Source organism: Martinezella tropici (assembly GCF_008370325.1).
Lineage (GTDB): Bacteria > Pseudomonadota > Alphaproteobacteria > Rhizobiales > Rhizobiaceae > Rhizobium > Rhizobium tropici_B.
The window spans coordinates 1-57,671 of record NZ_VNIP01000005.1; the positions used below are offsets into that span (position 1 = coordinate 1).

The following is a 57,671-nucleotide window of genomic DNA, read 5'->3' on the forward strand; positions in this document are numbered from 1 at the left end:
GAACGTCGCAGTCAAGGCCGATGCAGATCCAGTGCTTGTGGAAGAAGACATCGATGTCGGCCTCGAAGACGTCCTCGCGCGTATAAAGGCCGGCCGGCAGGGAATGACCATCGGCGCGGGCTTCAAGAAGTGCGGAGATATCAGATGGAAGCCTGGTCAGCATGATAACCTCTAATGGTTCGATGGCCGGCAGTTTGCTCTTGCATCTCATAGGCTTCAACGGCATTAATTTTCAACGATCCATAACTTTATGTAATGCGAAGGATGCTTGAATGAACTTTCGGCGTCGTATCCCATCTCTGACGGCATTGATGACGCTTGAAGCCGTTCTGCGGCACCGAAGCTTCACCGCGGCCGCGATTGAGCTGGGTGTCACTCAGGCAGCAGTCAGTCGCCAGATCGCGGCATTGGAAGAGGAAATGGGATTGCCGATGTTCGTGCGCAAACACCGCGCCATCGAACCGACCGCGGAATGCCTCATCCTGGGAACGACGCTCGCTCAGAGCTTCGCGAATATCGCAGACACGCTCGATGCGGTCAGATTCTCCCAGCAGGACGTCGTGACCATCGGCGCGACGGTCGCCTTCTCCTCGTTCTGGCTTCTTCCCCGCCTGGCGGAGTTCCGGCGCGAGAATTCGGGCGTGCAGATCAGGGTCGTCTCGCAGGATGCCAGGATTGATCTCGATGCCGGACAGGTTGACATCGCGATAAGATTTGGCATACCTCCGTTCAATGACGGAACGGTAATCGCGTCTAGGGGTGACGTCATTACGCTTGTCTGTTCGCCCGATTACCTTCAGCGTCGGAAGGCCGGCCCGTTGTCTGCAGACGATGAACTTATTGAAACTGATGTCGAAGACCGCTCATGGCTCTCTTGGAGCCAGTGGATAGCGGGATTGGATCCGCCGTTTCCGGGAAAGCCGTCGCTTCGTTTCAACCACTACACCGAAACGATTTTCGCAGCTCGTGCGGGACAGGGCGTCGCGCTGGGCTGGGGCGTCCTGGTTCAGACCTTCCTTGACGACGGCACCCTCGTTGCGCTCGATCAGAGGCGAATTTCTGCGGAGGGGCGATACAACGTCGTAATACCTCTCAAATCGCGTCGAACAGTCGCGATCGACCGTGCATGTTCATGGCTTATCGCTTCGTTGCATGATGGCTAGAGATGTCTACGGCTCGGCTTCGCAAGACAGGCTGGAGCGAAACCTAACCCAACTGTCCGTGACCGCTTCTTTGCCGGGTTAGTAGAGTGCTCATAGTCTTCGGTTCCGATCCCTTCACATCAGGCTTTTTGTCAATTGTTCACTTGATTTGCATTGAGTTGCTTCTTGATTAACTGATCCACGGTCTGAGCCCATAGCGATTACCAGCCCGTCGTCGGCTCTATACAAGCTGACGTGCGGTCGCCGCTTAAGGCGGCTGCACCATTCTCCCGCATTGGACGGGCACGGGCTTAGGAGAACGAGACCAAACCCAAGATCGGCGTTTAAAGCCAAAGGGATCACCGGTCCGTTCACCTGGACGGAAGGCCAGACCGGTATTCTGCCGAGCGGTGATTGAATCGCAGGAATTGCGAAATTCAAATCAGATTGCCGTAAGCGTTTTTTGGCGTGGCACGGCGCAACTGTGTGGGGGATTGCCCATACATTTTCCGGAAGAGTCTGGCAAAGTGTGAGGCACTGTCAAAACCCACGTCAAGCGCAATTTCGATAAGCGGCGCCTGCGTCTGAAGAACCAGCTGCTTGGCGCGCTCCATGCGAATACGCGTGTAGACAGCCCCTGGAGACGTCTTCATTTCCTCCAGGAACAGACGTTCGAGCTGTCGCCGGGACAGACTAACGGACGCGGCAAGATCTTCAGTCGGCACGACATCTTCGAGGTGACTTTCCATGGTAATGAGCACAGCCTTCAGACGCGGGTCCCGGCATTCGATGGCGAGCGGCTTGCGCGGCTGTATATCCAGCCCGGATCGCGCCCGCTCGATCTGCAGCACTTCCAAAGCGTTCCGTTCCGCGTCCCTGCTGATGTGTCGCCGCACCAAAAAAGCAGCCATGTCGGCCGCGGAGCTTCCGCCGGCGCAAGAGCCACGGTTCCGGTCGAGGTTAAACAAACGATCCGAACGAACTGGGTGACCCGGGAATTGCTCCCGATAGGCTTGGTAGTGTAGCCAGCTGACACAGGTCTGGTGTGACTTCATAAGACCCAATCGGGCTAGAATAAATGTGCCGGTGCAGACCCCGATCAACGGGACCTTTTGAGCTGCAGCTTTCTTCAGATAGTCCGACGTTTGGCCGTCGATGGTGACATCGGAATTCAAAAGGCCACCGACCACGACGATGTAGTCAAATTCACGCGGCTCGATAAAGTCCGATGTCGGCGCGACTTGTACGCCACAGCTCGATGTAATGAGATGCCGAGTGCTACCCACCACCTGCCAGTCGGCCAGAACCCGGCCAGATTTGTCAGCCTCGTCACTTGCCAGTCTCAACGTATCAACGAATAGCGCGAAGGCGGAAAGAGTAAATGACCGCGCAAGGATGAACCCGACTTTCAAGGGACCATGCCTCGCTTCATCTTTCACGGATTTCATTAAACGCCTCGCCCCGGTACGCCCTTCTATTTGATCTGGAAACCATTAGCCAAGGGATCACGATCGTCGACGAAGATCGTATTGTGACCAATGATCCGCGCCCACCCTTCGACGCTTGGCTTGATGCCCCTGAAACGTCCGACAGCAGCTTCGGCTTCGACACGTCCCTCGAATATGGTGCCGATCAGGCTCTCCTGGCGAAAGACGTCGCCAATCCCGAGGCGCCCTTTGCCATATAATTGCGCAAGGCGCGCTGAAGTTCCAGTTCCGCCGGGGGAACGGTCTATCGCCTTGTCGCCATAGAACACCGCACCTCGACCATCGGCATTCGCACTCGTCGCGGCGTCGCACCACAGGACATGGTGAACCCCATGGATGCGTTCGTTTTCCGGATGAACGGGATTGCAGACCAGTTCGAGCGCATCCCGCAGTTTCCTGCTTGCCTCGACAATGGCATCAGCCGACATGCCCTCCAAGCCAGCCCAATTCCGCTGCCGTTCGACGACGGCGTAATAATTGCCGCCATAGGAGACGTCGATCGTCAGGGCGCCGAGACCCGGCACCTCCACCTCGACATCTGCCGCATGCAGATAGCTCGCGACATTGAACATGCGCACGGCTTCGACATATTCGCCGGGCTTGTTATACTCGACATCCACCCGGCCGGCCGGCGTCTCGATTGCCAGCCTGCCGGGAACGCGCGGCCTGACGAGGCCTTCCTCGATCGCAGCCGTCACGAGGCCGATGGTGCCTGCTCCGCACATGGGCAGGCAGCCACTGACTTCGATGAAGATGACGGCAAAGTCGCAGTCGTCGCGATAGGCTGGATAGATGATCGCGCCAGACATAATGTCGTGCCCGCGCGGCTCGAACATCAAGGCTTGCCGGATCCAGTCATAACCGCGGACGAAAATCTCGCGCCGCTCGGCAATCGGAAGATGTGGAAGCAAAGGGCCGCCGCCGGCGACGAGACGGACCGGATTGCCGCAGGTGTGGGAGTCGATGCAAAAGAAGCTGTGGCGCATTCGATAAGTCTTTCCGCTTAGACGCTCTTGGCCGATGAACCAGCGCGACCCTGCAGCGCACTCTTCGAAAGCCTGTCGAGCAGGATGGCGATGGCAACGATGGCGAGTCCGGCGCGCAGGCCAAGGCCCATTTCCATTCGGGTCAGGCCACGGGTGACTTCGGCTCCCAAGCCGCCGGCCCCAACAAGCCCGGCAAGAACAACCATCGCCAGCGAAAGAAGAATGCACTGGTTGAGGCCGACAAGCAGGGTCGGCATTGCCGAAGGGATCTCGATCTTGAAAAGGATTGAACGCGGCGGCGCGCCGGTTGCCTGACCGAGTTCAAGAAGATCCGTCGGCACCTGATTGAATGCCAAGGTCGTCAGACGCAGCATCGGCGGCACGCCATAGATGATAGTGGCGATGATTGCCGGCACGCGGCCGAGGCTGAAAATCATGACTGCCGGAATGAGATAGACCCATGGCGGTACCGTTTGCATGATGTCGAGCAGCGGCCTGATCGCGATCTCGAAGCCCTTACGCCGCGAAGCAAGGATGCCAAAGGGAAAGGCAACCCAGACCGAAATGACGACCGCCACGGTGACCAGGGCGAGGGTTTGCATGGATGCAGCCCAAAGGCCTGCAAGAAGGCAGAAGGTGAGAGCGACGGCCGTCACTACGGCAGCCCTGATGTTGATGCCGAAGGCGGCGAGAAGAACCGCCGCGACAATGAGCACATAGGCAGGCGGGTAGAGCAGGGCGGATTCCAAGCTGCCGAGCACGGCCTCGATCAGCCTGGTGACGGCTTCGAAGACCGGATGGAAGTTGGTGTTCAGCCAGTCGACCGCAGGGGCAAAATAGATGCCTGGCGAGAACCGAAAGAGGTCGAGGTTCATCTTGCACCTACCTTGGCGCGGTGCGCCGCGCTCTGCGTCAATCTGTCGAGTACCATGGTCAGGATGACGATCGCGATCGCGGCGTTGATCGATGTCGCCATGTCGAGCGTGCGCACCGCGCCGTAGATGGTCTGGCCGAGGCCGCCGGAGCCGACGATGCCGGCGATCACTACCATGCCGAATGCCATCATCAGGCTCTGGTTGACGCCTGCCATGATACTTGGAATTGCAAACGGCAGCCGGATTTTCGTAAACATCTGCCATGGCGTCAGACCGCTTGCCTGCCCCAGTTCGATGAAGGCGGACGGCGTCATGCGGATACCGAGCGAGGTTAAGCGAATGGCGGGGGGCGCTGCTACCACGAAGGTCGCAACCAGTGCGGTTGCAGGACCAAAGCCGAGAAGCGCAATGGCGGGAAGAAGGTAGATATAGGGCGGCAGCGTCTGGATGAGATCAAGGATCGGCTCCAGGAACCTGTCGAACCACTGCAGAAATCCTGCGACGATACCCATGGGAATGCCGATCAGCAGGGCGAAGATCGTCGCGGTGGTCACAAGGGCGAGGGTGCTCATGGTTTCGCTCCAAAGACCCATGACCGCACAGAAGACGAGAGCCAAGCCGGCGAGGACGCCGGATACGACATTGATCAGCCGCCAGCCGAGCAGCGCCACGATGATCGCAATGACGTAGAAAGGTGGGAGTTGAAGGAGCCAGAGAACACCATTGTAGGTTCCCTCCAGCATCGTCCTTATTGGGTCGAACAGCCAGTCGCCGTTATCGCTGATCCAGCCTAGCGCGTCGTCGGTCCAGGCATCGAATGTATCCGCAATGACTGAAATGTCCATTTGCGTGCATCCTCTCAGGCTGTGATATCTGGTTGCGCTGCGGATCCGGCGACGCCGCGAAGCAGCCCCCGGGTCGTGACTACGCCGACGATGGAACCATTATCGACCACGGCCAAGGCATCGCGCTCCGATTTCATCGTGAGATCGATGAGCTCGCCAATATCAGCTTCCGGCGTGGTTTTGAGCAACGCATTCACGTCATGCTGTGGCTCCAGGCTCTTATATTCCGCGATCGACTGCATGACCGAATGGGCCTTGACGAGATGAACCCGTGAAATGCCCGCCACGAAGTCGGCGACATACTCGTCGGCGGGCTTGGTAACGATCTCCTCCGCGGTTCCGACCTGGACGATGACGCCGTCCTTCATGATGGCGATCCGGTCACCGATGCGGATGGCTTCTTCGAGGTCATGCGTGATGAAGACAGCGGATTTGCCGAGCGATTTCGTCAACTGCCGGAATTCGTCCTGCAACTGGCGGCGAATGAGGGGATCGAGCGCGCTGAACGGCTCGTCCATCAAAATGATCTCGGGATCGGCGGCCAATGCGCGGGCGAGACCGACGCGCTGTTGCATGCCGCCCGACAATTCGGAGGGATATCGCGCCGTCCAGTCGGACAGGCCGACCTTGTCGAGTGCCGCCTGTGCCGTCTTGTTGCGCTCGTCCTTTCGCACGCCGCGGACTTCCAGGCCGAATGCTGCATTCTCGAGAACCGTGCGGTTGGGGAGGAGGGCCACGCTCTGGAAGACCATGCCGATGTTGCGCGCGCGCATGTCGCGCAGTTCGGCGGCGTTGAGCCTGGCAATCTCCTTGCCCTTGATCGTGATGCTGCCAAGGCTCGGCTCGATGAGGCGATTGAGAAGGCGGACCAAGGTGGATTTGCCACTTCCGGACAGGCCCATGATACAGAATATCTCGCCGCGGCGGACCTGGAGACCGGCGTCGGCGACACCGACCACGCAGTTGAATTCGTCAAGCACCTGCTTCTTGGAAAGGCCGCGTTCTGAAACGGCCTTTACGGCAGCCGCCGCACGGGCGCCGAATATCTTCCAGACGTTCTGGCAGTCGACCAGGATTTCGTTGGGATGATTCACGACAGTGTTCATTGCGTTCCCCGGGAGGCTAGTCCATTGCCAGCCTGTTCGTCTTCGTTGAGGGATGCGGGCCGCCTTATTGGCGACCCGCCGTCGACATCATTCGCTCTTGATATTCTCCCACCGCTTCAGGAGATCGACGTGGCTCGTGGTCCAGTCCTTAATGGCCTCGTCCATCGTCTTGCCGTCATTCACGGCGCTGTTGATCGCGGTGATATCGGCAAGCGGCACATAGACGCTCGCGAGGACTTCACGCGCATGCGGATAATCGGCGGAGAAGCCCTTCTTGCCGATCCAGTAATAGCTCTGCGGCGGTGGGAAGATACCCTTGGGGTCCTTCAGGAATTTCACGTCGTACTTCTGCATCATCCAGGACGGTTCCCAGATGGTGACGGCGATCCATTCCTTGCGGTCAACGGCCGACTTCAGGGCCGCAGTCATGGCCGCGGTGCTGCCTTCGACGAGCTGCAGTTTCAGGTCGTAGCCTTTGACTGCATTGGCAGTATCGCGCATCAAGCCCGAACCGGGTTCGATGCCGACGATCTTGCCGCCAAACTTGTCGGCATTTGCGTTCAACTGGTCCATGGAGTCGATCGGCACGTATTTCGGTACGGCGACGCCCTGGAACAGACCGTGCGAGACGGGCGAGATCTTCTCGAGGCGCTTCTTGTTCTTGTCCCAATAGTCCTGCGCGACATAGTCGGTCTGGGATGCAAGGATCTGAATATCGCCCTTGCTGAGCGCGGCATAGGCAATGCCCCATTCGGAGAACGGCACGACCTTGACCGTGTAGCCGGCATCCTCAAGCACTTTTTTGGTAATCCCGGTGATCGGCGTCAGGTCCTCCCAGGACATCGTTCCGACGGTGATGCTCTTCTCTTCCGCATGCGCGGAGAATACGGTCATTCCGACCATCGCGGCTGCGCAGAGCGCCTTCCACAAAGTCTTCATTTTTCTTAACTCCTAGTTTTCGTTCCCGTTTTTGTTGAAGACCTGCGTTTGGCTCAGTCTCCATATTGCGCGGCGACGGATCATCCTTCGCGGCCTGCGCGCAATTCCTGCAAGCGGATCACTGAATTGATGCCGAGCCAGGCAAAGGGCTCGGGTGGCAGCCGGGACGGCGCCGCGTGATCCATGTATTGTTCGAGATGCCGGGACGTTGTTCCCGTCGCCAGTTCAGCCGCCATCATGCCGGCAAGCGTGCTCTTGACGGTGCCGAGCCCGTTTTCGCAGCACGCCGAATAAAGTCCTTCCTCGATTTCGCCGAACGCCGGCACATGATTACGACTCAGGCAAAGACGCCCGGCCCAGCTGTATTCAAAGGGTACGTCCTTGAGCCTGGGGAAACGTGCATCGAGGGAGTTTCTATGTTCCCTGGCCATCTTGGCCATGCGGTGTTCCGACACCGTGATCGTCGTCTCGTAGGTATATTTCGTGCGAATGACGATGCGTGACTGTCCGCCCGAAGTGATCTTTCGCACGGTTGCGCCCATGGAATCGGCGGGAAGCAATGCCCATCTGTCGCGGCCCGAGGTTTCCCAGCCAACGTCCGCCGCCGGGAACGGAGCCGTCATCGAGGCGTAAGCAAAGATATGCATCAGGCGGCCGCCGAAATGGCCAAAATCACTAATGTGGCCATTGACGCCGAGAATAACGCGGGTGGCGGTGACCTTGCCGTGGCCCGAAACGGCGGTCCATGTCCCGCTCTCGCGCGTCAACGAAGTTACCGGTGAACGCTCGAAGATATCGATCTTACGCGACAGGCCTGCAGCCAATTCGCGGATGTAGTCGGCCGGCTGGATCAGGACTGCGCCGGGCGTAAACAGGCCGCCAAGATAGTAGTCAGATCCGGTGATCTCGCGCATTTGCGTGGCGTCGAGAAACGCGTGCTTTTCGTCCGAACTCCTTAAGGACTGGCCGAAACTGATGTTCAGCTTCATTCCGCGCGCAGTTGCCGCGGCATTGATCTTGCCCGCCGGGTCGAAAGTCTCAGACGACATGGCGTATTCGTCCGCGGCTTCTTTCGCAAAAGCGATCGCCGCGCGATTTTGGGCCATCTCCAGGCGGGTGGCATCCAAGCCGTCGCTCGAATATTCGCTCGACGACAGGTTATGTGGAACGTCGATCATAAAGCCGGAATTGCGGCCCGACGTCCCTTTGCCCACTTCGCTGGCGTCGACCACCACGATCTTGTCGTCTGGGCGAAGCTGCAGCAGACGACGAGCGGCCGAGAGCCCGGCAAATCCCGCACCGATGATCAGCCAGTCCGCGCTCACGTTGCCTTCCAGGCTTCGAACCCGGAACGAACGTTTGCTGATCGCCTCCCAGCCCGAGACGCCGTTTTCTGCTGGCAGACGTTTGACGGACGTCGTGGTCATCGGATCGTCTCGTCCACCGAGCGATCGGAGATATCGATCCAGATGGTCTTCAATTCGCAATAGTTGTCGTGTGCGAAGATTGACTTGTCGCGTCCGCCGAAGCCCGACTCCTTGTAGCCGCCAAAGGGTGTGGTCGCGTCGCCTTCTCCGAAGCAGTTGACCGTGACGAGGCCAGCTCGGATGTCGCGCGACAGCCGGATCGCATTCTTCAGGCTGCCGGTATAGACTGACGCCGTCAGGCCATAATTGGTGTCGTTGGCAAGAGCGGCGGCCTCGGCAAGCGTGTTGAACGTCGTCACCGACAGGATCGGCCCGAAGATCTCTTCCTTGAACAGCCGGCTGGAGGATGTGACGCCGTCGACCACCGTCGGCTCGACGAAGATGCCGCCATGCGTTTCGCCGCCATGGGCGATCGTCAACTTCTCGCTTTTGACGTCATCGAGGAACGACGTGACCTTCTCGTAGTGGTTCTTGCTGACCAGCGCACCGACGCGGTTTTCCGGATCAAGAGGATCGCCCGTCTTCCACTCGCGCATATACGCACCGATGCGCTTTAGCAGCTCGTCCTTGACCTTGGTATGGACGATCAGGCGCGAGCTGGCGCTGCAATTTTCGCCCATATTCCAGAAGGCACCATTCACCACTTGCTCGGCGACGAGATCCAGGTCCTCGGCATCGTCAAGCACCAACGCCGGGTTCTTGCCGCCGCATTCGAGCACGACCTTCTTCAGGTTGGAATCGGCCGAGTAGTGCAGGAAGCGACGACCGGTCGGCGTCGAGCCGGTGAAGGCCACCATGTCGACATCCATATGCAGACCGATCGGTTCTCCGACGTCCTTGCCTCCGCCGGTGACGACATTGAAGATACCGGCGGGAATGCCGGCTTCATGCGCGAGTTCGGCGACCCGCAGTGTCGTCAGCGTCGTCTCCTGCGCAGGCTTGACGATGACCGAGCATCCGGACGCAAGCGCTGGGCCGATTTTCCAGGCGAGCATCAGCAGTGGGAAATTCCACGGCAGCACGCAACCGACAACGCCGATCGGCTCGCGCACCACCATCGCCAGTGCATTCGGGCCGACCGGATTGGTGTTGTCATAAAGCTTGTCGATCGCCTCGGCATGCCAGCGAAGGGTGTGGATGGTATCGGGCACGTCGACGGTCTGGCACTCGCGAACCGGCTTGCCACTGTCGAGGCTTTCCATGACCGCCAGCTCATGACGGTTGTCTTCGAGCAGTTTGGCGAACTTGATGAGCGTTGCCTTGCGCTCGCCGGGTGACAGTTGACGCCAGCGGCCATCGTCGAAGGCCTCCCTTGCCTTGAGCACCGCATAATCGACATCACTTGAGTCACAGGCGGCGATTTCCGCCAGGAGTTCGCCGGTGGCCGGGTTCGTGGTCTTGAACGTCTTGCCGGATTTGGCCGGACGGAAGGTGCCGTCGATGAAGGCATTCGTCGGGAACTGAAGGCCGGCGGCGATCGCCTTATATTCTGCTGCGGTCAAGGGTTCATGCATGATTGGCTCCCGACGTGATCTGGGCGACCGTGCGCTTCAGGGTGGCGACGACGGTCTCAAGGGTTCGCTTTTCCTCGGAGGTCAATCCGCGCAGCGGCGCGCGCACCGAACCGGCCTTCAGGCCGATGATCTCGCAGCCATGCTTGATCGACTGCACGAACTTGCCGCATTCGAGGAAGTCCATCAGCGGCAGCATGGCCGTCATGATCGCCCGGCCCTTGTCGAAGTTCTTATCGAGGACACAGGCTTCATAAAGCGCGACGTGTTCGCGCGGCAGGAAATTGGAACCGGCGCAGACCCAGCTCTTTGCCCCCCAGGCAAAGAATTCGAGCGCCTGATCGTCCCAGCCGCAGGACAGTGAAATATGCGGGAATTTGCGAGCGAGTCGATGCAGGTTGCCCATGTCGCCGGAGCTTTCCTTGATCGCCCTGACATTTCTGGACTTGCCGACGCGGGAGAAATAGTCCTCGCCCATCATGACGCCCATGCGGGCGGGGTAGTTGTAGAGCATGATCGGCAGGTCGGCGGCGCGGTCGACGGTCAGCGCATGAATTGCGTTTTCCTTCTCCGTCGGCAGGGCATAGGGTGGCGATGACACCAGGATCGCATCGGCGCCGATCTCGCTTGCTGCCTTTGCGTATTCGACGGAGTCTTCCGTGCGGGTTGCGCCGGTTCCGACGATGAGCGGCAGCCGATTGCCGACGACCTGCTTGGCATAGGCGGCAAGCTCGAAGCGCTCCTGACTGCTCTGGGCGTAATACTCGCCCGTCGAGCCGCCGATAATGATGCCGTGGACCTTAGCCTCGATGAGGCTCTCGATGACTGCCGCAAACGCGGTCTTGTCCATCTGGCCGTCCGGCCCATACGGCGTGATCGCCGGGGTGTAGATGCCTTCGAAATTCAAGACGATTTCTCCATCGATGCGACGGGCACTTCGACGAGTGCGTCTGCTTTCATTCCCTGTGGAGCGATGAACATTTCCATGTTCTCGCGCGACAGTTCCCAATGCTCGAACACCAGGTCGACGACGGAGTCCTCATCATGTTGCGCGATCGCCTCGATGAAGCCGTCGTGGTGCTCCACGGCAAGCTGAAGCCGTTCGCGCATGTCGTCGTTTCTCGGTCGAAAGAAGGTGTGTCCAATGCGCGCATGGTCGATCAGCAAGCGACCGAGGCTCGGCTGGAGATAGGCATTGAACGACATTTCGCCGATGATTTCGTGGAAGCGATTGTTCTCCAGCACCATCGCGAGAACGTCGCCTGAGCCGCTTGCCGAGCGAAATCGGTCCTGCGTTTCCTTCAGATCCGCGAGCTGTTTCGGCTTGAAATTTTGAACCGCGAGCCGGCCGATCGCCGCATAAATCATTGGCGCCACCAGAAAGAAGTGCCTGAGCGTCTGATGGTTCATCGGGCTGACGCGCGCGCCGCGGTTTGCCCGGATGTCGATATAGCCTTCGCCTTCGAGGCGCCGGAAGATTTCCCGGACCGGCGTACGCGAGAGCCCATATTGTTCGCCGAGCGTTGCTTCGTCCAAATCTTGATCGGGATCGAGCTCCATCGTCAGAATCTGACGCTTTAGATCGTCGTAAAGACTGTTCTTCCCACCCTTCATCACGACCTTCCTCCTAAAATTCCGCAGGGGATTGAACCCATCGAGCCCTGCCGATGAGAAAAGGTCGCATAGGCAGCTGGATGAGTCAATGAAATTGTATACTCTACGTACACAATGGATATCGCAGGAAAATACAATATCCAAGATCGATGAGTTTCATCACAACTTTCGCTCGAGAGACGGCGGTGATCGACGCAAGCCGCAAGCCGGGCGCCAACTCGCACGCGACGTGGGATTAGCCGAACCGGGCGACTTCCAGAGCGGACTGAAAGCCGCGATGGCCGCCGCGGATGCGCTCGGTGCGAGCACGGAAGCGATCGCTCAACCGGACGGCGTACTGGTTCGAAACTATAGTTGCCCGCTGGGCAGCGCTGTCCGCGAAGAAAAATGCGTGTGCCGAGCACTTGCGGCATTTTTCTCCGAAGCCACTGGCCGGCTGGCAACCGAGCAATGTCTGCGAGATGATCGCTTGCTTTGCCAGTATCTTATAAAACACACGTCTTAGGCGCAGTTGCTTTGCCGATTGGCTTCAACCGATGAACCGCGTTCGCGTTTCGCGGCTAGGTATCGTCCTACAGGGCGGCGATACGCAATTTGGGGTCCTCAAGCAAAAATAACGATAGTTCCTCGATGAAAACTCTCTGGCGCCTCGGTATATGTCGGGTGCTGGGCATCAAAACATGTATCGGCAAAGGCTGAACTTCATATTCGCGTAAAACGCGAATGAGCGATCCGCGAGCGAGATCATCAATGGCTTGGTAGGACAGTATGCGAGCAACGCCATGACCCGCGCGTGCCGCTACAAGTACAGACTCGACGTCATTTATGCTCAGCCTTGCGGGTACTCCGAGAGATTGACCATTGGGGAGTCCTCCAAATATCCATTCGTGTTTGCCATCATATCTAGTACCGAAGATAATATTATGTCCCACAAGATCGGTCGGAGTTTGCGGCGTCCCCCGCTCTGCAAGGTATTGAGGAGAAGCCACGTGGACGCGTCGCACTTCGCCAACTTTGCGCGCAACCATATCGGAATCAGGCAACACTCCGATCCGCACTGCCGCATCGATCCTCTGTTCGATGACATCAATATATCGGTCGTCGAGCACGATATCGACTTCTAGTTCCGGATTGCGCTCGAGAAATTGCGTGACGAACGGTGTGACGAACAGCCGGCCGAACTGAACTGGCGCCGTAATCCGCAGCAAGCCTCGCAGAAGACCTTGGTCGAGATTGTTGATCGCCTCGTCATAGTCGCCCAAAATGGATATTGCCCGCACGGACATGTCCCTTCCGGCAGCAGTCAGTGAAACCCTCCTGGTGTTCCGCTCAACCAACCGGACACCACTGCGCTCCTCCAGCGCAGTCAGCGCGCGCGACACCGTCGCCGGCGACACCCCCACCTTCGTCGCCGCCTGAGTAAGACTTCGTGTCTCGGATATAGCTTGGAAGATTCTCAGTTCCTCAAGGCGATCCACTGTTTCAGTTCCTGCAAAGGTTCATTGCGAACTTAGACATTCCCCTCATTCATCGCAATGATAGAAGCAGAGGTATTGGGCCGTAGGTCGGCTGCTGTTGTTGCGAGGCTACATGGACAAAGTCCTTTTAACCGTTTATGGCATGGCGATTTCGGGGCATGTTCACCGGGTGAGGCTATTTCTCGAGATCCTCGGCCTGCCGTACACATACGTAGAGACGACGGCCGAAGACCGTTCATCACCCGAATACTGTGCCATCAGTCCTTTGTGCCAGGTTCCATGTATCCGAGATGGCGAGATTACCTTGAGCGACAGCAACGCTATCCTTGTCTATCTTGCAGAACGGTACGCTCCGGAAGGTAATTGGATCTTACGCGATCCCCTGGGTGCAGCTCATTTGCAGCGATGGTTTTCAATTGCGGCCGGCGAGCTCCGCTATGGTCCGGCTTTGGCGCGGGCAATTAACCTCCTTCAACGGCCTCTTGATCCCGAACCGCCTCGCGCACTTGCAGCTAAACTTTTCGGAATGATAGAGAGGCACCTGAGCGGCCGGCCATATCTTGCGGCGGAGCACCCAACCCTGGCCGACATTGCACTTTATTCCTATGTTTCCCACGCACCTGAAGGCGGGATTTCACTAACGCCTTATCCAGCAGTCACTGTATGGCTAAAAAGGATTGAAGCTATCCCCGGGTTCATCCCCCTCCAATGGACGAATAATTGATTTCACCAGGAGGCGCCTCATGTCCGATTCTGAACCTTTGGAACGGCCTTATCATGCCGGAGAAATCGAAGTTCAAATCCGCGCTGGAGGGCGCGAGGCGGCTCAGTTGGGCGCCCGCCGGTCAATTCGTGGTGAAATGCTCGATAGGCACCGAGCATTTTTTGCCTCGCTCCCGTACGTTTTCATCGGCACTGCAGATGATAAGGGTCGCCCCTGGGCAAGCGTGCTCGCGGGTCCTCCGGGCTTCATGACGTCGCCGTGCCCTAAACGTCTTCGACTGGAGGCGACATTATCCGATTCAGATCCCGCCGCCGCTGGCCTACGACCAGGAGCTTCCGTTGCTCTGGTCGGCGTCGAACTGCAAACCCGCCGTCGCAACCGCATGAATGGCGTCGTTGTGGATACCTCAAAAAATGGCATTGAAGTTGAAGTTCGTCAGGCGTTCGGAAACTGTCCGCAATATATTCAGCAACGAAATTATTCCGGGCGACATCAAAATCTGAGACCCACCGGCCGACGGCTCGCTGGCGTCGATGCTGAAGCGCGACGTATTCTTGAAACGGCCGATGCATGTTTCATGGCGAGCGTTGCACCAGACGAGGGCAATGAAGAGCCGAGCAGAGGTGTGGATGTCAATCATAAGGGTGGCAGGCCAGGCTTTCTGCGGGTTGAGAAGAGAAATGGTTCGACGTTCGTTTTGCTTCCCGATTTTATCGGGAATTTCTTCTTCAACACATTAGGCAATATTGCGGTAAATGGCGTTGCAGGCCTATTCGCCCCTGACTTCACATCCGGATCTGCCGTATCTCTGACAGGACAAGCCAGGATAATTTGGGCTGGTGAACAGCTTGAGATCTTTGCGGGTGCAGAGCGGCTCATCGAGATCGCGATCGACGAAATCTGGATTGTGGAAGACGTTTTGCCCAGGGACTGGGACACGGCAGAGGAAGCTCCAGAGCTCCCGAGCACAGGGACATGGAGGGAGGTCCAACATGCACTGCAAAGGAATAATGACGGCGACCATGATCTAGATCTCGAAGTGGTGTCGCTCATGGACGAATGCGAGGGTGTCCGATCTATTGTTCTCGCCTCTTCCGATCGCAAGCCTCTACCGATGTTCAAGCCGGGGCAATACTTGCCCATCGTCCTTAAGCGCGGCCCAGGCGAAAAGCCGCTGCACGGAACCTATTCGATCTCCAGCGAACCCGCCCGCTCAAGCTATCGAATCAGCGTTTCGCTGGCGTCAGAAGGCAATCATGATAGCGTGAGCGCCTGGCTTCACGCTAACATTTCTGTTGGCGACAAGATCAAGGCGTCGCGGCCCCGTGGTGGCTTTCATGTAGACACCAAGTCACCGAAGGCAATTTTGCTTATTGGCGCCGGCATCGGTGTAACCCCACTCGTCGCCATGGCTCAAACCTTAACGAGCGGCACCGATGACCGCGGCCGGAGTCCGGACCGCCCCGTCATTCTGATACATGCGGTGCGAAACGGGTCCAGGCATCCATTCAGGAATGAAATTCTTGCGCGCGCGCAGCAACGCAGAAACTTCTTTCCGGCTTTCGTCTACTCGGCACCAACCGATGAGGACAAGCTGCAGCGGGCGTTCCACTTCGCGGGCCATCTGGATCGAGGCGTATTAAGAAGCCTTCTTCCTTTAGATGACTACGAGGTATTTGTCTGCGGTCCGAGCAGCTTCATGCAGGACATCTATGATGCTCTCCGCTCACTCGGGGTCGATGATCAAAGCATTCATTCGGAAGCGTTCGGACGGTCAGCTATTAAAAGATCCGTGCCAGAAGTGGACGCGACCCAGCGCAGATCTCCGTCAGCAGCCAGGATCACCTTTGCCCGGTCGTGTAAGTCCGGAATGTGGAAACCCGATACCACCATTCTCGACATAGCCGAGGAGCTTAGCATCGACGCGCCGTACGGCTGTCGCGAGGGTCGGTGCGGTCAATGTGAAATTCGTCTGCTGGCCGGCGCCGTCCGATACGATCGAGAGGCCTTGGCGATTGGTACCAGTTCAGCTCTAATCTGTTGCGCACATCCGATCGACGAAGAGGTCGTCTTGGATCTTTAGAACTGGCCGGCAAGTGGCTTTTGAATGCGCACAACACGTTAGGGGCGGTTTGGAGCTGTTGTCGGCAGGTATCGGCTCTGAATTACTTTCCATCTTTTATTTTTTCCATGAATTGGCGAGTAAGCATGGCCACTTCCTCTGTTTTTTCGTCAAGTGCAAAATGGCCGGCGTCGAGGATATGGATTTCAGCGCTTGGAATGTCGCGCTTGTAACCATCGGCACCTGGGACGATGAACGATGGATCGTAGCGTCCCCACATAACGAGCGTCGGCGGCCTGTGCTCGCGCAGCCATGCTTGCCAGCGCCGATAGGAGGCCACGTTGGTGCGATAATCATAGAGAAGCGCCGACTGGATCTCGCGCTGGCCGGGGCGAGATAGGAAGGCAAATTCATCGATCCAACTGTCGGGATTGTATCGCGCTTGGTTGGGGCTTTCGCCTAGATGGCGTAGTTTTGTGCCCTCGAAGCCGAGAAAGGAATCGACCTGTTCTGGGTGCGAAGCCGGATCCTTCCAGTATTTTGCAATATTGGTCCACTTGGGTCCAAGCCCTTCCTGGTAAGCATTCGCATTTTGGATGACGAGCGCTTCCACCTTTTCCGGCGCTGCCATAGCCATACGGAACCCCACCGGTCCGCCATAGTCTTGCATGAAGAGAGTATAGCGGGAGAGATCGAGCTGCTGTAGAAGGGATGCGGTCGTTTCGGCCAGATGGTCGAAAGTATAGCGATATTGCTCCGGCGATGGCGCATCGCTCTGCCCAAAACCGGGATAATCGGGCGCTATCAGATGATAGCGGTCGGCAAGCAATGGGATGAGGCTATCCCACATTCGCGACGACGAGGGATAACCGTGCAGCAAGACGATCGTGGGCGCATCCTTAGGGCCAGCTTCGCGATAGAAGAGCCTCAGGCCGTCTACATTCACCAGGTGGTAGGTCGTCGTCGCGCTGGTATAGGGAATCGCCGCAACCGGGGCGATCGTAATTGCTGCCGCCATGATTAGTTCTCCGATTATGCTTTATTCCTTGAGCCGGCTCCCCCATTTTGCCAGGCTTTAGCGCTTTCAGACTTAGAGCTCTCCAGTGAGAAACTGAGCTCGACCAAACCCGAAACTCCAGTCGTCGTCATTGTTCTGGATACAGGACACCATAATGTCCTGCGGATGGACGTTGCAGCGCTTCCCAAGATATTCGACGAGAAGCGCATAAAACCGCTCCTTCATCACCTTCGTGCGCGGCCGCGTCGTCACATGGATAAGGACTCGACCTGCGGTTCTCTCAAAACCAAGTCCCGTGTCCTCCATGATCAAGTGCTTCGGCTCATGCTCGTGCAAAATCTGATAGCGATCTCGCACCGGCACTTCGAACGCCTCGACCATAGCGTCGTGGATGGCCTGGAGCAGCGCACTTGTCTGTTCTTCGCTCCGTCCCTTGACGGTATGTATATTGAGTAGCGGCATGTGCTTTCCTCTTAGGCTTGAACGTAAATGGTTGAGGGTGCAGTGCGATTTAAACCGGTCAGCCTGTCGCGCAGGAACGGTTTTCAGCTTCCTGCAGCTTGCAGCTCTTCGGTCAGAAATTGGACCAATTGAGATGCGGGGAGTTCACGAGCGAGCGGCGCACCTTGGCCTGCCCATTGCGCGGCGAACTCGCCGTACCCTTGCTTTGTTGCAGCGGCATTCAACTGCTTGGCCGCGTCATACGCGATCGGATAGGCGGCGGGCAGGGGGCTTCCGGCCGCTTCGCAATATTCGATGAAGCGATTGACGATGCCGCGGGCATAGCGTCCAGATAGAGACGCGGTGAGCCGTGTGAAACTTGCGCGCTCGCTCTTTAGGTTCTGGCGATAGGAGGCGTTGGCAGCGGACTCCGGGCATAAGATGAAGGCAGTACCCAGCTGGGCGGCGACTGCGCCGAGATCAAGTGCTGCCCGGACGCCTTGACCATCCATGATGCCGCCGGCGGCAATCACTGGAAGGCGGGTCCGGGATGCCAGCAACCGCACGAGTACGGACGTGCTCAACCGTTCGTCGATAGCTTCAGGATCGAACATGCCGCGGTGTCCGCCAGCCTCTATCCCTTGCGCCACGATGCCATCGATGCCGGCTTCCTCTATCACACGGGCTTCGCGCAGATTGGTCGCCGTCGCCAACATCTTGATCCCGGATTTGCGAAGAGCAGCTATCTGCTCAGGGGCCGGCACTCCGAAATGGAAGCTGACGACAGCTGGATGTGTTTCGAGCAACATCTGAAAGGCCTCCTCGTCGCCGAGAAAACTCTTGTAGATCTCGGTGAGTTTGATGGGCGGATCAGCGCCGAACTCCTCAAACAACGGCGCGAGATGTTTCAGCCAGCGGGTTTCGGTTTCCACATCGCGGCTAGCCGGTTGGTGGCAGAAGACATTCACATTGAACGGTCGATCCGTCAGCGCACGGGTCTCTTCTATTGCCTGCCGAGCCTGAGCGGCTGTGCTCGCGCCAATACCAAGAGATCCAAGTCCGCCGGCATTGGAGACTGCTGCGGCAAGGGCAGGGGTCGAAACCCCGGCCATCGGCGCCTGGATAATCGGAAGTTTGATCCCGAGCTCTTCAAGCATTTGTTTTCCCTTATGCTGCCAGGACTTCGTCGGCGGGACCGAAGAATTCGTAATGAATGCGGTCCGAAGCGACACCCGCCTGGGTCAGACCGGCAACGAAGAAACGCAGGAACGGGCGAGGTCCACAGAGATAAATGTCCGCGTCCTCAAGCGGCGTATTCGTTCTGAGCCAATCGATGGTTATGAAGCCGCTTTGTACCTCCGGTTCGCCCGCAGCATGATCATAGAAGGTCGCAATCGTGGTTGCGCCGTGGCGTCCTGCGAGATTGCGGACATGAGCGTCAAACGCATGCACGGCGCGATTGGTGGTGCCGTGCACATACCATGTCTTCAGATCCGGATGTTGATCAGCTATCGCCTCGAGCATGCTGACCATCGGCGTAAGGCCGACGCCACCCGACAGCAAGATGACCGGGCGCTCCGGCTTCTCAGCCAGATGGAAGTCGCCGGCAGGTGGAGTACACTCAACGACGGTTCCGACCTCCGCACGATCGTGAAGGAATATCGAAGCTTCGCCGTCGACCTCCCGCTTGACGGTTATGCGGTAATGTTCGTTGTTAGGGCCGCAGGAGATAGAGTAGTTTCGCTTAACACCAGGAAGGCCCGCAGTGTCAAAACGAAAAGTCAGATATTGACCAGGTTTATGCGGCACGACCTTACCGCCATCCTCGGGCCGCAATATGAATGAGGTAATGATTTCGCTCTCGTCGTGTCGCTCGGAGATAGTAAAGCGCCGCCAGTCCACCCAGCCTCCGTCCTTGGCCGTGATGTCACGACGGATTTCCGCTTCGCGTCCCTGAAGAATGTCTGCCAGGAACCGATAGGCCTCTCCCCATGCGTTCAGGATCGCGGGGGTTGCGGCTTCACCGAGCACCTCCTTGATCGCTCCAAGCAGGGCATTGGCGACGTAAGGATAATGCTCGGGATGAATTGCATAGCCAATATGTTTCTGCGCGATGCGCTCGACCGCCCCGGCCAATGCCCCGAGATTGTCGATGTTGCTTGCATAGGCGAGGATTGCGCTCGCAAGGGCCTGTACCTGCGCGCCCGTCTTCTGGTTGGCCTGGTTGAACAGCGCGGCTATTTCAGGGTTCTCAAAAAGACGTCGGTACATCGTCGCGGTGATGGTGGCTCCATGCTCGGCGATAACAGGGGCGGTCGCCTTTACAATGGCGATAGTCTCTTCAGACAAGTGAGCCAAACTGGTCTCCTTTTGAGATTGACTTAAATTCTGAAAAAGAGAATACACATCGGCACAAATTCCGCAATGGAGAAATAATGATGGATCTCGCATCGCTTGCCATATTCCGCGAAGTGGCCAGGGAACGGAGCGTCACCCGCGCCGCCGAACTGCTCGGTCGAGTGCCCTCGAACGTCTCCACACGCATCCAGCAGATCGAGGCCGAAATTGGTGTGCCGTTGTTCCAACGGGACAAACGGCCAATGGAACTCACGAAGGAGGGCGAGATATACCTCGACTATGTCGACCGCATCCTGAACCTTGCCGATGAGGCGCAGCAGACAGTCAATCCCGCGACGCCCGCCGGCGTTCTTCGAGTCGGCTCGATGGAATCCACTGCGGCCGCTCGATTACCGGGGGCGCTGGCCCAGTTCAGTCTCAAATGGCCGCAGGTCACGATTGATCTGTCCACCGCGCCCACCCGACAATTGGTCGACGCTCTCCTGGCCAATCGGATCGATTGCGCATTAATCGCTGTTCCGGAGGGAGAATGGTGGCTCGCTCAGGACGAACTCGACAAGGTTCCGATTTTCCGCGAGGATTTGATGTTGCTCTTGCCACCGGGCCATCCAGAGGTGCAACATCCAGGGGAGATCAAACCCCGTGCCCTTGCTGCGTTCGCCCCCGGCTGCACCTATCGCATGTTATCGGAAGAGTGGATGATGGGCTTGGGCCCGGCGCGATCGGCGCTGAGGATCCATGAAGTGAGGTCTTACCATGCCATGGTTGCCTGTACCGCAGTAGGCTCCTGCTTCTCGATTCTGCCCCGCAGCGTGCTCGATCTCGTACCAGAGGTTTCCCGCTTCACGACCAGATATCTGATGCGCGCCGACACTTGGCTAGCCACTCGGCCGGGATACAAAACGCCGGCATTCCAGGTGTTCCGCGAGATGCTGCTGGATTCTTCAGATATCAAGGGGACAAATAATAATGCGGCCGAATGAACGCTTGTCGGCAGCGGCAGCCGCCCTTGTTCTCGTGGTCGGTATGGGATTCAGCCGCTTTGCCTTTACTGGGCTTTATCCGCTGATGGTGAAGAACCAGCAAATATCCGTAACGGGCGGCTCCTACGCGGCATCCGCAAATTATGCGGGATATCTCATCGGAGCATTGTTAGCCGCGCTTCTATCAGGCATATCGAGCCGGCGGCTCTGCACATACTCGATTTTCTCCTCCGTGGCGTTGCTCGGTCTGCTCGCCCTTTCGCTGCCAGAGTGGTCAATCGTCACCATTCGGGGGTTCGCAGGAATTTTCAGTGCGATGGCGATGGTCGCTGCTTCACATTGGCTTATCCATGATCGGCGACATCATGACGGAGCGCCTACTCTTTTTGCTGGCGTCGGCATCGGAATTCTATTGTCTGCCGAGCTAATTGCAGCGGGGTCCCTGGCGGGCATGTCGAGCTATCTCGTCTGGCTCACGCTTGCCCTGGCGGCAGTCGTTATGGACGCCCTTGCCATGGCTCTGCAACGTCGCGTAGAGCAAGCGAGGCCTATCACCATGCCTGCCACGAAGGACCAAGAAGGAAGGTCGCATTTGGCGCGGGCCGTCTTATTCTTGTCTATGGCCTTGCTGGTTTCGGCTACATCATTACGGCGACGTATCTCCCGTTGCTCGTCCAAACTGCGCTCGGATCACTCGATCCCGTACACATTTGGTCAGTGTTCGGTCTTGGCGCGGTTCCGTCATGTTTCCTATGGCACCGATTGCATGTGCGTTAGGGTACGAGCTACAGCCTTATGATGAATCTGCTCGTACAAGCCGTCGGCGTCGCCATCGCTGTCGTTCACACACCGATTGCCTATATTGCCAGCGCCCCGTTTGGTTGGAGGAACGTTCATGGGCACGGTCACTATCGCTATGCCTGCGGCACGTCGGGTGGCAGCGACGGTCCGGTTCAACGTGCTTGCCATCATGACCGCTTCCTATGGGGTTGGACAGATCGTCGGCCCGCTCATGGCCAACGCGCTCTATATCAAAACGGCTTCGTTCGACGCTTCGCTCATGATTGCGTCGCTTGCCTTGTTGGTAGCCGGTGCGCTCTGCTTCAGCAGAGATCCTGCGCGACAGCGAGAAGTCGGGGGCAGGTAGCCCACGGAGCAATCTTTGTCAGGTGACGCAAGCGGAATTCTAAACCGGGGGCATCAGGTTACGCCCCCAGGTGATGCGGAATTCGGCCAAATAGAAGTGCCGCCGTGATGCGAACAGGAAATCGCCGAGTAGGTCGATTGGTAGGCTCTTGCCCGCAACCTAATTCGTCACCTTTTCGATTTTTCCGCAAGCGATCGGCAAAGTGACATGGGAGGGGATCGGCCCGAGAGATCCGACGCTTGCCGGCAGAGCGTGCTTCTCAGGGACGCCGTGGACCATGACGACACGCTTGTCCAGATCGATTGAGCCGCCCTTGTAGGTTTCGCCAAACTTTTCCTGGAGCGCCTTCAGCGGCACGATCTTGGTGTACTCGTAGCTTCCCGATGCATCGGCCTGCGGGTAGGTGTGCGTCGGAATGTTCATCTCTTCCGGCTTGTCATTGAACGGCACCATTGTGGTGCCCATCACCGGTTCGGTCTCGCCGAGATCGATATAGCCATCCTTGTTCTTGTCTTCAGCGGACGTGGCGCAGGTGGCATTCCGACCGTCTGGAAAACCGTGGAAGTGTTCCCAATGTTCGATGTTGGCAGGCACGCCCTTCATCTTGATGTGGACCTCGAGATTGTCGCCAACGATCTTGAAGGTCGCGTCACCTTCGGCCGAGGTGCCGATCTTGCCGGGGTTGAGGGCGGTCAGGTGCGCTTTATAGCTCTCGGCGCTCGAGGGATCTGCGGTAAACATGACGACGAAAATAGCGGCGGCTGCGGCTATGCACAGCATAGCATTTCGTTGGATAGTCATTCGCTCATCTCCTTTTGATCCATTGCGAGAGTAGGCCGGACAACAGCGACCGGCCTTTCCAGCGTTGATTCAAGTCATCCCCTAGAAATCAGCTGCCAATCGACTTTTTAACGAAGCGGACGGTCTCAGGGATAAGCTCGTCAACCGTCTTGGCGTCTTCCATGAGGTTGAAGCCATGATCGACCGGCCGGGTCCAGAGTTCGTGTGGTCCCTTGTGATAGGAAAGGAGCGCCTTGGCCGTGACCGGTTGCGGGAAGACGATGGTGTCTTTAGTTCCAACGGCCAGGAATACCGGCCCCTTATATTTCTCCAGCTCCGCTGCCGGTACGACGCTGTAAAGGCTTTCGAAGAAGCGCCCTCGCAGTGGGATCGATTTGTTGTCGCCGAGTCTTATGGCTGGGTAAACCTTGTCTCCCGCCGCCGTTCCTTCGGCCATCCCCTTTTCACCGAAAATTGTGGTGAAGGCGGCTGGAAGGTTGATGCCCGGATTCCAGAGGACGAGTGACTTAACCGGTATTGTGGATCGTCCTGCGACGGCTGTGGAAACGGCGCCGCCGAGGCTCATCCCCATGACCGAAATATTCTTGTTCGACACGTCAGGACTGGACGACAGGTAATCGAGAGCGGCGAGCGCGTCTTTGACTTCGCTTTCGACGGTCATGTCTTCAAATTTGCCATCGCTGTCGCCGCTTCCGCGAAAATCGATGCGCAGGGTCGCGATCCCGTTCTTGGCGAAAACCGGCGCTGCCCTGCCGAACAATCCCTCGGGCACGAACTCGGATTTCCATTCGTCTCGAGTGCCGGTGAAACCGTGGAGCATCAAAACGACGGGCGGTTTCTTGGCGTTGTCAGGCAGGACGAGAGTCCCGACGATTTTCTGCCCATCGACATTGAAATGAATGAGTTTATCTTCTGCGGAAGCCGATGTTGCCGCACTGGCGGCAAGGAAGCCAGCGAGCAGAGCGGTGACGATTACTTTTTTCATCTTTAGATTCCTCGTATCTCGGAATGATGCTGTGCCTTTAAGGCAAGTGAGCTAGGCGTTCAGTGCGGCAACGTCTGTCGGGTTTCCTTCCTGCGCTTCGGCGCGGCGGGGAAGGCAAAAGGCATTCACTGCGGCGGTGATCGCAGCGATGGCAATCGGATAGCCAAGCCCTGCGTAGATGTTTCCCGTGTAAGCGACGAGCGACAGGCTAACGAGCGGCACGAAGCCCCCGAAGACGCCTGTGCCTATGTGGTAAGGCAGAGACAGAGACGTGTATCTGAGACGCGCGGGGAAGAGTTCCACCAGGAAGGCCGCCATCGGTCCGTAGACGAGAGCCACGAAAACCAACTGGGCGACGATCAATGCTGTCACAATCGCATAGTTCTGTGACGCGACAGCCGACGCGATTCCCTGGTAGATCGGAACGTAGAGCGCCGCGGCGGAGACGAGACCAGTGATGATGAGCCTTCGGCGGCCAATCTTGTCGGACAATGCGCCGATCATAACGATAAGCGGCGTGCCGATCGCCAATGCAACTGCGAGGCAGATATTGGCGGTCAGGAAATCGAGCTTAAGGACGCTTTGGAGAAAATAGAGTGCATAGAACTGGCCAGTGTACCAGACGCACCCCAGCCCAGCAGTCGCTCCGAACAGCGCATAGGCGCCATACCGCATCCCCTCTTTGGTTGCAAAGCTCTCGCGAATTGGCGATGACGACGTTTTGCCGGCCTTGCGCAGTGCCTCGAAGACTGGAGACTCGCTGAGCTTGAGCCGCAGGTAGAGCGACAATATGATAAGCACGCCCGAGAGCAGGAATGGTATCCGCCATCCCCAAGCCTTGAAAGCTTCATCGCCTAGCGACAGCCTGCAGGCGAGCACGACGAGGATTGCGACGAAGAACCCGACCGTGGCGGTGGTCTGAATGAAGCTCGTAAAGAAGCCGCGCCGGTTCTTCGGAGCGTGCTCGGCGACGTAGACAGCGGCGCCGCCATACTCTCCGCCGATCGCCAGGCCCTGGATCAGCCGAAGAATGACCAGTGCGACGGGCGCAACGTATCCAGCCGTTTCGAAGGTCGGAAGAACGCCGACAAGCGTGGTCGATATACCCATCAAAATAAGGGTCAGCAGGAATGTATGTTTGCGGCCGAGCCTATCGCCGATGCTGCCGAACAGAAGCGCTCCGAAAGGCCGCACGACGAAGCCTGTTGCAAAAGTCGCTACGCTGACAAGCATTGCGGCAGTCGGCTCGTTCGGCGGATAAAATAGCGTCGAGAAAAAGATTGCGAGACTGCCGTAGAGATAGAAATCGTACCATTCGATGACGGTACCTGCGCTTGAAGCAAGGACAACCGTCCAGATACCGGGACGTTTATCTTCCCCCGGTTTGATTGCTAAATCGGTCATTTTATTCCCCTTTTTTGTTTTAGAGACTGGCCGCGGTAGAATTCCTCTCAACTGGCGAGCCGAAGGCTCGGCGAATATGCGGTGAGGCGGTGGGATGCTTCCTCAATCGTTCGCGTGACGACATCCCTTGCCGATGGCAAATCATTGATCAGCCCGACAGCTTCGCCGACCGTGACATTGGCCGTATCATAGTCGCCCGACTCCCAAGCGGCATCGACCTTGGCGCGCTCGTCTTGATGCATCGTGCGAAGTTCGCTCTCGCGGCCATGCCACTTGCTGATGAAGTCGTTTCTCAGCAGCCGGCCTGTATAGATCTCCGGCCATGCTTTCTCTCGCACTATGTCGTAAACAGTCGTCCGGATCGTTTCGTCACCCGATGCCGCAACAACTTTATCTTTCGCTGCTTGGTGAATGAGCGATTCCTGGGTGGCCCAGAAACGGGTACCCATCAAGATGCCGTCCGCTCCGAGCATGAGAGAGGCGGCGAGGCCACGGCCATCGGCAATGCCACCAGCCGCAACGACCAACACTGACGGAGCAGTTCTGGACACCAAGTCCACTACAGACGGCACGAAGGGCATCGTCGAGCGAGCCGTCAGGCCATGGCCGCCGGCTTCGGTTCCTTGTGCGACGAGCACGTCGGCGCCGACATCTATGGCTCGCTTTGCGTGCTCTAACGTATGGATTTGACAAATGAGCGGTACACCTGCCGCCTTTACACGCGGTGCGAGTTTTGCGGGGTCTGAAAACGACATCATCATCGCCTTCGGAAGATCCTGAAGAGCGCGATCGAAGAGTTCAGGATCATTCTCGACGGCCCAGGTAATGAAGCCACAGCCAACCTTGGGATTCGTCACCTTGCCGCGTTGCTCGTCATACCACTGGCGGTCGGCATAGCCGCCGCCAAGTAGCCCCAGGGCACCGGCGTCCGCCACAGCTGACGCGAGCGCACCACCGGCGGCCGGCGTCATCGGCGCCAGGATGATTGGATGTGCTATTCCGAAGAAATCAGTCAGTCGTGTTTTGATGGCCAAGGCTTCCTCCTCCCAAGCTCTGATGATCATCAAGATTAGGCGCGGCATTGACACATGAAAAATGATTAGTTTAGATCGCGTTCATCTGGAAAAGAGATGGCAACCATGAACAGCGTCGATCTGAAGTTCTTCCAAGCCGTAGTCAAAGCATCCAGCATCGGGGGCGCCGCCTTCGCTTTGAATACAGTCCAGTCGAACGTCACCTCGCGGATTAAGTCACTTGAGGACGAGGTCGGGGCGCTTCTTTTCCATCGGTCTCGAAAGGGAGTGACGTTGACTGCGGTCGGGCTGCAACTCGTCCCTTACGCGGAACGTATTGGGGAACTACTCGATGAGGCGAAAACGGTCATCACCGAACGGGAGACGCCCGCAGGCCAGCTTCGGATCGGAGCAATGGAGACGACCGCCGCCCTGCGTCTACCTCCCATACTTATCGAATATTCAAGGCTTTTCCCACAGGTCGATGTTCAAGTCGAAACGGGTCCGACAGAAGCCCTTGTCTCGAAGGTCCTTAACCGGGAGCTCGACGGAGCATTTGTGGCGGGACCGATTGAGCATGCAGAGCTGGTATCGGAAGCAGTGATCGTGGAGGAGCTGGTCTTGATATCGTCGGCCGCGACATTGACCTTGGACGACATCGGGCGCTTGATTTCATCTTCGGGACTTCGAGTTCTTGCCTTCCGTGCCGGCTGCTCCTATCGCAGGCGGATGGACGGATTCCTTGCCAGCATCGGCGCCGTCGATGTGCGGTGGATGGAACTTGGGACCCTTGATGGGATCATTGGGTGTGTGGCAGCCGGAGTCGGCATCGCGATGCTTCCACGTGCAGTCGTCGAGCAAGCTGTATCGTCAGGGCTTGTAAAAGTGCATCCAATTCCAAGGGTGCTCAGCACCGCGACCACAATGTTTATTCATCGAGGGGGGCAATATGTTCCCTCAGCGCTTCGATCATTCATGAGCGTCTACGACTCAATTTTCTCCGACGAACCACATCGGGTCGATCCTCTGTGCGCATGAGGAGATGGGCGCATAGCCGATCGCAAGATTGAAGAACATGTTTGGTCATGGAGGATGAGCTGCGTCGCTGCCACTGCGTGGTCGGCTGATATTAAACCGGCTTCTGCGTCAGGAGATTTTGGGATAAATGAAGGTCGTTCGTCTTTACCGCTATCCCGTCAAAGGATTATCGTCCGAGCTTATGGCGAAAGTCGAGCTCGTACCCGGACACGGATTTCCGGGAGATCGACAGTATGCCGTCACGGATGGTTCAATCGAAATTGATCCGGTGGCGCCGCAACCCGCAGCAAAATCTCACTTTCTGATGTTGGCAAAATACGAAGCTTTGGCTGAGTTGCAGACAACCTTCCATAGCCAGCCTGATCGGCTAGAGGTGCGAGCGAAGGATAGTACAAGGGAGTTTAAGCTCAGCGACGAACAAGATCGGAAAGAACTGGCATGGCACCTCGCGCGTATGGCAGGCGCAGACCTTCGCGGCGAGCCGAAGGTCGTCTATTCGCCCGGCCATCAGTTTACGGATGTGAGTGTCCATTCTCCAGATTTGATGCGATCAATATCGTTGATCAATCTTGAAACAGTCGCCGACTTAGCTCACCGAGTCGGCATGGACCTTGATCCTCTCCGTTTTCGCGCGAATTTGTATTTCAAGCAGGCGGCACCTTCGACTGAGCTGGATTGGGTCGGTCAACGTCTCCAAATCGGCGGTGTCATTCTAAAGGTCGTGCGTCGAACTCGGCGATGTCCGGCTACCAGCGTCAACCCGAAGACGGCGGTCCGTGACATTAATCTGCCGCTCGCAATCCGCGAGTATCGTGAAAATGCTGATCTCGGGATCTATGCGTCGATAGAGCGTGGGGGCACGATCTTACCCGGCGATACGCTTACACTGTTGCCACCATCGGACACGCCTGGCGATGCTATTCAGGAGTCCCAGGTTGAATAGATCCAAAGTTCCATGACCATATCCGCCGCGAGGGGATGAGATATGCAAGGACGCGCACCACGCTGTCACCGCCGACTTGGAAGCAGTTTTATCCTATCGCTCGCAAGTAGGCCGAGCAGGATGTGTGAAGCTGGTTCTCGACATGGATCTTTCCCAGCGACACTCAAGCTCCGATAACGGGAATTTCTCGGGGAGCTCGAGGACTGAGGAGCTCGGCACCGTCCTCCGTTATTACGATGTTCTCTTCATGAGCCATGATCTTGCCGTCGTAATCTACCGACGGTTCGATGGTGAAGACCATCCCCGGCCGGAGAAAGGTCCGGTCGCCAGGCGCATTCGACGGAAATTCCGTGACGATCTTTCCGAGTCCATGGCCAAAGCGGCCGACGTTGCCGACCTTGTGGCCATGTGACGAGAGAACGTTCGCTTGCGCATAAAACAGATCGGCCGCTGTCTTTCCAGGCCGAGCAGCGGCTATTCCTGCCTCCGTTGCCAGCCACAGAGCTTCATGCACACGAACAACCTGGTCAGATGGGTTGCCGAATGCAAAGTTCCGGTCGTAGTCGCAGTAGTAGCCACCGACCTTTGATCCCGTATCGAGGATCAACACGTCGCCCCTAGCAAGTACTCTATCAGTCGGACCCATAATAATGCTTGTATATCCGCCACGACCGGATCCGATGGCTAAATACGGCACTGCATCCGCGCCGTTTAGGATTAGGCTGGCAATGAACTCGCGATGGATCTTCCGTTCAGAGTCACCGATGCGCGCGGTGCGTGGCAGTTCGGCAAACGCCCGCCCTGCGATCCCACACATGAGCCGAATGCGTGCGATCTCCGCTGGCGACTTGATCACGCGAAGGTTGGCCATCAGCATCTGGCAGTCCGCTATCTCGAAATCGATTTCCGACTTCAGCCGCCACAGATCAGCGACGGGCATGCCGATGCGAGACTCGGGTCCGATCTCAAAACCAATCCTTCCGTGCTTGCGGCGGAGACTGGCGAAGAGAGCCTTTAGGATCGAGATTCCCTCATCGCCTGGGCGAGGGGACGGCCAGGTGATGATGTTCTGGCACCACGAGGTATCCTGCCAGTTCGTGTAGCCTATGCCTGGAATGACCGCCGTCGGTTCGCCGTCGCGCGGGACAACGAAGAAGAACGGACGTGTCGGCGTGACCCACGCGAATTGCGTCACCATGCCCGAGAGGTATTCGAGGTTTGCTTCCGAGCTGACAACGATAGCGTCCAGCTTGTTTTCCTCCATGGCGCGACGCGCGCGCTCGATCCGATGGTCGAACTCGGCCTGGTCGAACGGCTCGTAACCACGGGCGTCGGTCATCAGCGTGCTCCTTCGAGAACGGAAGAAAGGAACGTGCGGGTGCGCGCATGCTCGGGGGCTGAGAATAGCTGGTCCGGGCTGCCTTGTTCAACGATCTTGCCCCCGTCGAAGAAGCAGACGCGATCAGAGACCTCCTTCGCGAAGCGCATCTCATGCGTCACCAGAAGCATCGTCAGGTCGTGCTCGTGCGCGAGAGAACGGATGACACTCAGAACTTCTCCGACCAGTTCCGGATCCAACGCGCTGGTGGGTTCATCGAACAAGAGCACCCTTGGACGCATTGCTAGTGCCCGCGCGATTGCGACGCGCTGCTGCTGGCCACCCGAAAGTTGGCCCGGAAAGGATTGTGCCTTCGCCTGCATGCCAACCATCTCCAGCAGCTTGGTCGCGCGGTCGGCAGCTTCGTCCTTGCTGATGCCAAGCACAGACATCGGCGCTTCCATCAGGTTCCTCATGACCGTCATGTGCGGGAAGAGGTTGAAGCTCTGGAACACCATGCCGACGTTCTTACGGACCTGCCGAAGGTGCCTCTCCGATGCGAAGAACGGCGCCTTGCTCGACGGTTCGTGATAGCTCAAGCCATCAATGGCTACAGTGCCTTCCTGGAAAGGCTCAAGTGTCATTAGGATGCGGAGGACCGTCGACTTGCCAGAGCCGCTCGGTCCGATGAGTGTCACCTTCTCGCCAGCCTTGACGGTGAGGTCGAAGTCGGTCAGCACCGAATGGTGGCCATAGCGCTTGTGAACACCCTTGAAAGAGATGAAATCTGTCATTGGAGGGGGATTCCCTTCGTAGGAATGATGCGTTCGATGCCACGGAGTACGGCAGAGCAGAAGCTCGTCAGCGCAAGGAAGATCAGGCCGACAACGGAGAGAGGAACCAGATATTCGAACGTGCGATCACCGATGCGGTTTGCAAGGTTTAGCATCTCGACGACCGTGATCGTCGACAGGATCGGCGTGTCCTTCATCATAGAGACCAGATAGTTCCCGATCGCCGGCGTGATGCGCGGGACCATCTGCGGGATGACGACGACGCCGTATGCCCGAACCTTTGAAACATTGAGGGCGGTTGCGGCTTCCCACTGCCCCTTTGGAATGGCCTCAAGACCAGCGCGATAGACCTCGCTCATATAGGCAGCATACTGCAAGCCAAGCGCCACGCATCCGGTCCAGAAGGCAGGAAGCACGATGCCGTACTGAGGCAAGACGAAGTAAAGGAAGAACAACTGCATCAAAAGCGGCGTGTTCTTGAGAAACTCGATAACGGCGATCGCTGGCCAGGAAACTAACGCAAGCATGGAGCGGCGAAGAAGCGCAAAAGCCAAGCCCACGATGAGAGCGATGACGAAGCCTACGAACATCGCCAGGATAGTGGTCCTGAGCCCGATCAGCAGGATTGGCAGCACCGACAGGGCAAAGGCCGTCGTCGAACTGGTGTCGACTTCGTATCCCTGGATCATACGGCCCTCCCTATGGCGACCTTGATACGGCGCTCCACGAAGCGAAGGAGCATGACGATGATCATTGCCATCACGAAATATAGGAGCAGCGCGGATGCGTAGACGCCGACAGAATCCTGGGTAAGGTTGCGTAGTTCCTGAGCCTTGAATGTGAGGTCTGCGATGGTGATCATCGAGACCAGCGACGTGTCCTTCAGGTTCTGGACGGCAAGACTGGAGAAGGACGGCATCATCTCAGGAACGGCCTGCGGCAAGAAGATCCGCCATAGGGTTCGCGCATTGGTCAGGTTCAGCGCCCGCGCCGCCTCATGCTGTTGGTTCGGGACAGAACGAAGCGCGCCGCGAACGACTTCCGCGCCGTAGGCGCCTGTGTTCAAGCCGAGCGCCAGAACGCCCGTCAAGAGGGGTGGCATTGAGAACCCGATCAGCGGGAGCGCGTAGTAGAGCCAGAAGAGCTGGACCAGAAGCGATGTGCCTCTGAAGATCTCGACGTAGACCAGCGCTATAGCACGAAGCCATTTCGGTCCCGAGAAGAGCGGGATGCCGGCCGCGAACGACAGGACGCAGGCAACCGCAAGCGACAGACAGCATACCTGGATACTTGTCACTGCGGCTTCCGCCAGGATTGGGAGGTAGGTCAGCATTGGCAATCTCGCATCGACCGAAGCGGAACGAGGCGCATTTCTGCGCCTCGCTTTCGACAATTATTTATCGGCGCAGAGGTCTGCGGTGCTCTTTGTGGAGGATGCTGCGATGCTTGCGTCGGTTACGTTGTAGGACTTCAGGATTTTCTTGTAGTCGTCAGTTTTCTTAAAATCCGCGAGCACCTTGTTGAACTCAGCGACGAAGTCACCGGAGTCCTTTTGAAACGCGAAGCCCCCGAAGCCGCGGAGCGTCTTGCCTTTCACGACCGGATCGGTAAACGGCGACGCTGCTTCAAGGTCGCCCTTCACGAGGCTGGCGACAGTGCTGTCGGTGGCGGCGTAGGCGTCTGCACGGCCGCCGGAAACGGTTGCCGGGGCGTCGGCGTTGTTCGCGATGACGACGAGCTGGTCTTCGGTGATGCCGACGCCTTCAGCCGCCGCGAGGTGGCTGGTGCCGTTGACGACGGCGAGCTTGATCGCCGGGTTCTTCTTCACGTCCTCGTACGAGTGAAGGTTCTTCGGGTTGCCCTTGGCGACGAGGAGGTTGTCGCCGTAGCTGGAATTCGGCTCGGAGAACAGAACCTGCTGGCAGCGCGCAGGAAGGATGTCCTGCTCAGCGGCGACGACGTCGAAGCGGTTTGCCTTCAGGCCGGGGATCAGCGAACCGAACGGCGTCACCGACCATTGGATGTCCTTCAGGCCCATCTTGGCGAGGACGGCTTCCAGAACTTCAGGAGCGATGCCCTTGGCCTTGCCGTCCGCGTCCATGTACCCGTACGGGACTTCGTTGGCGGTGGCGGCGCGGACGTAGCCCTGCGCCTTGATCTGTTGGAGAGTGGCTGCTGCGGTCGGCAGAGAACCTGCGGCGAAAGCTGCGGGGCAGAGGAGGAGGATTGCGGAAGTCTTGAGTTTCATGCGTGTTCCCCTTGTTTTGGACACTGACGGTCGTTCGGCGCGCACCCCTTTCGGTGGCCGTTTTCGAGGACGGTCATGTGTTGTGACACTTAGAGCGTGAAGCAGTCGGCCTGGGTTTGCTTTGAACAGGATGACGCTCTTCTGCTGCGGAGAAACTTAATAAACTCTGCGCTTATTGTGTGCTCTATTTTCGGGGTGCAAATGAAACAAAATTGCATGGAAATGCTGCCCGTGCCGAGAATTCGATCACTCGGCTTAACAGGTGTGCGTAGCGGCGATCCAGGCACTATTCGGTAGCCGGAAACGAAAATCGCCGCCAGAAAGACTGGCGGCGAGAGCCAAGACAAGTTGGAACCATCAGGCTGCGGGAAGCCTTCGGCGGGCGATCGCGGCATGGAAATCGACGCCATGGATCAGGCCGCTGTCGTCGAAGTCGTAGCGCGGATTGTGAAGCGGCGCGGAGCCCCCGTTTCCAAGAAATACGAAGACGCCCGGCGCATGCTTCAGAAAGTGGGCGAAGTCTTCGCTGCCCGTCATCGGCTCGCGGGCCGTCCTGACGTTCTCCTCCGACAGAACGGTGCGGGCTGCGGCGAAGGCTTCTTCGACCAACTCGGGATCGTTGAGGAGCGGCACGAATTCGCGCGTGTACTTCATGTCGATCGAGACGTTGTAGGCGAGGGCGGTGCCCTCGGCGATGACGCGCATCTGCTTCTCGATCTCTGTGCTCACCTTGGGACGGAAGCTTCTGGCGTCGCCGAGGATTTTCGCACTTCCGGGCAGGGCATTGCGCGTGCCGTCGGTGATGAGTTCGGTCACCGACACTACCGACGTGTCCGCAGGGCTCAGGCGTCGACTGACGATCGTCTGAAGGTTCATCACCAGCGCACAGGCCGCGACCAGAACCTCGCTGCTCGCGTGCGGCCGGGCCGCATGGCCGCCGATGCCTGTGAGCGTTATCTCGAAATTGTCCTCCGCCGACATGATCGCTCCCGGACGGGACTCGAAAACGCCGACCGGAAGGCCGGGCATGTTGTGGATGCCGTAAATCTCGTCGAACGGAAAGCGCTCCATCAGGCCGTCGTCGAGCATCGAAAGCGCCCCGCGTCCCCATTCCTCGGCGGGCTGGAAGACGAACCGGATGGTACCGTCGAACCCGCCTTCTTCGGCGAGCCGCTTCGCGGCGCCCAGCAGCATCGTCGTGTGACCATCGTGGCCGCAGGCATGCATCACGCCGGGATTCGATGACTTGTACGGCAGGTCGCCCTGCTCGGGAATGCGAAGGGCATCCATGTCCGCCCGAAGCGCGATCGATCGGTTCCCGGTCCCACGCTTGAGCGTTCCAACAACGCCGGTGCCGCCGACGCCTTCGACCACTTCGTCCAGTCCGAACTCGCGCAGCTTCTGCGCGACGAAGGCCGACGTGCGCTTCTCCTCGAACCCGAACTCGGGATGGGCGTGCAGATCATGCCTCCACGCCTTAAGGTCCTTAATGAAGGTATCGTTGCTCGACATTTGGTTCCCCTTCCTGCTCAGGCCGCAGTCTTGCCGTTTTTCGCCACGACCTGCTCCGGCGTCTGGCCGACCAGTTCCGCGTAGAGCTTCGGATCGGTCGCGCCTTCGGTATTGATGAGGAAGACGCGCGAGTTGGCGTCGAGGCCGATCTGCCTGCGCAGGTTCTCGTCGGCAGCGATCTTCGCCAGCGCTGCCAGTCCGACACCGCCGCTCTCGCCGGCGACGACAGCCGGATCGGAGCCGACCGGGTTTGCGAGCAGCTTCATGGCTTCGACAGCGTCGTCGTCCTCGACGGTCATGAAGGCGTCCGCGGCATGGGAGAGAATGCGCCACGCGACGAGCGATGGCTCGTAGCATTCGAGCATCGCCATGACGGTGCATTCGGCATGGTCCACCTTCACCGGATGTCCGGCGCGTGCGCTCTCGTAGAGGCACGCCGCACGGGATGGATCGATGACTGTGAAGAATGGCCGCTTGTCGCCGAACAGGACTGAGAAGTGCCCGGCGACAGTCGCGGCGATCCCGCCGACACCCGCCTGGACGAACACATGCGTCGGAAGCTCGGGCATCTGCCGAAGCGCCTCGGTCAGGAGCGCGGTGTAGCCCTGCATTACGAAGCCCGGAATCCTTTCGTAGCCCGGCCAGGAGGTGTCGGAGACCGTGATCCAGTTCTTCTCCTCCGCGACGCGCGCAGCCTCGTGGATGGAGTCGTCGTAGTTGCCGTCCACCCGGATCATGTCCGCACCGTAGCGGGCGATGGCCGCGATGCGCTCTTTGCTCACGCCGGAATGCACGAAGATCGAGCACTTCGCGCCGACGAGCTGCGCGCCCATGGCGACCGAGCGTCCATGATTGCCATCCGTCGCGCAGGCGACGGTCATCCGCGAGGCGATTTCCTTGACGGCGTCGTTCTGCAATTCGGCGATGTCTACCTCGCGGTCGAGACGCTTGGAGGCTTCTTCAAGCACCAGCCTTATGACGGCGTACGAACCGCCGAGCGCCTTGAAGCTCCCGAGCCCGAGGCGGAGTCCTTCATCCTTCATCGAGATCGAGGCGACGCCAAGCTGCTTGGAAAGCTCCGGAAGCGTAACGAGCGGAGTGGCCTTATGACCCTCGCGATGGTGGAGGAAATGCTCGACCGTCTTAGCGGCGTCAACACCAAGTACCTCCGCATCGGTGGCTTCCAGCGGTTTGCGATGATCGGCGTGTTCGTTGAGGAGGAACATGGACAGATCCTTGTGAGATTGGCTATGCCTTGATAAATACTTCATCGAAGATGAGAAATGCGCTGTTTTTTGGGGCGCCATTTGCAACAATCGCTCGCCAACAATGTCCGTTTCAATGATGACAATGTGGTGAACCAGTTTAGGAATAAGGATGAGCGAAAAATTATCCTCGGATATGGCCGAACTGGATCGTTTCGACATTGCGATTCTCGAAATCCTGCAAAAGGACAATAAGACACCGCAGCGGTCTATCGCGGAAACCATCGGGCTATCCGCTCCGGCAGTGCAGCGGCGTATCAAGCGCATGGAGGAAACCGGAACGATCGCCGCCAATGTGGCGATCATCGAGCCTTCCCATGTGAGGCAGGAGATTACGGTCTTTGTCGAAGTGGAAATGCATAGCGAATTTGGCACCACGCACGACGCGACCAAGAAGTCGTTCGCTGATGCCCCGGAAGTCCAGCAGTGCTACTACGTGACCGGCGAGGTCGACTTCATCCTACTGGTCGTCGTTCGGACGATGGGAGACTATGAAGCCATGACCCGGCGGCTCTTCTTCGCGAACAAGAATGTCAAGCGCTTCCGTAGCTTCGTCGCCATGGACAGAGTGAAGGTCAGCCTCAATGTCTCGCTGGAACGCCCGTAGAGATGCAAATTAACACCTAAGCCAGACGAGAACGAGATCGAGAGGAGATACGACTTTACCTCAACAGCCAATTACCACGGGAAACGTGGAGCCGGATTGCCTCCAAAAATCACGAAATACATCTCGACCAACCAAATCCATTCGCAACGGGAAATTCGAACTAACGCTTCGCCGTGGACTCACCTTGCGGGAAGACCATTTTGCAGAGGCGGTCATTTCCCTAACCCCTGCTGATCAAGAAGATCGGTATGGAGCCTTCTTTCCGCCGAGTTCCACCGGATACCCGCTTGTGTAAAGAATACGCGCTCAAGGACCCTTCAAGGTTTCAATGCGTCGCTACCCAGAAGCTCTTTCAGAAACCTGCTTACGGCGCGTATGCGTGACAAATTCACCATATCTTGATGGATCGAAAGCCAGATGTCCCTGTGGCCCACCAGCTCGGGAAGCACCCCAACCAAGCCGGTATTAACTCGAAGGGCAAAATCCGGTAAGGCAACGACACCGGCACCCCCAGACGCCGCGAACATCTGCGCAATCATGCTGTTTGACGCAAACACCAGATTCGGCGTGGGGACGAATTCTTCCAGCCACCGTACCGCTTCGACCTGAACCAGTTCCTCGATATAGCCGACAAACTGATGACGTTGGAGCTCCGTCTTGTCTTTCGGGGTACCGTGTAGGTCGAGATAGCCCGGCGACGCGTAAAGCCTGGTCGCGAAGCGTCCGATGTGTTCGCTAACGAGGGATCTACCCTGCGGCTTGAAGAAGCTTACAAACAAATCAGCCTCTCGGCGCGCTACTTTGACCGTATGGGAAGAGGTCACCACCTCCAACAGCAAATCGGGATACTGCGATCTTAGAGCGGCTAGATGGGAAGAGAGATACAAGGAAGCGATCCCTTCCATAGTCGCGAGCCGCACTGTGCCGCCAACTTGGCTGTGACGGCTCATGTCGGTCCGCAGACTATTGATCCCCAATTCGATTTCCTCGGCCCGGCGAAGGACCATCATTCCAACAGCTGTGAGATTAAGCCCATCCCTGCTTCTTTCGAAAAGCGTCGCGCCCACGGCGTATTCCAGCCTGCTTAGGCGGCGGGAAACGGTGGAATGGCTAGTTCCCAGCAGACGCGCCGCGCCGGTCACGCTCTTGCTTCTCACTGCCCGCAGAAAAAGCTTCAAGTCATCCCAATCGAGATGATCAAGCGGTGTGGCCATGTCGACCTCGTCTATTTTTGCACACCATAGTGCAAATCTTTGAATTCCCCGAGCAAAAATGTTCAGACTACAATGGGCTCATAACGAGGATCCGCGATGCAACGTTCACGTTTTAAAGCCGCAGCAGCACATGTCGCGCCCGCCTATCTCGACGCCCCGGCCACGGCTGACAAAGCCGTAGCGATCATCGCGGAAGCGGCTCGCAACGGTGCGTCACTGGTGGTTTTTCCAGAAAGTTTCATACCTGGTTTTCCCGTTTGGTCCGCTCTTTACGCTCCGATCTGCTCGCATGACCAATTTAAGAGGTTCGCTGAAGCCTCGATCTTCGCCGACGGGCCGGAAATCGATCGGATCCGTCAAGCAGCCTCGCGGCATCAAGTGTTCGTGTCTGTCGGGTTCTCGGAGAGAAATCCTGCGACGGTGGGCGGCCTCTGGAACAGCAATCTGCTCGTTTCCGACAGCGGAGAGGTTCTAATTCATCACCGCAAGCTCGTCCCGACATTTTATGAGAAGCTGGTTTGGAATCCCGGCGATGGTGCCGGGCTCCGGGTAGCCGATACGAAGATTGGACGGCTGGGAGGACTGATCTGCGGCGAGAACACCAATCCGCTCGCTCGCTTCACTTTAATGGCACAGGCAGAGCAGGTTCATATTAGCAGCTATCCGCCGGTATGGCCGACACGCCCCCCAGGAGACCGGGACAACTACGACAATCGGGCGGCTAACCGTATCCGCGCGGCGGCACACTGCTTTGAGGCTAAGTGCTTCGGCATTGTCGTCGCCGGTTGCCTTGATGATGCTGCAAAGGCCTCGATCTCTGCTGGCGACAGTAGAATCGCAGATATTATCGCCACTAGTCCGCGCGCAGCGAGCTTCTTTCTCGATCCGACCGGTGCCTTGATTGGCGACGAACTGACGGATGAAGGCATTGGTTATGCGGATATCGATCTGGACGCATGCATAGAACCGAAACGGTTTCACGACGTTGTCGCCGGGTACAACCGGTTCGACGTCTTCGATCTTACAGTCGACCGCAGGCGCATCGCTCCGATCAGGTTTGGAGGTGGGCATCTCGCCGAAGTCGCCTTGGTGGACCGGGACATCCAGCCGACTGAGGAAGTGGGACCATGACCAGACAGGGCTTGCGGATGACCAGGGAAGGATTCTCGTACAGAGGTCCAGCACGGGGCGTTCACGCTCTGGAGAAATGGATAACAGACGAGGAGGATCTTTTTCTCGTTACGCATATGGGCTTCCTCGAGATCAATCCTCAGGACTGGTACGTCGACATTGACGGTCTCGTCGAAAGGCCAATGACCCTGCGGTTGGCGGATCTGCAGGCAATGCCACAGCGCGAATATATGTCGTTTCATGAATGTGCGGGCAGCCCGCTGGCTCCCACCGAACCGAAGCGAAGAGTGGGAAACGTCGTTTGGAAAGGAGTACCGCTGGCGGACATCTTGCGTCTTGCGCGAATCCAAGCTTCCGCATCCTATCTCTGGACATCCGGCCTTGAGTGGGGCGAGTACGCCGGCCTTCGCGGCGAGATATTCCAGAAAGACCTACCGATCGGCAAAGCAATGTCGGAAGAGGTGCTGCTCGCGTTGGAAATCAACGGGAAGCCGCTCAACGCCGATCGCGGCGGTCCCGTTCGGCTCGTCGTGCCGGGTTGGTATGGCACGAATTCGGTGAAATGGATCGGATCGATAACTGTCGCCGATGCACGTGCTCCAGGACCCTATACGACGCTATTCTACAACGATGTGACCCCGACCGGAACGAAGCCGGTTTGGGAAGTCGCACCGGAAGCGGTAATTGTCGCACCGGATCCGGATGTCCCGTTGATGGCTGGGAATGCCTGCCGCATCTGGGGGTGGGCCTGGGGCGATCACGCAATCGTCGCGGTAGAGGTCAGTGTCGACGGCGGTGAAACCTGGAGCGAGGCTACGGTTGCAGGCCGCATAGATCGAAGTTGGCAGCGGTTCGAATTCTTTTGGCGTCCGCCAGTTGGCGAGCACCTGCTTATGTGCCGGTGCACGGACGCGAATGGCGAGACTCAGCCCGGGACGAATGCCCGCAATGCGATCCATCAAGTTTCGGTGCATGTGACACAGCCTGACTGACGTGCGGCAACGGACGTAAGGTGGTGCGCCCGCCGGCCGCGTCCGATCACCATTTAACTTTAGGAGACGAACGTGACAGCCCTTTCCGACAGCGAGCTCGAAGTTTTGAGGGAAGCTACTCGCGGCGTCAGAAACCGGGTTCACCTAAATAATGCAGGTGCCGCCTTGATGCCGGAACCTGTTTTATCCGCTGTTGTGGATTACCTCAATCGAGAGAGCGCAATTGGCGGATACGAGGCACATGCGGAGAACCTCGACCGTCTCGAATCCGTTTACGATAGCGTTGGCCGCCTAGTTGGGGCTTCTCGCGAAGAGATTTCTCTTGCAGAAAACGCTACGCTGGCTTGGCAGCGTGCCTTCTATTCACTCCAGTTCAAAGCTGACGATCGGATTTTAACCACCACGACAGAGTTTGCAGCAAACTACGTCGCATATTTGCAGGTTGGGAAGCGTACCGGTGCGCGCGTCGAAGTGATCCCGGACGATGCTAACGGGGTGTTGGATCCAGATGCTCTGGAGAACATGATTGATGACCGTGTCAAACTCATCTCAATCACATGGCTCCCTTCCAACGGTGGCCTCGTCAATCCTGCCGCAGCGGTGGGTCGAATTGCCCGCGCGCATGGCATACCTTATCTTTTGGATGCCTGTCAGGCTGTGGGTCAGATGCCAATTGATATCCATGAACTCGGGTGTGATATGCTCACGGCCACGGGCAGGAAATTCTTGCGTGCGCCGAGAGGGACAGGTTTCCTCTTCATCGGTCGTGATTTCCTGAAGACGGTCGAACCTGCCTTCATCGATTTAATTGGAGCTCCGTGGGTCGCTTCTGGCAAGTATCAGCTTCGCGCAGACGCGCGACGCTTCGAGACCTGGGAAGCGAACTATTCCACCCGGCTGGGATTGGGAGCCGCCGCCGACTATGCGCTGGCTGTCGGTCTCAACCGTATCGAGGCAAGATGTCGGAATCTTTCCACCCAGCTCAGGCAGGAGCTTGCTGGTATCGCCGGCGTCGTCCTTCGGGATCTCGGCGAAAACCTTTCTGCAATTGTTTCATTTACTCTCGAAGCTATGGAAGCACGGGAGGTGATGCGCGCGCTATCTTCGCAGGGCATCAACGTTTCCGTGTCACCGCCTTCGACAACACCGCTCGACGCGACCGGCCGAAATCTTCCGAACGTCGTCCGGGCGTCGCCCCACTATTACAATACCTCGGATGAGATATCGCGCTTGGCGTCTGCAGTCCGCTTGCTGGCCGCTTAGGTTTTGGCTTGCATCGAATTTCCGGCGCGACTTCAAACCTAGGTTGTTGGTTTTCACGCGGAACTGAGCCGGTTTTGGAGTGACCCCCTCGGGCTGGACCAGCGAGGCGCGTCGAACTAAGCCGCCTGCTGGGCGAGTTGAGTTTCGAATTCTGCTGGCGACAAATAGCCAAGGGCTGAATGCAGCCGCTTGGCATTGTAAATCTGCTCGATGAACCTCGGCAAGCGTTCTGCCACGTCCGCGAAGGTCTCGTAGCCGGCGGTGTATATGTCCTCGACCTTCAGGGTCTTCATGAAGCTCTCTGCCTGCGCATTGTGATAAGGGTTGCCGACTGCGCTCATAGAACCCTGTAGGCCAGCGGCATCGAGCGCCCGTCGATAGCTCTCGCTGGTCCAGCCCGAGGGGGTCACTCCACCGGGTGATCAGATAACGAATTCCTCCTCGTACATCCGTGGCTCGGGAACGACGGTAACCTCCACCGGAATGATCCAATTGGCCACGTAGCTCTCGCAGTCGGAGCGCTGGTGGTCGGGCTGCACGCACCCCGCAGCATCGGTCGCGCGACATCGCAGTATATACCGCCCCACCTCTTCAGGGGTCCACACGTACTCCCATAAGCGCCATGCAAAGGGACGTTCTGTTTCGAGGAGCCTTGCCTCGCGCCAGCCGCTGCCATCTCCAGTGCAGACCTGCACCTGGCGAATAGCAGCCTCTCCGCTCCAGGCGGCTCCGAAAATCCGGTACGGTTGGCCGACGACGAGATGCGCCCCCTGTGCGGGACGCGCGATCTGCGCTTTGACCTCCATCTGCGCAAGGGGGACTAGTGTGGGTTCCCCGAGACTGCGCTCCCAACGGAAATAGTCGCGCGCCTGCCAGTAGCCAAGGAACGGTTGCTCCACAACCGTGATATGCGTGATCCACTTGACCCAAGCCATGCCGAACCAGCCACCCACGACCGCGCGTAGCGGATGGCCGTGATCGCGCGTCAACGGCTCCTCGTTCATCGAATAGGCAAGAATCGTGCTGTCGGCGACGGCCTTCTCAAGCGGTAAACTGCGCGCAAACGCGATGGGGCCGGGAGAAGCCGTTTTCTTGTTCGAGTCGACGACGCCGCTGTCGGCGCCTGTGAGCAGAACCTCACATGCGGTTCGCTTGACGCCCGCCATTTCCAAAATCTCGCGCAGAAGAACACCCGTCCACACGGCATTACCGACGGCTCCGTTCTGCCACTGCAACCCCTCCCTCGGCGGCTCATAGTAGACGCGCCCGTTCCCTGCGCACTCGACGACGGCGGTCAAAGTCGTGCTCCGCATCGCCTTAATGCTGTCGATGTCAAGTTCGATTGGCCGCTCCACCGCACCACCAACGCGCAATCTCCAGTCTCGTGCATCGAGGTCCGGTGACGGGAAATGGTTTCGCACGAAGAACAGTTCGGTTGGGATCAGCCAATCGGAGAGCGACGCAAACGGAAACTCGATGTTTTGTGGGGATTTCTGGCGAACTATTAGACTGGGTTGCTCTGGTGTCGGCATCTTCCTCGTCTTCCCTTTGAAGAGCACAACCTCGGCTCTCGGTCGCGCGAATTCCGGCACGATATACCGCCTCTCGCAGCGCGTCTGTCGCATTCCGCCTTCGGGCCGAATTCTAGCACATGCCGCACGTTCCTCGAATCGACCTCGAACGGCAGCAAAGGATTAGCTCGAGACGTCGATCCGGAGTTGAATGTCTACCATTGCTTCTCCGATGCAAGAAGCGGCCGGTCCACGTTCGGCCCCAAATCGGTCATTCCATCGAGGCCAAGCCGATGTATGCCGTTGAAAAATTTGAGATGGACGACTTTTTATAATAGCTGGATCGACGGTTCGAGTCCCTTCAAGAGCTGGATGCCAGCTGCGGCCCTGCTAGATGATGAATGGGCTTCCCGCGCAGCGGTAAAGGACCATTCGGCAGCACCTTCGTCCCTCAGTGAGGGCGGAGCACCCGGCATATTGTAGACGACAGAGCGAACCTCGCGTTCGGCCATTCTGGCTTTTTGCAACTGGGACAGAATGGCTCCGGCCGCATCTCAGACTAATCTCGCGGATCGACTGGTTCTCCGAAGCGTCATCCCACAGATGATGGCTAAAAGTCCCATGTGCATCACGCCGTTGTGCATCTCATCTAAAATTAGGTGGCTTTTCTCCGAAACTTAGGTGGCGTTACCGATGCCGAGGTGTATCGCCCGGCATTAGCTTCCGAGCTGCATCAGTCGATAGTTGCCGGGGTCCTTGGACGAGCCAAGCCTCTCCCGACCGCAAGTTGCCGTACAAGCGAGAGCCATTCTTCACACAATGCAGGACGCACGGGGTTGATCGTCGGAGAAGGTCATGACGGTTTCGATTTTGCATACCACATTGTTCGAATTGTTGAGTTTCACGACTTCCTATTCGCTCATTCTGGCTGTGCCGGGAAGCAACTTTCTCTTTGTGTCCTCGGTAAGCATGAATAGCGGCCGTCGATCTGCGCTCACCGCCGCACTGGGCGTGGGCCTTGGTGCTTGCATTCTTTGCTGCTCGATAGCCTTCGGGGCCGAACGGCTTTCTGGCATCGAGAGCGTGAGGCGGCTTATCGCCGTCCTCTTCGCCGGACAACTCCTATGGTTGGCCTTAAAATCCTATCAAAGGGGACGTGCGACTGAATTGCCATGGCGGCAGTCAGAAGCCGCAGGAATCAATCAGTTCCGCATTGCACTCTTTACTGGCTTGCTCAATCCCACGACCGCCATTTTCTTTGCGCTGCCGAGGCCCATCTTTCAGCTCTCGCCTTTGCTTGTATTCATCGCCGCAGCCATTGTCTTTTCCGTTGCCACTGCCTGGTTTTCGCTTGTTGCGATGCTCACGTCGATGGCTGGAAAGCAGATGATGTCGTTGACTGCATATCGATCGATCAATCTAATCTTTGCCGCAGCATTCGTCTTATTAGCAACGATGGCGATCTACTCAGGGTTAAAAACATAATCAATCTCGCCGACGTATGCTTTACGACTGACACGCCCTGATACAGCGGCGTCTCGCCGGGCCAAGAAGGTGGGACGGAGACGTATCGGACCTGTCCCTCACTTCACCGTTCGCGGCGCGTGAATACGCCATCTCACCCATCGGTTCGCGCCGATAAGATGACGTATTAACGCGCTGTTTGCTATACTTCGGCGGTGTTCACCGGCCCTCCGTGGGCGGCAACGATTTCCACCAGTCCTTGGCGCCTGGAGATGCCGAATTTACCGTAGAGTGAGGATAGATGTTTTTTTACGGTATTGGCAGAAATGCCAAGTACCCGCGCTATGCGCTCGACAGTGCTGCCTTCGATCGCCTGCTGCAGCACCCGCACCTCGCTCGGCGTGAGTTTGTAGGCTTTCGTCACAATCTCGATTGCGGAAGCGGCGTGAAGCTCGGCCTTGCGCACGAAAAATGCTGCTATCGGCGAACTGCCAGCCAGATCAAAGAATCGCCGGCGCAGCGTATCGGTCTGCAAGGGCATAAGAGTTCCGAGCCAGGTTGCGCCATGGCGGTGTGGAATGATGACGCTTGTAGGCTTGCGGCCGAGAGGGGCGTTGTCACCGGCCGTCACCGCCGCCAAAGAATTATAAAAGGTCCGGTTAGCGCCCACATTGTTCAGCTTCAGTTCGCCATTTTCGCGTGATACCAAATCTCCCGCTGACAGCAAAGCCTCTGCGGCAGCATTGGCCCATTCGAGTTTTCCATGTTCGGCGATAATGAACACGGCGGACGAGATGCTTCCAAGCGTAGCCTCAAGAGAAATTGAGTGCAATTTCTCCCGATCAATGTCGCGTCCGATTAGAACAGCGCGTTGAATATGGGGAGCAAGGAGACCAAGGCGGTATCGCACGCCGTCGTCTACGAGCCCCTGTTTCTCAGAACGTATGATGGTAAAATTTGCTGAATTTTCCCGGTAGCGCTGGATGTTGAAAAAGGCCGCATCAAGAAAGCCTTGCGGCGCGATCCAGTGCTTGAAGAATTCGGTCTCGCGGAACTCTTCCATCGGCATCAGATCGTGACCGGCGTATATGACACCTGGCTCTAGAAAATTGGCCGCTGGATAGAGGGGATTCATCGGCACATATCTGTTCTCGTAAGAATCGATCGCGGACGAATCCAGCCCCCAGGAATGAAATGTCTCGACCTGTCTCCCGGAAAATTCCTGCCAGAAAATATTGCCGGCTACGCCTTCTACAAATGCGCAGCTTCTTTCAAGAATAGACGGCCACAGTGCATCATTTACGACGGTGTCGTATATAGATTCCACAATCCCCGAAAAAACTTCAACATTTTTTGCTGAAAGATACATGAGAAAATACACCCATAAGTAGAGATTAATTTCTAATGCTTGCGCCGCAAAGTCTCGAGGTTGGGTTCCCGCGACCTGGAATTGATTCATTACCCGTTCGGGTGATGACAAGTCGCGCGTCGACGATACAATAACTTGCGACGGCTTTCGCTAAAAAGATTTTGATTACTCGTTGTGCAAGAGATCATTGGCGGGAGCCATATGACGACTTGCAATTGGGATCGGCAGAAGCGGATCAAGACGGATGCGTTGGCTCGAACTGTCTGCGGCGTGCGCTGGCCGGCGGACGGCAAATGAGGCGCCATGGTCCGTGCTCGCCATGGTTCATGTGTTTCAGCGCCTGACTTCATTAGATCTATTAACGTTGGACTTTCATGAGAACGCCAAGCACACCCTCGACCGCTCACGCTGCGAAGCGAAATAGAACCGGCTTCTATCTTTCATTCGCTTATCGATGTTCCAGTCAGCATCCAGTTCTCTTCAAGGTAAGACGGCGACGAAAGGTTGCTTGATGTTGTTGGAGCGCCAGCCAGCACTGGAAGCGCTTTCCCGCGCCTTGAGAAGCGCCTTCGATGGGGCCGGTCGGATCGCGGTCATTGAAGGGGAAGCCGGGATTGGGAAGACATCGCTGATACAGGATTTCCTCAGGGCCAAGACTGAGGGCTGCACTGTTCACTGGGGTTGGAGCGAACCGTTGTTCACCCCACGAGCCCTCGGCCCACTTGAGGACATGGCGCCGCTCCTGGACGACGAGATCTCCGATCTGCTGGCGAATGGCGCCATCCCCGGCACATTGTTCCCAGCTGTATTTAAGGCTTTGATGCGCGGGCCCGATACAAAGGTGCTGATCTTCGAAGATGTTCATTGGGCCGATCACGCAACGCTCGACCTCATCCGGTTTCTCAGTCGCCGCATCACTCTGCTGCATACTTTTATTATCCTGACGATGCGCGGCCACGAGGTCGATCCGGATCACCCTGTCACCCAGCTTCTCGGCGACCTGCCTGCGGTTGCGGCAGAACGCCTTGTCTTGACGCCGCTTTCGCCCGCAGCCGTTGCCGCGCTCGCGGGCGATGTGGACCGCGGCGCGCAACTGCATCGCGTGACTGGAGGAAATCCGTTTTTCGTCAAGGAACTCTTAGCTGAACACAACGACAACGGCGTTCCAGCTTCCATTCGCGATGCCGTATGGGCGCGCATTTCACGCCTTCCATCCGACATACGAGGCTTTCTTGAGACTGTGAGTATTGCCCCAGGCGGCGTGGACACCGATCTTATCGAGGCGATGATTGGTGGAAATGCCGACGATCTCATAGACCAGTCAGTGGCACGGGGTCTTATAAAATTTGAAGATCGCGGTGTGCTGGTTTTTCGACATGAGCTGGCAAGGCAGGCAACATTGGAACGCCTTTCGCCCGCTGCTCGGCGGGCACTTCATGCTCGAATGGAAACTGTTCTTTCGCTGCGCGCCGACGCGATCTCGAACCCGGCAATCCTCGACCAGCGTCTTTACCACGCGACCGAAGCGGAAAATGGTCAACGCATCCTCGAACTTGCACCGAAGGTCGCCACGCGGGCAGCGGCGCTCGGCGCCCACCAGCAGGCAGTGTCGCACCTTTCCAAGGCGCTTGAATATGTGACATTAGCACCGCCAGATGCAGCGGCGCAGCTTTACGAGGATTGGGCTCACGAAACGTTTCTTGCACGTCATGTCTCCCACGAAGCAGCACTGGAGGCTCACAATCGGGCGATAAGTCTGTGGCGGTCTCTCGACCGCCCGGAAAAAGTTTGCCTCAATCTATGCCGGATTGCCCGGCTGCATTGGCGCAGGGGAGAAACGGGAAGCGCAGACGAATGCGCAGACAGGGCTGTGCGCGAGCTTGAGGCATTGCCGCCCCGCCCTGAGCTCACGCTCGCCTATAGCACGCGCTCACAACTGCTAATGTTGCAATACCGCTTTGACGAAGCAATTCAATGGGGTGAACGCGCAATTGCCCTTGCTGAAAAGCTAGGAGAGATCGAAACTAAAGTCCATGCACTCAACAATGTCGGAACTTCTTTGGCGCTTTCCGGCCGGCCTGGCGGAAAAGAACGATTGCGAGAAAGCCTCTCTACCGCAATCGAACGCGGCTTTCACGATCATGCCTCGAGAGCCTATACGAATTTCTCGGAGTGCGCTTTGGTGGATCGGGATTTCGCGCTAGCCGAAAGCCTTCTGGCTGAGGGTATCGCCTTCTGCACTCGACATGACCTTGATTCGACCAACCACTATCTACTTGGCCGACAGGCCCAGCTTCGTATGGAACAGGCGCGGTTTCATGACGCCAAGACCATCGCTCATGGCGTGACGCAGATGCCGAGCTTACCGCTCGTGATGCATCTCCCTGCGCTCACGGTTCTTGGTCGGGTCAAGATGAGGCTTGGGGAGCCCGAGGGAGCGGAGCTACTGAAACGCACTCTTCGCAAAGCGCTCACAACAGGCGAGCCGCAGCGCATTATCCCCGTCCGTCTCGCCCTCACGGAAGCGGCTTGGCTCGCCGAAGACGATGAAGCGGCGCGAGAACAGCTTCTCGCCCTTTCATTGATGGAAACCGGCAATTTTCCCGTCTGGGATTTTGGGGAGCTTGCTGTCTGGCGGAAACGCTGCGGGGCCGATACCCCGCTGAATACGCGAGCGGTGGCGCTTCCGCCGCCGCGCCTCGCGGAATTGGAGGGCGATCCGACCGCCGCCGCCGGACTCTGGTCATCGCTCGGCCAACGCTACGAGCAAGCGTTATCTCTCATGCAGGTCCGGGGGGCTCGCGCAGGCGCCGCGTTTGCCGAAGCTGTCGCCATTCTAGATGATCTTGAGGCGCGGCCCGTTGCAGCGCGTGCGCGGCTCCTTGCGCGCCATATCGGTGCCGCCGATATTCTGCCAAAGCAGCGCCGGGGCCCTTATGCAGCCGCTCGCCACCATCCGCTGGGATTGACAGCGAATGAGCAACAGGTGCTGGAGTTGATCGTCGAGGGCATGAGCAACAAGGAAATCGCGCGGCGTCTCGCACGGTCGCCGCGCACCATCGAGCATCAGGTTTCGGCTGTGCTTGGCAAGTTCAGCGCGGTCAACAGAACGGAGGTGCTCCTGCGTGTTCGGGGGGAACCCTGGCTTATGAGGTCTGCGACGGCAAACGCATAGGATCCGCGGATCCGTGCAACCCCGAAGCGCCACCCGAGAAATTCAACGGGTATTAGTCATCAATCCTCGGCGTAATTCATGCGGCACAAAATTAGGTAACCGATAGGCGAAACATAGGCGGTCCTGCCGATGAAGACCAGCTTGCAGATGCCATATGATGAACTTATGCCGCGTCGTTTTTTGCAAGCCTAGCCACGCAGCCACCAACACATGCTTTGCGTTTCTGCTTATTTCGGCTCTGTCGAAAAATTGCATCAAGCAGCCGCCTCTCCGTCGAAAGGCTTCGTCTGCTCTTTGTATCTGTGCCGGTTTGTCCAAGTTGTTCGTGTCATTCCCAAGGTCACTAGAATATGTCATGCGCTGTCGCACCCCTCGTTCATCGGTTAGTGATTGTTTTCTCATCGAGCCCTGCACGACTGGTGTTTCGGCAGCGAAACCATGTTGGCGGATTTCGGCTTCGGCTTCGGCTTCAGCGTGGCGCAGTTCTCATTCCCGCATTGTTTCCTTTGTTTTACCCAGGAGCGGCACCGGCACAGGAGACCGCTCCCAGTTGGCAGTTGACAGGTCGTATCGTCGCAATCGGATTGCCGGGAGTGACCGGCGTGCGGGAAGTCGGTCGTTTCCATTTCGGCGGACCTATACCAGGAAACCCCGACTTCCTGCTTGCTACAAGAGATGACCGCGTTCTCGGTCCGACGAGGGTTCTCGTCGCGGTTAGAAGCAATCTTGGCGCTACACCGAGCGATCCCACTAAGATACCAGGCGCCATTGTCTCGATCGATCCTCGCGGCTCTGGCGATGGAAAACCTGTTATCGTCCCGGCGGATCTTGCAAGGCTTGATCAACATGCCGGGGCCGCGGTGCAGCTTTATTCAGCCCAAATTGATGCCTATCGCAACGATTTCAACAGCCCTTCGGCGTTGACCGCTAAATTGACCGGTGTCGTCGGACCACGATACATCTCGATCAATGACGCATTTGGGCGGCCATGGATAGCGAATGCGCCAGACGGGCTCTCTGGCCCCGGTACAATAACGGTGCTTGATCCGAATGGAGTTCCGCTTGCCAACCCGCCAAGTGCGGACGCCGGTGGCGTGTTTGCCGGTTGGGAGACCAATCGAAGGGAAGTGCCGATCGGTCGGCCAAATACCTGGTTTGGCAAACTACTCAACTATCGCAAAAGCGGTCAGCTCACCCCAGGTGCCTTGACGACTGGAGCACTTGGCACCGCTTTCCTCGGCGCATCTCCCGATGGAACGGGCTTTGCCGTTTTCGCCGCCGTCACCGCAGAAGGGTCGCTGGTTCAGATTCACGTCCAAGACGGTGTCGATGGCCTTGCCGATCCCGGGACTATAAAGGTTAGCCGATCAGCCGGGGATGATCCCGGGGTTGTCGGCATGGCGTTCAACTGGACTCCCAACCGAATTCTATATGTCGCTGACCCCGGCGAGAACACGCTCGATGCCCTTGAACTTTCAGATGACACACGACAGTTTAGAATTACAAAGCGAAGAAAGATCGCCCTCGGTGCTTTTGATCATCCCGTCGACATCGCGCCGGCCACCGCGGAAGTCGCCAATCCGCTCTTCTCGAGCCTCACCACGCTTTCCGGCGGGTCGGACCTCTATGTCGCTAACCGGGGCAACGGTACGATACTTCGTCTCGATCAAGATGGGAGATTGCTGGCTCGGGCGCAGATCTCCATTCCCAACGAGGGAGCAATCGGGGCGGATCGACTACAGGCAATCGCGACCTCCGCTGATGGGCAACATATCTGGGCCACGATCACCGGTGCCATCCAAGGTTTTCCCGGCCAGGATGGTGCCCTTATCGAACTCCCTGCCTTCGATAGGGATGGTATCTTCGACGCAAAGATGCCATCCCAGGATGTTCTGACCGAGAACGACCTAGTTAGCCAGGGCAAGGTCGATTTCGAGACTGAATACACCGCCAAGACTGGTCTTGGGCAGTTATTCAATGCGTCTTCTTGCGCTACGTGCCATCCCGGCCCCGGCGGCGCGAGCACGGATGCAATCCACTTTGCGCGGAGGATTGCGCATATGGATCCCGCGACCGGTCGGGTAGAACTGCTGGTACAGGGAAGCTCCCCTGTGGCGGGGCGTTTTGTGCGTCGGGGCGGAGAGACCATGAAGGCGCCACTCCCGCGTGACGCCAATGTCGTCTCGCTGCGTGCACCGCCTCTGTTGTTTGGCATTGCTCGGATTGATGACATTCCCGACAGCGTTATCGCGGCTCAAGCGGTGGCCAAAGGAGACGGGATTAAAGGCCATCCGAACTACGTGATCGATACGGAGGGCAAGACACGCATTGGACGCTATGGTTGGAAGGCAGACAAGGCGACGCTTTCCGACATGGTCGCCAGCGCGCTTGCCATTGAAATTGGCGATACCGATGCTGCTCGTCCTAATCGAGGCGGTCCCTCCAATGTTGTTGCGACAATGACCGCTTTTCTCCATCAGATGACGCCGGAAAGAGCAGGCAAACCATGACTCTCGCAACAACCGCGTTCGACGCTCCCCGGGCGATCAGACTGTCTTTCCCCGGCCTTGTTGTCGCCGCTCTCTGCGCGCTTGCTGCCGGCTGGATAGCCGGCGGTCTTGGCGAGCCGCTGTCGCGCAATCCGGTGCTAGTAGCGATGCTACTCGGCCTCGCCCTCGGCAATTGCTTTACTACTCCGGAGGCTCTACTTCCGGGTCTGGATTTTACCAAGCGCTATCTGCTCCGGCTGGCCGTCATACTGATTGGCTTCCGTATCACTATCAATCTTCTGCTTGATCTTGGCGCCGCGCCTCTTCTCATCGCTTTGTTCGAACTGATCTTGGTGCTCTGTCTCGTCTATATGGTTGGCCGCAAGGTGCTTCGTCTTGAGCCCGAATTTGCGCTCCTAACTGCAATCGGCTGCGCAGTTTGTGGGGCGGCGGCGATCCTCTCGGCGAGCGCGATCCTTCGTAGTCGCGACCGTAACGCCGGAATTGCTATCGCGCTTATCACTCTCGCCGGCACTGTGTCCCTGCTTGTTTATCCGGTCTTGTTCCTCGCTGGTTGGTTGCCGCAACTTGATGATAGGACATTCGGGATATTTGTCGGTGCCAGTATCTTCGAGCTTGCCCAGGTTTACGGCGCATCCCATGCCGTGTCCGAGGGCGCGCTAAACACGGCGACATTAGTCAAGTTGACCAAGGTCTTAATGCTGATACCACTTCTGCTCGTCTTCGGCGTGTTTGCACGGCGGAAGAGCGGTGGGGGCGGGATGCCGATCCCAGTCCCGTGGTTTGTGCTTGGTTTCGGGGCGGTCGTCTTCCTGAACTCCCATATGACACTTGACCCACGGATCCGCGGCCCGATTATAGATTTCGATCAATTCCTTTTCATGATGGTGATGGCCGCGCTAGGGCTCACAACCAGGCTGACGCGGCTGACCGAAGTCGGAGGGCCATGGCGTCTGGTAGCAATAGGTGGCTTCGGTGTCGTCATCTCTGCCGCTATTACCTATGCCGCACTTGGCTTGCTTTCCGCCAATGGCACAAAGACCGCCTCCCGGACCACCGAAAGCCGAATGCTGGCAGATCCCGGCGGGCGCCTGTTTTCGAACATTGGCTGTTCAAAATGCCATGTACCCGCGCTTCTTGGGCGCCAGGGGGAGGTTCCCCTTTATTCCGATCTGCTGCTGCACGATATGGGCGGAGCGCTTGATGACAAGATTCTCCAGGGTGATGCAATCGGATCTGAGTGGCGCACCACGCCTTTAATCGATCTGCATCTACGCACGCGCTATCTGCATGACAACCGAGCCGAATCCTTGGCAGATGCGATTTTCGCGCACGGCGGTGAAGCCAAGATCGTCAGAGATCGATTTTTTGCGCTCAATGATGCTGACCGGCATGCGATTCTCGAATTCGCCGGCAAATTGTGAGGCTATCAATGGCATATGATGATGTAAATCGTAGGTATCTGTGTTCTGGAGGACAAGTAATGAAGCCAGGGATGCGCCGAAAAATCCCCGCTCTCACGCTGAGGAAAGACGGTGGATCAACATGCCGACGTATAAATACAGTGCGAGATGCTGTGGAAACGCTCTTGGAGCACTGGCCGATCGATGATGGGGAAGAATACCTGACAGCAGTGCACGTATGCCTTGACGCTATTCATGGCCGAATTGCTCCCGGGGCAGTCCGAGATGCGATGCTCAGGGCTGCGGAAGAAGCCGGCGTATCAGTGCTGCAGTGAGCGCTGAAGTGACTCCGCTATTCATCTTTGTTCAGTTTCACACCGCTTTGACCCAGATTTGCATTCGAGGCTGACCCATTCAGTGGCTGCGAGCCCATTGACGACTTTGCTATATCGACATCCAGGCTCGGTCACGATGAAATGCAAAGTTGGGTGAAATCTCAACGCAAATGAACAGTCAATCGTTTCTCACCGTGATATGGTGCATCGATATAGACCGAGGGAATAGTAATGATGGCTGACGACCCGAAGGATTTAGACGGAAGTAACTTCGATCCGAAAGAAATCGAGCGCCGTCTACACGGCCTCAATACGCGCCGAGAAACGGTCGATCAACCCACCACAGTCGGTTGCTGGCACGACGGTAAACACTATCCGGAAGACAGCGTGATCCTGATCGATGGTGCCTCCGTCCGTTGCATGCTCGGACTATGGAAGCCGATCCTGACAGAAAAGACGCCATCGGAGCCAGGTGGGTAGAGAATTCATCAAACAATCCGACATCTATTAAGTGAAAATCATCATTTGGAAACAAGGAGATCAGCATGAGCATTGGATTCGGATCGCCTCAAGATCTCGGAAACGGCGGGTATAGAGTAGGTGTTTCTCGATACAGCCAAGACGGCAAGAAATTCAGCGCCACAGGTACAGTAGTCGTGAATATTAGAGACTACACGGGAGATGAAACAAACCCCCAAAAGCAGGCACTGGCATTGGCGGTCTCAGCGGTAGCAGCCCATCCCGAGGTATTGGTGCCGATCTCACCGATTCCTGCTCAGAAAATGCATATTATCCTGCGGGTACTCGACAAAAACGGAAAAGCGACTGATCAAGATAGGGATTTCTTTCAGCCCAGTGATGCAGAGCTGACAAAAGGTGCCACGACATATCAAACCAAGAATTCATGAGCGAAGAGGCACCCGGAGGGACGCCCTTTTTCACGCAAAAACGATTCTAACGTGGATTATGAGGTAGTAGAGGAGCCAAACGCCTCCTCCCAGCGAGCAAACGACGCCCACAATGGCCTAAAACACGATGAAATAGAAAAAAGCTCCAAGCCCGTTCATGGGATCAGTTTCGGCGGGAGGCGAAATGACACCCGACGGCCTGTTAATTTATCCGATGTAGAACGGGCCGGAGGTGGCGTCCTTAGATAATCCAACCTTTGGTGCATTTTGTATCGCCAGACGCCCACCGGAACATGTCGTCAACGTATTTTTGTTTCGCCAGATTATTGCCGGTGTAGACCGTAACCTTCGAACCGGCGCCTTCCTCTTCGATTTTTACCCAATACACATAGGCGCCGCCGAGGTCGAAAGTGTTGAACGCAACTCCAATACCTTGCTCAGCATAAAGATCACTTGCTCCCCTATGAGGGGTCGTTTGCGGGGCTCTCAGACGAGGTCGCGAACCATCGTGACCAGGCGTTCCTCTTTGTCCGTCGCCGGCATCAGCTTTCGCGCGTGGGAGCTGCTCACCGCCAAGAGAGGCGCGTGGTTGTTTATATGGTTCCGCGCAGGCAGTGTCGTACCGCGATCGCATTAAGCCAGGATCTTGGAGCGGCTTGTAGTGCCGCTGTGGCCATCAGTCGATCATCGGCCGCGGTGCGCCATCTCCGCGGGCAAATCTCGCCTCGGCGCCCCTGCCACAATCCGGGCAGGCCGGATCCTTCCTCGGATTGACGAAGCTAAGCCTTCGTTCCAACGGTCGTCCAAACGATTGATTGGATCCGTCGAGCCAACTGCTCGCTGGAGTTATGTTTTGGCGCGGCCGGTACGGGGGAGATCATTTCGAGGGGGCGCGCCGAATTTACGCGAATACTCCCGGCTGAACTGGCTGGCGCTTTCGTAGCCGACCTCTAACGCGACGGACGTGACAGTGCGACCACCGAGCGACAACAAACGCTTCGCCTCGATCATGCGAAAGTCCTTTTGATATTGAAGCGGACTTGTCCCAGCGATCGATCTGAAGTGATGGTGAAACGACGACAGACCCATTCCCACTGCGCTGGCCAGCGAGGACAACGACAGTCTCTCGCGAGCGCCATCCTGGATCAGCGCGATAGCTTTGGCGATCTTGCTGGCATGGCTGCCCGGCAACAAAAGGTTGCGCAGCATCCCGCCATGCCTGCCGACCAAAATACGAAAATGAACTTCTCGGCGGATCAAGGGGATTATGACGTTCGCCGCGACCGAATTTTCCGGGAGCGACAGATATCGATCAACGGCTTCAATCAAAGCCGGTTCGGCCGATCCCGCCTCCAGCGTTTGAGCGTGTTTGTTCTCCCCCCCGTTCTCGCCGATCTGCTCAGCAAGGCTCCTTATGATTGTCAAATCGACAGAAATTAAAACCGCAAGATAAGGAGCAAAGGGAGCAGCATGTGTGACGCGTGTGGCGACCGGCAAGTCATGGCTGACGACCAATAGGTCGCTCGACGCAATTGACAGGGATTGCATGCCGGCAGAAATCTCCGCCGATCCCTGCAGAACTAACCCAAAGACGGGGCCGCAGATCGGCGCCTCAACTTGACCAGGGTGCGTCCTACACATTACCATCAACCCCGGCAGGTGGCTCCGTTTCTTCTCCTCCATGAGGGAGGCGCAATCCGAGGGTTCGTCCGCAAGCCGGGTAAGATGTTGCGCCTTGGAAATAAGTTGTTCAATCCGCATCTAGTGCTCCGCCGCATCCTGATCGGGGTAGGGCGCCGCGCACGGCAAAACGTGTGCCTTGCAATGTCGAATATTTCGCTATCTGGTGCTGCGCATTTAACTGTGCTGACATCGCGTTGTTTCTCGCCGTGTCGTCCATCCAATCCACATCGAGAGGACTAAGGCTCGCAACCACGTCCTCCAGCGTCTGGTCAATTGCCTGCATCAGCGTCCCACGATCAGATATTCGGTCACTTTCGCGCGTTCCACTCCTTCATGAGTTCCGAAGTGGTAGCGTCGCTCTCATTAAATCCCGAGCGCATTTCCAGACTTCCCTGTCTTGCGCGGGACGAATTGCGTATTTTACGGAGTAAAGAGGGGGTTTGTTACATTCCTGTGTGAAATCATTAGTGATCAGCGTCGAACAAACGTAAGCGCATTTTCCATGCGCATTGACGTAGACGGCATCGCTGACCCCAGCCCCTCCCGCGGTAGCGATATTCGGCTCTATCAGGCGGCGGAGGTTTTGGGGAAATTGAACGGCAGCAGGTCTCCAATGCCTGCCGTTTCGTCGCGCTGAGGTAATTCTGTGAGCGCGTAGCGCAGCCAGGTGAGTGGATCGACGCCACAGGCGCGGCAAGTCAGCATCAGACTGTAGATTACGGCGCTGGCCCTGGCTCCGTCAGCGAGTATCGCTGAACAGCCACGATTTTCTTCCGGTCACAAAAACTCTGATGTCGCGTTCCAGAATTTTGTTATCGATCGGAATCCTGCCGTCGCCGATGTAGCGCGTCAGGTAATCCCATTGGTTCAGGGTGTAGGAGACGGCATCACCGAGCTTGGTATCCGGTACGACCTTCGGCGCGATATTGTCGAGCCACGACTTGAGTGCGTTTAGGACAGGCAGGCTGTGCTGCTGGCGGAAGCGGCGAATGCAGTCTGCTTTCGTCTCGCCGGCATCCGGGGCCTTATTTTTTGCCTGCTTTTCGATCCGGTAAAGCTGCTCGAAGAACCGGAGTGCCTGTTCCGGCGGCCCGCCTCCATTCTTCCTGGTTTTGAGAGCCTCGACGAAGCGCCGCCGTGAATGGGCCATGCATCCGACTTGGGTTGCGCCATGTAATGTGCGCCAGGCTGTGTAGCCATCAGTCACCAATATACCGCGGTAGTCGCCGAGAAAGGTCTGCGGGTGGATCTGGCCGCGGCCCGGTTGATAATCGAGAAGCACGATTGGCTCCTCACTATTCTCGCCGCTGCGATAGGCCCACATGTACGACGTGCTGGTGGCTTTCCGAAACGCCAGGCTCTGAACACGCTGCGACGAGCTGATCACGCGAAGCAGGGTCATATCGACGGCGGCCGTCGCGACCAAGCCGCACCTGCAGTTTAGGAGCATCTTCATCCATGATTTGGTGTCCACCTATTTTGGTGGACACCTTGTATGGGGATTTCATTGTCAAGGGCCTGGGCACCGGTTTCGTGGCAAAGCGGTTAGAATCGCCACCTCAGACCGGTCGGTTACTGCCCGTGCGATGATCCGTGAGCATCAAATTTGAGGGGAGCCTGCCTTTGGGCGCATCGCATTGCGCCGCAACCTTGTATTCGGTGAGGTCTCCAAAAGACCCGAACCATGAAGCAGTCGTTGGCTTCAGCAGCAAGGCTCCGAGGCGGCGGGCCCATTCTCATGACGGCAAATAATGCCATGGTGTCCATCGGGATACCGCCACCTCGAATCGATACACGCGGGCTCTTTACGGCGTCGATCCATCAAGCGCCCTGCAGTGTGGTCAATTCATCGGGCGCAATGTGACGCCCGTCGGGATTTCGCCGACGGTAACCAATCGCCAGAGCGCGATGAGCAACTTTCGTGCGAGTGCCACGATCATCGTCGTTTTGCGGGCACCTTGTGCCGCTCGTGCGTGGTACCATTGCGTTAAATCACTACTTTCTTGGAACCTCAGGAAGCGCCAAGCCAATTGTATCAGCCCGCGTCGCACCCGGGCATTCCCTGCTTTGGCCAACCCCTTCTCGCGTCGTTTCGATCCGCTCTCGTCGGGGGAGCCTGTCAGACCGGCGTAACGCGCCACCGCCCGCCGGTCTCTGAGGTTGCGGCTAAGAACCTCATGGACCAGCATGTCGGCTGTCTCAATCCCGACACCAATCACGCGCGCCAGTAGTACAACCATTGCGTTATGTCCCGACGTAGGCGCCTGCTCAAGCTGGGCGATTCTGGCTTTTTCAATCATCGTCATTTGATCGCGCAGCATTGAAAGCCGAGCCATGTCGCGCCGCATCTCTGCCAGGATATTCGGCGGAAGCGGCTGTCCTTCCGGAGTGCGCAAGTCCGGCAATTTCTTCGGCGCCCGGCGAAGTTCGGGCTTGAAGCCACGGATGCCCAGCCGAGCCAGCGCCCCTTTCATGCGATTGATTATCCGCGTTTTCTCGCTGACCAGGTTCTCCCGCTCGCGGCTCGGCCGCTTGGCGTCCTCTTCCGCCAGTGATGGGATCGCCACCATACCGCAGTGCCCACGCTCGCCACGCAGCCAGCCGAGGAACACGCGCATCAGCATGGCCGTGTCTAGCCTGTC

Annotated in this window: 52 protein-coding genes and 2 pseudogenes (1 of these 54 running past the window's edge); 20 read left to right on the top strand and 34 right to left on the bottom strand. The window is 57.5% G+C overall.

Features of this window, described 5'->3' with window-relative positions:
* A pseudogene (locus FP026_RS08090) lies at window positions 1-163 on the bottom strand (aromatic ring-hydroxylating dioxygenase subunit alpha); the annotation flags it as partial.
* A gap of 109 nt (window positions 164-272) precedes the next feature.
* Between FP026_RS08090 and FP026_RS08095 the strand changes: the two are divergent.
* On the top strand, window positions 273-1,163 hold the full coding sequence (locus FP026_RS08095) for a LysR substrate-binding domain-containing protein (protein ID WP_149634125.1): 891 nt from the start codon (window positions 273-275) through the stop codon (window positions 1,161-1,163).
* A 416-nt stretch (window positions 1,164-1,579) separates the two neighbouring features.
* On the opposite strand, the gene FP026_RS08100 is transcribed toward FP026_RS08095, so the two are convergent.
* The 10 genes from FP026_RS08100 to FP026_RS08145 all read right to left on the bottom strand — a co-directional run bounded on the left by FP026_RS08100 (window position 1,580) and on the right by FP026_RS08145 (window position 11,935).
* Window positions 1,580-2,590: a GlxA family transcriptional regulator gene (locus FP026_RS08100; RefSeq protein ID WP_149634126.1), complete on the bottom strand. Its 1,011-nt coding sequence runs from the start codon at window positions 2,588-2,590 to the stop codon at window positions 1,580-1,582.
* A gap of 26 nt (window positions 2,591-2,616) precedes the next feature.
* Window positions 2,617-3,615: a 4-hydroxyproline epimerase gene (locus FP026_RS08105; RefSeq protein ID WP_149634127.1), complete on the bottom strand. Its 999-nt coding sequence runs from the start codon at window positions 3,613-3,615 to the stop codon at window positions 2,617-2,619.
* 17 nt (window positions 3,616-3,632) lie between these two features.
* Window positions 3,633-4,490, bottom strand: coding sequence for an ABC transporter permease (locus tag FP026_RS08110; RefSeq protein ID WP_149634128.1), 858 nt, complete (start codon window positions 4,488-4,490; stop codon window positions 3,633-3,635).
* Entirely contained in the window at window positions 4,487-5,335 is an 849-nt protein-coding gene (locus tag FP026_RS08115) for an ABC transporter permease (RefSeq protein WP_149634129.1), read from the bottom strand. The genes FP026_RS08110 and FP026_RS08115 overlap by 4 nt, the downstream gene beginning before the upstream one ends.
* Window positions 5,336-5,349: 14 nt before the next feature.
* Window positions 5,350-6,441: a quaternary amine ABC transporter ATP-binding protein gene (locus FP026_RS08120; protein ID WP_149634130.1), complete on the bottom strand. Its 1,092-nt coding sequence runs from the start codon at window positions 6,439-6,441 to the stop codon at window positions 5,350-5,352.
* An 87-nt stretch (window positions 6,442-6,528) separates the two neighbouring features.
* Window positions 6,529-7,380: a glycine betaine ABC transporter substrate-binding protein gene (locus FP026_RS08125; RefSeq protein ID WP_149634131.1), complete on the bottom strand. Its 852-nt coding sequence runs from the start codon at window positions 7,378-7,380 to the stop codon at window positions 6,529-6,531.
* Between the two features lie 80 nt (window positions 7,381-7,460).
* A complete protein-coding gene (locus FP026_RS08130) occupies window positions 7,461-8,807 on the bottom strand; it encodes an NAD(P)/FAD-dependent oxidoreductase (RefSeq protein ID WP_149634132.1) in 1,347 nt (448 codons plus the stop codon).
* On the bottom strand, window positions 8,804-10,321 hold the full coding sequence (locus FP026_RS08135; RefSeq protein WP_149634133.1) for an aldehyde dehydrogenase: 1,518 nt from the start codon (window positions 10,319-10,321) through the stop codon (window positions 8,804-8,806). The genes FP026_RS08130 and FP026_RS08135 overlap by 4 nt, the downstream gene beginning before the upstream one ends.
* Window positions 10,314-11,225 (bottom strand): dihydrodipicolinate synthase family protein, encoded by a 912-nt coding sequence (locus tag FP026_RS08140; RefSeq protein ID WP_149634134.1) that lies wholly within the window; start codon window positions 11,223-11,225, stop codon window positions 10,314-10,316. Before FP026_RS08140 ends, FP026_RS08135 begins: the two co-directional genes overlap by 8 nt.
* A complete protein-coding gene (locus tag FP026_RS08145; RefSeq protein WP_188112536.1) occupies window positions 11,222-11,935 on the bottom strand; it encodes a GntR family transcriptional regulator in 714 nt (237 codons plus the stop codon). Before FP026_RS08145 ends, FP026_RS08140 begins: the two co-directional genes overlap by 4 nt.
* A gap of 85 nt (window positions 11,936-12,020) precedes the next feature.
* Here FP026_RS08145 and FP026_RS08150 point away from each other — a divergent pair, with 85 nt between their 5' ends.
* The gene (locus tag FP026_RS08150) at window positions 12,021-12,437 is read left to right on the top strand and encodes a hypothetical protein (protein WP_210247965.1); all 417 of its coding nucleotides are present in this window, start codon (window positions 12,021-12,023) and stop codon (window positions 12,435-12,437) included.
* A gap of 67 nt (window positions 12,438-12,504) precedes the next feature.
* Here FP026_RS08150 and FP026_RS08155 read toward each other — a convergent pair whose 3' ends face one another.
* Window positions 12,505-13,410, bottom strand: a complete 906-nt coding sequence (locus tag FP026_RS08155; RefSeq protein WP_149634136.1) for a LysR family transcriptional regulator — start codon at window positions 13,408-13,410, stop codon at window positions 12,505-12,507.
* 112 nt (window positions 13,411-13,522) lie between these two features.
* Here FP026_RS08155 and FP026_RS08160 point away from each other — a divergent pair, with 112 nt between their 5' ends.
* Both FP026_RS08160 and FP026_RS08165 read left to right on the top strand, forming a co-directional pair.
* A complete protein-coding gene (locus tag FP026_RS08160; protein ID WP_149634137.1) occupies window positions 13,523-14,134 on the top strand; it encodes a glutathione S-transferase family protein in 612 nt (203 codons plus the stop codon).
* A gap of 19 nt (window positions 14,135-14,153) precedes the next feature.
* Window positions 14,154-16,217, top strand: a complete 2,064-nt coding sequence (locus FP026_RS08165) for a pyridoxamine 5'-phosphate oxidase family protein (protein WP_149634138.1) — start codon at window positions 14,154-14,156, stop codon at window positions 16,215-16,217.
* An 82-nt stretch (window positions 16,218-16,299) separates the two neighbouring features.
* On the opposite strand, the gene FP026_RS08170 is transcribed toward FP026_RS08165, so the two are convergent.
* The 4 genes from FP026_RS08170 to hmpA all read right to left on the bottom strand — a co-directional run bounded on the left by FP026_RS08170 (window position 16,300) and on the right by hmpA (window position 20,106).
* On the bottom strand, window positions 16,300-17,214 hold the full coding sequence (locus FP026_RS08170; protein WP_149634139.1) for an alpha/beta fold hydrolase: 915 nt from the start codon (window positions 17,212-17,214) through the stop codon (window positions 16,300-16,302).
* A gap of 72 nt (window positions 17,215-17,286) precedes the next feature.
* On the bottom strand, window positions 17,287-17,676 hold the full coding sequence (locus tag FP026_RS08175) for a tautomerase family protein (protein WP_149634140.1): 390 nt from the start codon (window positions 17,674-17,676) through the stop codon (window positions 17,287-17,289).
* Window positions 17,677-17,759: 83 nt separating this feature from the next.
* The gene (locus FP026_RS08180; RefSeq protein WP_149634141.1) at window positions 17,760-18,812 is read right to left on the bottom strand and encodes an NAD(P)H-dependent flavin oxidoreductase; all 1,053 of its coding nucleotides are present in this window, start codon (window positions 18,810-18,812) and stop codon (window positions 17,760-17,762) included.
* A gap of 10 nt (window positions 18,813-18,822) precedes the next feature.
* A complete protein-coding gene (gene hmpA, locus FP026_RS08185) occupies window positions 18,823-20,106 on the bottom strand; it encodes an NO-inducible flavohemoprotein (protein ID WP_149634142.1) in 1,284 nt (427 codons plus the stop codon).
* Here hmpA and FP026_RS08190 point away from each other — a divergent pair.
* The 3 genes from FP026_RS08190 (at window position 20,091) to FP026_RS30740 (ending at window position 22,143) form a co-directional block, all read left to right on the top strand.
* Complete coding sequence (locus FP026_RS08190) at window positions 20,091-20,996, top strand: LysR family transcriptional regulator (RefSeq protein ID WP_246665293.1); 906 nt, start codon at window positions 20,091-20,093, stop codon at window positions 20,994-20,996. The two genes, hmpA and FP026_RS08190, sit on opposite strands and share 16 nt — an antisense overlap.
* Window positions 20,983-21,795: a YbfB/YjiJ family MFS transporter gene (locus FP026_RS30735; protein ID WP_210247966.1), complete on the top strand. Its 813-nt coding sequence runs from the start codon at window positions 20,983-20,985 to the stop codon at window positions 21,793-21,795. Before FP026_RS08190 ends, FP026_RS30735 begins: the two co-directional genes overlap by 14 nt.
* A gap of 78 nt (window positions 21,796-21,873) precedes the next feature.
* The gene (locus tag FP026_RS30740) at window positions 21,874-22,143 is read left to right on the top strand and encodes a YbfB/YjiJ family MFS transporter (protein ID WP_281408583.1); all 270 of its coding nucleotides are present in this window, start codon (window positions 21,874-21,876) and stop codon (window positions 22,141-22,143) included.
* A 159-nt stretch (window positions 22,144-22,302) separates the two neighbouring features.
* Here the strand turns inward: FP026_RS30740 and FP026_RS08200 are convergent, their stop codons facing one another.
* The 4 genes from FP026_RS08200 to FP026_RS08215 all read right to left on the bottom strand — a co-directional run bounded on the left by FP026_RS08200 (window position 22,303) and on the right by FP026_RS08215 (window position 26,367).
* Window positions 22,303-22,944, bottom strand: coding sequence for a hypothetical protein (locus tag FP026_RS08200; protein WP_210247968.1), 642 nt, complete (start codon window positions 22,942-22,944; stop codon window positions 22,303-22,305).
* An 88-nt stretch (window positions 22,945-23,032) separates the two neighbouring features.
* A complete protein-coding gene (locus tag FP026_RS08205; protein ID WP_149634143.1) occupies window positions 23,033-23,929 on the bottom strand; it encodes an alpha/beta hydrolase family protein in 897 nt (298 codons plus the stop codon).
* Window positions 23,930-23,980: 51 nt separating this feature from the next.
* The gene (locus tag FP026_RS08210) at window positions 23,981-25,333 is read right to left on the bottom strand and encodes an MFS transporter (protein ID WP_149634144.1); all 1,353 of its coding nucleotides are present in this window, start codon (window positions 25,331-25,333) and stop codon (window positions 23,981-23,983) included.
* 47 nt (window positions 25,334-25,380) lie between these two features.
* Window positions 25,381-26,367: an NAD(P)H-dependent flavin oxidoreductase gene (locus FP026_RS08215; protein WP_188112537.1), complete on the bottom strand. Its 987-nt coding sequence runs from the start codon at window positions 26,365-26,367 to the stop codon at window positions 25,381-25,383.
* 105 nt (window positions 26,368-26,472) lie between these two features.
* Between FP026_RS08215 and FP026_RS08220 the strand changes: the two genes are divergently transcribed.
* Together FP026_RS08220 and FP026_RS08225 are read left to right on the top strand one after the other, a co-directional pair.
* On the top strand, window positions 26,473-27,384 hold the full coding sequence (locus tag FP026_RS08220) for a LysR family transcriptional regulator (protein WP_149634145.1): 912 nt from the start codon (window positions 26,473-26,475) through the stop codon (window positions 27,382-27,384).
* Window positions 27,385-27,511: 127 nt separating this feature from the next.
* Window positions 27,512-28,327: an MOSC domain-containing protein gene (locus FP026_RS08225; protein ID WP_149634146.1), complete on the top strand. Its 816-nt coding sequence runs from the start codon at window positions 27,512-27,514 to the stop codon at window positions 28,325-28,327.
* A gap of 163 nt (window positions 28,328-28,490) precedes the next feature.
* Here the strand turns inward: FP026_RS08225 and FP026_RS08230 are convergent, their stop codons facing one another.
* The 7 genes from FP026_RS08230 to FP026_RS08260 all read right to left on the bottom strand — a co-directional run bounded on the left by FP026_RS08230 (window position 28,491) and on the right by FP026_RS08260 (window position 35,425).
* Window positions 28,491-29,666 carry a M24 family metallopeptidase gene (locus FP026_RS08230; protein WP_149634147.1) on the bottom strand — a complete coding sequence of 392 codons (1,176 nt, stop codon included), beginning with the start codon at window positions 29,664-29,666 and terminating at the stop codon, window positions 28,491-28,493.
* Window positions 29,666-30,439 (bottom strand): ectoine/hydroxyectoine ABC transporter ATP-binding protein EhuA, encoded by a 774-nt coding sequence (gene ehuA, locus FP026_RS08235; protein ID WP_149634148.1) that lies wholly within the window; start codon window positions 30,437-30,439, stop codon window positions 29,666-29,668. Before ehuA ends, FP026_RS08230 begins: the two co-directional genes overlap by 1 nt.
* Window positions 30,436-31,128, bottom strand: a complete 693-nt coding sequence (gene ehuD, locus FP026_RS08240; RefSeq protein ID WP_149634149.1) for an ectoine/hydroxyectoine ABC transporter permease subunit EhuD — start codon at window positions 31,126-31,128, stop codon at window positions 30,436-30,438. Before ehuD ends, ehuA begins: the two co-directional genes overlap by 4 nt.
* Window positions 31,125-31,778, bottom strand: a complete 654-nt coding sequence (gene ehuC, locus FP026_RS08245; protein ID WP_210247969.1) for an ectoine/hydroxyectoine ABC transporter permease subunit EhuC — start codon at window positions 31,776-31,778, stop codon at window positions 31,125-31,127. Before ehuC ends, ehuD begins: the two co-directional genes overlap by 4 nt.
* A gap of 54 nt (window positions 31,779-31,832) precedes the next feature.
* Complete coding sequence (ehuB, locus tag FP026_RS08250) at window positions 31,833-32,687, bottom strand: ectoine/hydroxyectoine ABC transporter substrate-binding protein EhuB (RefSeq protein WP_149634151.1); 855 nt, start codon at window positions 32,685-32,687, stop codon at window positions 31,833-31,835.
* A gap of 357 nt (window positions 32,688-33,044) precedes the next feature.
* Window positions 33,045-34,199 (bottom strand): M20 aminoacylase family protein, encoded by a 1,155-nt coding sequence (locus FP026_RS08255; protein WP_149634152.1) that lies wholly within the window; start codon window positions 34,197-34,199, stop codon window positions 33,045-33,047.
* Window positions 34,200-34,216: 17 nt separating this feature from the next.
* Window positions 34,217-35,425, bottom strand: a complete 1,209-nt coding sequence (locus FP026_RS08260) for a diaminopropionate ammonia-lyase (protein ID WP_149634153.1) — start codon at window positions 35,423-35,425, stop codon at window positions 34,217-34,219.
* Window positions 35,426-35,576: 151 nt separating this feature from the next.
* Between FP026_RS08260 and FP026_RS08265 the strand changes: the two genes are divergently transcribed.
* On the top strand, window positions 35,577-36,071 hold the full coding sequence (locus FP026_RS08265; protein WP_149634154.1) for an Lrp/AsnC family transcriptional regulator: 495 nt from the start codon (window positions 35,577-35,579) through the stop codon (window positions 36,069-36,071).
* Window positions 36,072-36,388: 317 nt separating this feature from the next.
* On the opposite strand, the gene FP026_RS08270 is transcribed toward FP026_RS08265, so the two are convergent.
* Window positions 36,389-37,285, bottom strand: coding sequence for a LysR family transcriptional regulator (locus tag FP026_RS08270; protein WP_149634155.1), 897 nt, complete (start codon window positions 37,283-37,285; stop codon window positions 36,389-36,391).
* A gap of 96 nt (window positions 37,286-37,381) precedes the next feature.
* On the opposite strand from FP026_RS08270, the gene FP026_RS08275 reads away from it, so the two are divergent.
* The 3 genes from FP026_RS08275 (at window position 37,382) to FP026_RS08285 (ending at window position 40,671) form a co-directional block, all read left to right on the top strand.
* Window positions 37,382-38,416: a carbon-nitrogen hydrolase family protein gene (locus FP026_RS08275; RefSeq protein ID WP_149634156.1), complete on the top strand. Its 1,035-nt coding sequence runs from the start codon at window positions 37,382-37,384 to the stop codon at window positions 38,414-38,416.
* Window positions 38,413-39,408 (top strand): molybdopterin-dependent oxidoreductase, encoded by a 996-nt coding sequence (locus FP026_RS08280; RefSeq protein ID WP_149634157.1) that lies wholly within the window; start codon window positions 38,413-38,415, stop codon window positions 39,406-39,408. The genes FP026_RS08275 and FP026_RS08280 overlap by 4 nt, the downstream gene beginning before the upstream one ends.
* A 72-nt stretch (window positions 39,409-39,480) precedes the next feature.
* Window positions 39,481-40,671: an aminotransferase class V-fold PLP-dependent enzyme gene (locus tag FP026_RS08285; protein ID WP_149634158.1), complete on the top strand. Its 1,191-nt coding sequence runs from the start codon at window positions 39,481-39,483 to the stop codon at window positions 40,669-40,671.
* Between the two features lie 116 nt (window positions 40,672-40,787).
* On the opposite strand, the gene FP026_RS08290 is transcribed toward FP026_RS08285, so the two are convergent.
* Together FP026_RS08290 and FP026_RS08295 are read right to left on the bottom strand one after the other, a co-directional pair.
* On the bottom strand, window positions 40,788-41,081 hold the full coding sequence (locus FP026_RS08290) for an integrase core domain-containing protein (RefSeq protein WP_281408582.1): 294 nt from the start codon (window positions 41,079-41,081) through the stop codon (window positions 40,788-40,790).
* Between the two features lie 12 nt (window positions 41,082-41,093).
* On the bottom strand, window positions 41,094-42,203 hold the full coding sequence (locus FP026_RS08295) for a sulfite oxidase (protein WP_149634160.1): 1,110 nt from the start codon (window positions 42,201-42,203) through the stop codon (window positions 41,094-41,096).
* An 834-nt stretch (window positions 42,204-43,037) separates the two neighbouring features.
* Between FP026_RS08295 and FP026_RS08300 the strand changes: the two genes are divergently transcribed.
* Complete coding sequence (locus tag FP026_RS08300; RefSeq protein ID WP_149634161.1) at window positions 43,038-43,667, top strand: LysE family translocator; 630 nt, start codon at window positions 43,038-43,040, stop codon at window positions 43,665-43,667.
* A gap of 181 nt (window positions 43,668-43,848) precedes the next feature.
* Here FP026_RS08300 and FP026_RS08305 read toward each other — a convergent pair whose 3' ends face one another.
* Entirely contained in the window at window positions 43,849-45,105 is a 1,257-nt protein-coding gene (locus FP026_RS08305; RefSeq protein ID WP_149634162.1) for a helix-turn-helix transcriptional regulator, read from the bottom strand.
* Between the two features lie 421 nt (window positions 45,106-45,526).
* On the opposite strand from FP026_RS08305, the gene FP026_RS08310 reads away from it, so the two are divergent.
* The 6 genes from FP026_RS08310 (at window position 45,527) to FP026_RS08335 (ending at window position 53,346) form a co-directional block, all read left to right on the top strand.
* Window positions 45,527-48,190 (top strand): ATP-binding protein, encoded by a 2,664-nt coding sequence (locus tag FP026_RS08310; protein WP_149634177.1) that lies wholly within the window; start codon window positions 45,527-45,529, stop codon window positions 48,188-48,190.
* Window positions 48,191-48,783: 593 nt separating this feature from the next.
* Complete coding sequence (locus tag FP026_RS08315; protein ID WP_246665294.1) at window positions 48,784-50,700, top strand: di-heme oxidoredictase family protein; 1,917 nt, start codon at window positions 48,784-48,786, stop codon at window positions 50,698-50,700.
* On the top strand, window positions 50,697-52,124 hold the full coding sequence (locus FP026_RS08320) for a putative sulfate exporter family transporter (protein WP_149634164.1): 1,428 nt from the start codon (window positions 50,697-50,699) through the stop codon (window positions 52,122-52,124). Before FP026_RS08315 ends, FP026_RS08320 begins: the two co-directional genes overlap by 4 nt.
* A 71-nt stretch (window positions 52,125-52,195) precedes the next feature.
* On the top strand, window positions 52,196-52,438 hold the full coding sequence (locus tag FP026_RS08325; RefSeq protein WP_246665296.1) for a DUF982 domain-containing protein: 243 nt from the start codon (window positions 52,196-52,198) through the stop codon (window positions 52,436-52,438).
* A gap of 234 nt (window positions 52,439-52,672) precedes the next feature.
* Window positions 52,673-52,918: a hypothetical protein gene (locus FP026_RS08330; RefSeq protein WP_188112539.1), complete on the top strand. Its 246-nt coding sequence runs from the start codon at window positions 52,673-52,675 to the stop codon at window positions 52,916-52,918.
* A gap of 65 nt (window positions 52,919-52,983) precedes the next feature.
* The gene (locus FP026_RS08335) at window positions 52,984-53,346 is read left to right on the top strand and encodes a hypothetical protein (RefSeq protein ID WP_149634166.1); all 363 of its coding nucleotides are present in this window, start codon (window positions 52,984-52,986) and stop codon (window positions 53,344-53,346) included.
* Between the two features lie 846 nt (window positions 53,347-54,192).
* On the opposite strand, the gene FP026_RS08340 is transcribed toward FP026_RS08335, so the two are convergent.
* The 3 genes and pseudogenes from FP026_RS08340 to FP026_RS08360 form a co-directional block, all read right to left on the bottom strand.
* Window positions 54,193-55,107, bottom strand: coding sequence for an AraC family transcriptional regulator (locus FP026_RS08340; RefSeq protein ID WP_149634167.1), 915 nt, complete (start codon window positions 55,105-55,107; stop codon window positions 54,193-54,195).
* 489 nt (window positions 55,108-55,596) lie between these two features.
* Window positions 55,597-56,377, bottom strand: a pseudogene (tnpC, locus tag FP026_RS08350) (IS66 family transposase); the annotation flags it as partial.
* A 493-nt stretch (window positions 56,378-56,870) separates the two neighbouring features.
* Window positions 56,871-57,671, bottom strand: partial view of an IS110 family transposase gene (locus FP026_RS08360; RefSeq protein WP_149634169.1) — the 3' portion only. The gene runs 357 nt beyond the window's last position; the window shows 801 of its 1,158 coding nt (coding positions 358-1,158); its start codon lies off the right edge, out of view; its stop codon occupies window positions 56,871-56,873.

Coding starts and splice junctions, on each gene's coding strand:
- FP026_RS08330 (WP_188112539.1), top strand. CDS start 52,673: ATGGCTGACGACCCGAAGGATTTAGACGGAAGTAACTTCGATCCGAAA.
- FP026_RS08115 (WP_149634129.1), bottom strand. CDS start 5,335: ATGGACATTTCAGTCATTGCGGATACATTCGATGCCTGGACCGACGAC.
- FP026_RS08265 (WP_149634154.1), top strand. CDS start 35,577: ATGAGCGAAAAATTATCCTCGGATATGGCCGAACTGGATCGTTTCGAC.
- FP026_RS08225 (WP_149634146.1), top strand. CDS start 27,512: ATGAAGGTCGTTCGTCTTTACCGCTATCCCGTCAAAGGATTATCGTCC.
- ehuA (WP_149634148.1), bottom strand. CDS start 30,439: ATGACAGATTTCATCTCTTTCAAGGGTGTTCACAAGCGCTATGGCCAC.
- ehuD (WP_149634149.1), bottom strand. CDS start 31,128: ATGATCCAGGGATACGAAGTCGACACCAGTTCGACGACGGCCTTTGCC.
- FP026_RS08280 (WP_149634157.1), top strand. CDS start 38,413: ATGACCAGACAGGGCTTGCGGATGACCAGGGAAGGATTCTCGTACAGA.
- FP026_RS08340 (WP_149634167.1), bottom strand. CDS start 55,107: ATGCGGATTGAACAACTTATTTCCAAGGCGCAACATCTTACCCGGCTT.
- FP026_RS08190 (WP_246665293.1), top strand. CDS start 20,091: ATGATGGATCTCGCATCGCTTGCCATATTCCGCGAAGTGGCCAGGGAA.
- FP026_RS08110 (WP_149634128.1), bottom strand. CDS start 4,490: ATGAACCTCGACCTCTTTCGGTTCTCGCCAGGCATCTATTTTGCCCCT.
- FP026_RS08270 (WP_149634155.1), bottom strand. CDS start 37,285: ATGGCCACACCGCTTGATCATCTCGATTGGGATGACTTGAAGCTTTTT.
- FP026_RS08210 (WP_149634144.1), bottom strand. CDS start 25,333: ATGACCGATTTAGCAATCAAACCGGGGGAAGATAAACGTCCCGGTATC.
- ehuB (WP_149634151.1), bottom strand. CDS start 32,687: ATGAAACTCAAGACTTCCGCAATCCTCCTCCTCTGCCCCGCAGCTTTC.
- FP026_RS08255 (WP_149634152.1), bottom strand. CDS start 34,199: ATGTCGAGCAACGATACCTTCATTAAGGACCTTAAGGCGTGGAGGCAT.
- FP026_RS08305 (WP_149634162.1), bottom strand. CDS start 45,105: ATGAATCAATTCCAGGTCGCGGGAACCCAACCTCGAGACTTTGCGGCG.
- FP026_RS30735 (WP_210247966.1), top strand. CDS start 20,983: ATGCGGCCGAATGAACGCTTGTCGGCAGCGGCAGCCGCCCTTGTTCTC.
- FP026_RS08295 (WP_149634160.1), bottom strand. CDS start 42,203: ATGCCGACACCAGAGCAACCCAGTCTAATAGTTCGCCAGAAATCCCCA.
- FP026_RS08335 (WP_149634166.1), top strand. CDS start 52,984: ATGAGCATTGGATTCGGATCGCCTCAAGATCTCGGAAACGGCGGGTAT.
- FP026_RS08205 (WP_149634143.1), bottom strand. CDS start 23,929: ATGAAAAAAGTAATCGTCACCGCTCTGCTCGCTGGCTTCCTTGCCGCC.
- FP026_RS08275 (WP_149634156.1), top strand. CDS start 37,382: ATGCAACGTTCACGTTTTAAAGCCGCAGCAGCACATGTCGCGCCCGCC.
- FP026_RS08175 (WP_149634140.1), bottom strand. CDS start 17,676: ATGCCGCTACTCAATATACATACCGTCAAGGGACGGAGCGAAGAACAG.
- FP026_RS08200 (WP_210247968.1), bottom strand. CDS start 22,944: ATGACTATCCAACGAAATGCTATGCTGTGCATAGCCGCAGCCGCCGCT.
- FP026_RS08320 (WP_149634164.1), top strand. CDS start 50,697: ATGACTCTCGCAACAACCGCGTTCGACGCTCCCCGGGCGATCAGACTG.
- FP026_RS08310 (WP_149634177.1), top strand. CDS start 45,527: ATGTTGTTGGAGCGCCAGCCAGCACTGGAAGCGCTTTCCCGCGCCTTG.
- FP026_RS08230 (WP_149634147.1), bottom strand. CDS start 29,666: ATGACCGACGCCCGTGGTTACGAGCCGTTCGACCAGGCCGAGTTCGAC.
- FP026_RS08220 (WP_149634145.1), top strand. CDS start 26,473: ATGAACAGCGTCGATCTGAAGTTCTTCCAAGCCGTAGTCAAAGCATCC.
- FP026_RS08180 (WP_149634141.1), bottom strand. CDS start 18,812: ATGCTTGAAGAGCTCGGGATCAAACTTCCGATTATCCAGGCGCCGATG.
- FP026_RS08100 (WP_149634126.1), bottom strand. CDS start 2,590: ATGAAATCCGTGAAAGATGAAGCGAGGCATGGTCCCTTGAAAGTCGGG.
- FP026_RS08120 (WP_149634130.1), bottom strand. CDS start 6,441: ATGAACACTGTCGTGAATCATCCCAACGAAATCCTGGTCGACTGCCAG.
- FP026_RS08165 (WP_149634138.1), top strand. CDS start 14,154: ATGTCCGATTCTGAACCTTTGGAACGGCCTTATCATGCCGGAGAAATC.
- FP026_RS08095 (WP_149634125.1), top strand. CDS start 273: ATGAACTTTCGGCGTCGTATCCCATCTCTGACGGCATTGATGACGCTT.
- FP026_RS08300 (WP_149634161.1), top strand. CDS start 43,038: ATGACGGTTTCGATTTTGCATACCACATTGTTCGAATTGTTGAGTTTC.
- FP026_RS08150 (WP_210247965.1), top strand. CDS start 12,021: ATGAAATTGTATACTCTACGTACACAATGGATATCGCAGGAAAATACA.
- FP026_RS08325 (WP_246665296.1), top strand. CDS start 52,196: ATGCGCCGAAAAATCCCCGCTCTCACGCTGAGGAAAGACGGTGGATCA.
- FP026_RS08130 (WP_149634132.1), bottom strand. CDS start 8,807: ATGACCACGACGTCCGTCAAACGTCTGCCAGCAGAAAACGGCGTCTCG.
- FP026_RS08125 (WP_149634131.1), bottom strand. CDS start 7,380: ATGAAGACTTTGTGGAAGGCGCTCTGCGCAGCCGCGATGGTCGGAATG.
- FP026_RS08260 (WP_149634153.1), bottom strand. CDS start 35,425: ATGTTCCTCCTCAACGAACACGCCGATCATCGCAAACCGCTGGAAGCC.
- FP026_RS08135 (WP_149634133.1), bottom strand. CDS start 10,321: ATGCATGAACCCTTGACCGCAGCAGAATATAAGGCGATCGCCGCCGGC.
- FP026_RS08160 (WP_149634137.1), top strand. CDS start 13,523: ATGGACAAAGTCCTTTTAACCGTTTATGGCATGGCGATTTCGGGGCAT.
- FP026_RS08105 (WP_149634127.1), bottom strand. CDS start 3,615: ATGCGCCACAGCTTCTTTTGCATCGACTCCCACACCTGCGGCAATCCG.
- FP026_RS08170 (WP_149634139.1), bottom strand. CDS start 17,214: ATGGCGGCAGCAATTACGATCGCCCCGGTTGCGGCGATTCCCTATACC.
- hmpA (WP_149634142.1), bottom strand. CDS start 20,106: ATGCGAGATCCATCATTATTTCTCCATTGCGGAATTTGTGCCGATGTG.